The organism is Paenarthrobacter sp. NPDC089714 (assembly GCF_044748905.1).
Taxonomy (GTDB): domain Bacteria; phylum Actinomycetota; class Actinomycetes; order Actinomycetales; family Micrococcaceae; genus Arthrobacter.
The window spans coordinates 1-57671 of record NZ_JBIVGX010000019.1 but is presented as its reverse complement, the minus strand read 5'-3'; the positions used below and the strand labels follow the sequence as shown (position 1 = coordinate 57671).

At 61.1% G+C, this 57671-nt stretch carries 50 protein-coding genes (1 of these 50 running past the window's edge); 23 read left to right on the top strand and 27 right to left on the bottom strand.

Features of this window, described 5'->3' with window-relative positions; all coding sequences use genetic code 11:
• Together ACIPY3_RS21505 and ACIPY3_RS21500 are read right to left on the bottom strand one after the other, a co-directional pair.
• On the bottom strand, positions 1-276 hold the start of the coding sequence (locus tag ACIPY3_RS21505; protein ID WP_400337274.1) for a sugar phosphate isomerase/epimerase family protein. It extends 744 nt beyond the left edge of the window; 276 of the gene's 1020 nt are visible here — the first part of the coding sequence; the start codon lies at positions 274-276; the stop codon falls past the left edge of the window.
• On the bottom strand, positions 273-1460 hold the full coding sequence (locus ACIPY3_RS21500; protein WP_400337272.1) for a Gfo/Idh/MocA family protein: 1188 nt from the start codon (positions 1458-1460) through the stop codon (positions 273-275). Before ACIPY3_RS21500 ends, ACIPY3_RS21505 begins: the two co-directional genes overlap by 4 nt.
• A gap of 323 nt (positions 1461-1783) precedes the next feature.
• On the opposite strand from ACIPY3_RS21500, the gene ACIPY3_RS21495 reads away from it, so the two are divergent.
• The 11 genes from ACIPY3_RS21495 (at position 1784) to ACIPY3_RS21445 (ending at position 16265) form a co-directional block, all read left to right on the top strand.
• The gene (locus ACIPY3_RS21495; protein ID WP_400337270.1) at positions 1784-2740 is read left to right on the top strand and encodes an aldo/keto reductase; all 957 of its coding nucleotides are present in this window, start codon (positions 1784-1786) and stop codon (positions 2738-2740) included.
• Positions 2737-3744, top strand: coding sequence for an alcohol dehydrogenase catalytic domain-containing protein (locus tag ACIPY3_RS21490; RefSeq protein WP_400337268.1), 1008 nt, complete (start codon positions 2737-2739; stop codon positions 3742-3744). Before ACIPY3_RS21495 ends, ACIPY3_RS21490 begins: the two co-directional genes overlap by 4 nt.
• Positions 3745-3816: 72 nt before the next feature.
• Positions 3817-4857 (top strand): sugar ABC transporter substrate-binding protein, encoded by a 1041-nt coding sequence (locus ACIPY3_RS21485; RefSeq protein ID WP_400337267.1) that lies wholly within the window; start codon positions 3817-3819, stop codon positions 4855-4857.
• Positions 4854-6365 carry a sugar ABC transporter ATP-binding protein gene (locus ACIPY3_RS21480; RefSeq protein WP_400337265.1) on the top strand — a complete coding sequence of 504 codons (1512 nt, stop codon included), beginning with the start codon at positions 4854-4856 and terminating at the stop codon, positions 6363-6365. Before ACIPY3_RS21485 ends, ACIPY3_RS21480 begins: the two co-directional genes overlap by 4 nt.
• 71 nt (positions 6366-6436) lie before the next feature.
• Positions 6437-7480, top strand: a complete 1044-nt coding sequence (locus ACIPY3_RS21475; RefSeq protein ID WP_400337264.1) for an ABC transporter permease — start codon at positions 6437-6439, stop codon at positions 7478-7480.
• A gap of 257 nt (positions 7481-7737) precedes the next feature.
• Complete coding sequence (locus ACIPY3_RS21470) at positions 7738-8763, top strand: LacI family DNA-binding transcriptional regulator (RefSeq protein WP_400337262.1); 1026 nt, start codon at positions 7738-7740, stop codon at positions 8761-8763.
• A 755-nt stretch (positions 8764-9518) separates the two neighbouring features.
• A complete protein-coding gene (locus ACIPY3_RS21465; protein WP_400337260.1) occupies positions 9519-10994 on the top strand; it encodes an APC family permease in 1476 nt (491 codons plus the stop codon).
• Positions 10995-11043: 49 nt separating this feature from the next.
• Positions 11044-12366, top strand: coding sequence for a histidinol dehydrogenase (gene hisD, locus ACIPY3_RS21460; protein WP_400337258.1), 1323 nt, complete (start codon positions 11044-11046; stop codon positions 12364-12366).
• Positions 12367-12421: 55 nt separating this feature from the next.
• Positions 12422-13081 (top strand): TetR/AcrR family transcriptional regulator, encoded by a 660-nt coding sequence (locus ACIPY3_RS21455; RefSeq protein ID WP_400337256.1) that lies wholly within the window; start codon positions 12422-12424, stop codon positions 13079-13081.
• Positions 13082-13323: 242 nt separating this feature from the next.
• Complete coding sequence (locus tag ACIPY3_RS21450; RefSeq protein ID WP_400337255.1) at positions 13324-16011, top strand: aminotransferase class I/II-fold pyridoxal phosphate-dependent enzyme; 2688 nt, start codon at positions 13324-13326, stop codon at positions 16009-16011.
• Positions 16011-16265, top strand: coding sequence for a hypothetical protein (locus ACIPY3_RS21445; RefSeq protein WP_400337253.1), 255 nt, complete (start codon positions 16011-16013; stop codon positions 16263-16265). Before ACIPY3_RS21450 ends, ACIPY3_RS21445 begins: the two co-directional genes overlap by 1 nt.
• Before the next feature lie 546 nt (positions 16266-16811).
• On the opposite strand, the gene ACIPY3_RS21440 is transcribed toward ACIPY3_RS21445, so the two are convergent.
• From ACIPY3_RS21440 to ACIPY3_RS21380, 13 genes are all read right to left on the bottom strand, one after another.
• Entirely contained in the window at positions 16812-17756 is a 945-nt protein-coding gene (locus tag ACIPY3_RS21440) for an ABC transporter substrate-binding protein (protein ID WP_400337252.1), read from the bottom strand.
• A gap of 140 nt (positions 17757-17896) precedes the next feature.
• The gene (locus ACIPY3_RS21435; protein WP_400337250.1) at positions 17897-18721 is read right to left on the bottom strand and encodes an ABC transporter permease; all 825 of its coding nucleotides are present in this window, start codon (positions 18719-18721) and stop codon (positions 17897-17899) included.
• Entirely contained in the window at positions 18718-19560 is an 843-nt protein-coding gene (locus ACIPY3_RS21430; RefSeq protein WP_400337248.1) for an ABC transporter ATP-binding protein, read from the bottom strand. Before ACIPY3_RS21430 ends, ACIPY3_RS21435 begins: the two co-directional genes overlap by 4 nt.
• Position 19561: 1 nt before the next feature.
• Complete coding sequence (locus ACIPY3_RS21425; protein WP_400337246.1) at positions 19562-20575, bottom strand: ABC transporter substrate-binding protein; 1014 nt, start codon at positions 20573-20575, stop codon at positions 19562-19564.
• A 38-nt stretch (positions 20576-20613) separates the two neighbouring features.
• On the bottom strand, positions 20614-20826 hold the full coding sequence (locus ACIPY3_RS21420) for a tautomerase family protein (RefSeq protein WP_400337244.1): 213 nt from the start codon (positions 20824-20826) through the stop codon (positions 20614-20616).
• Between the two features lie 34 nt (positions 20827-20860).
• Positions 20861-22270: an MmgE/PrpD family protein gene (locus tag ACIPY3_RS21415; RefSeq protein ID WP_400337242.1), complete on the bottom strand. Its 1410-nt coding sequence runs from the start codon at positions 22268-22270 to the stop codon at positions 20861-20863.
• Entirely contained in the window at positions 22267-23043 is a 777-nt protein-coding gene (locus ACIPY3_RS21410) for an HpcH/HpaI aldolase/citrate lyase family protein (protein ID WP_400337240.1), read from the bottom strand. The genes ACIPY3_RS21415 and ACIPY3_RS21410 overlap by 4 nt, the downstream gene beginning before the upstream one ends.
• Positions 23040-23894, bottom strand: coding sequence for an SMP-30/gluconolactonase/LRE family protein (locus ACIPY3_RS21405; RefSeq protein WP_400337238.1), 855 nt, complete (start codon positions 23892-23894; stop codon positions 23040-23042). Before ACIPY3_RS21405 ends, ACIPY3_RS21410 begins: the two co-directional genes overlap by 4 nt.
• 142 nt (positions 23895-24036) lie before the next feature.
• A complete protein-coding gene (locus tag ACIPY3_RS21400) occupies positions 24037-24933 on the bottom strand; it encodes a LysR family transcriptional regulator (protein ID WP_400337236.1) in 897 nt (298 codons plus the stop codon).
• Between the two features lie 373 nt (positions 24934-25306).
• Positions 25307-25603, bottom strand: coding sequence for a hypothetical protein (locus ACIPY3_RS21395; protein ID WP_400337235.1), 297 nt, complete (start codon positions 25601-25603; stop codon positions 25307-25309).
• Positions 25600-26382 (bottom strand): MBL fold metallo-hydrolase, encoded by a 783-nt coding sequence (locus tag ACIPY3_RS21390; protein WP_400337233.1) that lies wholly within the window; start codon positions 26380-26382, stop codon positions 25600-25602. The genes ACIPY3_RS21395 and ACIPY3_RS21390 overlap by 4 nt, the downstream gene beginning before the upstream one ends.
• A complete protein-coding gene (locus tag ACIPY3_RS21385) occupies positions 26379-27623 on the bottom strand; it encodes an amidohydrolase (protein WP_400337232.1) in 1245 nt (414 codons plus the stop codon). The genes ACIPY3_RS21390 and ACIPY3_RS21385 overlap by 4 nt, the downstream gene beginning before the upstream one ends.
• Positions 27620-29041: an MFS transporter gene (locus tag ACIPY3_RS21380; RefSeq protein WP_400337230.1), complete on the bottom strand. Its 1422-nt coding sequence runs from the start codon at positions 29039-29041 to the stop codon at positions 27620-27622. Before ACIPY3_RS21380 ends, ACIPY3_RS21385 begins: the two co-directional genes overlap by 4 nt.
• Positions 29042-29132: 91 nt before the next feature.
• On the opposite strand from ACIPY3_RS21380, the gene ACIPY3_RS21375 reads away from it, so the two are divergent.
• Positions 29133-30155 carry an AsnC family transcriptional regulator gene (locus tag ACIPY3_RS21375; protein ID WP_400337229.1) on the top strand — a complete coding sequence of 341 codons (1023 nt, stop codon included), beginning with the start codon at positions 29133-29135 and terminating at the stop codon, positions 30153-30155.
• A 25-nt stretch (positions 30156-30180) separates the two neighbouring features.
• Positions 30181-31065, top strand: a complete 885-nt coding sequence (locus ACIPY3_RS21370; protein ID WP_400337227.1) for a DeoR/GlpR family DNA-binding transcription regulator — start codon at positions 30181-30183, stop codon at positions 31063-31065.
• A 104-nt stretch (positions 31066-31169) separates the two neighbouring features.
• Here ACIPY3_RS21370 and ACIPY3_RS21365 read toward each other — a convergent pair whose 3' ends face one another.
• Positions 31170-32498 (bottom strand): MFS transporter, encoded by a 1329-nt coding sequence (locus tag ACIPY3_RS21365; protein WP_400337226.1) that lies wholly within the window; start codon positions 32496-32498, stop codon positions 31170-31172.
• A 205-nt stretch (positions 32499-32703) separates the two neighbouring features.
• On the opposite strand from ACIPY3_RS21365, the gene ACIPY3_RS21360 reads away from it, so the two are divergent.
• Genes ACIPY3_RS21360 through ACIPY3_RS21335 form a run of 6 tightly spaced genes read left to right on the top strand, consistent with a single transcriptional unit; the run spans position 32704 to position 38874 of the window.
• On the top strand, positions 32704-33600 hold the full coding sequence (locus ACIPY3_RS21360; RefSeq protein ID WP_400337224.1) for a carbohydrate kinase family protein: 897 nt from the start codon (positions 32704-32706) through the stop codon (positions 33598-33600).
• Positions 33597-34451, top strand: a complete 855-nt coding sequence (locus tag ACIPY3_RS21355; RefSeq protein ID WP_400337222.1) for a hypothetical protein — start codon at positions 33597-33599, stop codon at positions 34449-34451. The genes ACIPY3_RS21360 and ACIPY3_RS21355 overlap by 4 nt, the downstream gene beginning before the upstream one ends.
• On the top strand, positions 34451-35320 hold the full coding sequence (locus ACIPY3_RS21350) for a DeoR/GlpR family DNA-binding transcription regulator (RefSeq protein WP_400337220.1): 870 nt from the start codon (positions 34451-34453) through the stop codon (positions 35318-35320). Before ACIPY3_RS21355 ends, ACIPY3_RS21350 begins: the two co-directional genes overlap by 1 nt.
• Positions 35317-36372 carry an alcohol dehydrogenase catalytic domain-containing protein gene (locus ACIPY3_RS21345; RefSeq protein ID WP_400337219.1) on the top strand — a complete coding sequence of 352 codons (1056 nt, stop codon included), beginning with the start codon at positions 35317-35319 and terminating at the stop codon, positions 36370-36372. The genes ACIPY3_RS21350 and ACIPY3_RS21345 overlap by 4 nt, the downstream gene beginning before the upstream one ends.
• A complete protein-coding gene (locus ACIPY3_RS21340) occupies positions 36369-37463 on the top strand; it encodes a tartrate dehydrogenase (protein ID WP_400337217.1) in 1095 nt (364 codons plus the stop codon). Before ACIPY3_RS21345 ends, ACIPY3_RS21340 begins: the two co-directional genes overlap by 4 nt.
• The gene (locus tag ACIPY3_RS21335; protein ID WP_400337215.1) at positions 37456-38874 is read left to right on the top strand and encodes an aldehyde dehydrogenase family protein; all 1419 of its coding nucleotides are present in this window, start codon (positions 37456-37458) and stop codon (positions 38872-38874) included. The genes ACIPY3_RS21340 and ACIPY3_RS21335 overlap by 8 nt, the downstream gene beginning before the upstream one ends.
• Before the next feature lie 632 nt (positions 38875-39506).
• On the opposite strand, the gene leuD is transcribed toward ACIPY3_RS21335, so the two are convergent.
• The 3 genes from leuD to ACIPY3_RS21320 form a co-directional block, all read right to left on the bottom strand.
• The gene (gene leuD, locus ACIPY3_RS21330; RefSeq protein ID WP_400337213.1) at positions 39507-40106 is read right to left on the bottom strand and encodes a 3-isopropylmalate dehydratase small subunit; all 600 of its coding nucleotides are present in this window, start codon (positions 40104-40106) and stop codon (positions 39507-39509) included.
• Between the two features lie 398 nt (positions 40107-40504).
• Positions 40505-41935: a sugar porter family MFS transporter gene (locus ACIPY3_RS21325; protein ID WP_400337211.1), complete on the bottom strand. Its 1431-nt coding sequence runs from the start codon at positions 41933-41935 to the stop codon at positions 40505-40507.
• Positions 41936-42559: 624 nt separating this feature from the next.
• Positions 42560-43699, bottom strand: coding sequence for a Gfo/Idh/MocA family protein (locus tag ACIPY3_RS21320; RefSeq protein WP_400337209.1), 1140 nt, complete (start codon positions 43697-43699; stop codon positions 42560-42562).
• A 151-nt stretch (positions 43700-43850) separates the two neighbouring features.
• Here ACIPY3_RS21320 and ACIPY3_RS21315 point away from each other — a divergent pair, with 151 nt between their 5' ends.
• Positions 43851-44039, top strand: a complete 189-nt coding sequence (locus ACIPY3_RS21315) for a hypothetical protein (protein WP_400337208.1) — start codon at positions 43851-43853, stop codon at positions 44037-44039.
• A 92-nt stretch (positions 44040-44131) separates the two neighbouring features.
• Here the strand turns inward: ACIPY3_RS21315 and ACIPY3_RS21310 are convergent, their stop codons facing one another.
• Entirely contained in the window at positions 44132-45010 is an 879-nt protein-coding gene (locus ACIPY3_RS21310; RefSeq protein WP_400337207.1) for a LysR family transcriptional regulator, read from the bottom strand.
• Between the two features lie 243 nt (positions 45011-45253).
• Here ACIPY3_RS21310 and ACIPY3_RS21305 point away from each other — a divergent pair, with 243 nt between their 5' ends.
• From ACIPY3_RS21305 to ACIPY3_RS21295, 3 genes are all read left to right on the top strand, one after another.
• Positions 45254-45907: an N-carbamoylsarcosine amidohydrolase gene (locus ACIPY3_RS21305; protein ID WP_400337205.1), complete on the top strand. Its 654-nt coding sequence runs from the start codon at positions 45254-45256 to the stop codon at positions 45905-45907.
• A 38-nt stretch (positions 45908-45945) separates the two neighbouring features.
• On the top strand, positions 45946-46797 hold the full coding sequence (locus tag ACIPY3_RS21300; protein WP_400337203.1) for a hypothetical protein: 852 nt from the start codon (positions 45946-45948) through the stop codon (positions 46795-46797).
• Between the two features lie 711 nt (positions 46798-47508).
• Positions 47509-47913, top strand: a complete 405-nt coding sequence (locus ACIPY3_RS21295; RefSeq protein WP_400337202.1) for a hypothetical protein — start codon at positions 47509-47511, stop codon at positions 47911-47913.
• 188 nt (positions 47914-48101) lie between these two features.
• Here the strand turns inward: ACIPY3_RS21295 and ACIPY3_RS21290 are convergent, their stop codons facing one another.
• The 7 genes from ACIPY3_RS21290 to ACIPY3_RS21260 all read right to left on the bottom strand — a co-directional run bounded on the left by ACIPY3_RS21290 (position 48102) and on the right by ACIPY3_RS21260 (position 57513).
• Positions 48102-50288 (bottom strand): glycogen debranching N-terminal domain-containing protein, encoded by a 2187-nt coding sequence (locus ACIPY3_RS21290; RefSeq protein ID WP_400337276.1) that lies wholly within the window; start codon positions 50286-50288, stop codon positions 48102-48104.
• Positions 50289-50760: 472 nt separating this feature from the next.
• Positions 50761-51894: a tyramine oxidase subunit B gene (locus ACIPY3_RS21285; RefSeq protein WP_400337200.1), complete on the bottom strand. Its 1134-nt coding sequence runs from the start codon at positions 51892-51894 to the stop codon at positions 50761-50763.
• 148 nt (positions 51895-52042) lie between these two features.
• Positions 52043-52624: a TetR/AcrR family transcriptional regulator gene (locus ACIPY3_RS21280; RefSeq protein ID WP_400337199.1), complete on the bottom strand. Its 582-nt coding sequence runs from the start codon at positions 52622-52624 to the stop codon at positions 52043-52045.
• Between the two features lie 367 nt (positions 52625-52991).
• Complete coding sequence (locus tag ACIPY3_RS21275) at positions 52992-53267, bottom strand: hypothetical protein (protein WP_400337198.1); 276 nt, start codon at positions 53265-53267, stop codon at positions 52992-52994.
• Between the two features lie 17 nt (positions 53268-53284).
• Positions 53285-54145 (bottom strand): HpcH/HpaI aldolase/citrate lyase family protein, encoded by an 861-nt coding sequence (locus ACIPY3_RS21270; RefSeq protein ID WP_400337196.1) that lies wholly within the window; start codon positions 54143-54145, stop codon positions 53285-53287.
• A gap of 127 nt (positions 54146-54272) precedes the next feature.
• Positions 54273-55580 (bottom strand): MFS transporter, encoded by a 1308-nt coding sequence (locus tag ACIPY3_RS21265; protein ID WP_400337194.1) that lies wholly within the window; start codon positions 55578-55580, stop codon positions 54273-54275.
• Positions 55581-55821: 241 nt separating this feature from the next.
• Positions 55822-57513 carry an MBL fold metallo-hydrolase gene (locus tag ACIPY3_RS21260; RefSeq protein WP_400337192.1) on the bottom strand — a complete coding sequence of 564 codons (1692 nt, stop codon included), beginning with the start codon at positions 57511-57513 and terminating at the stop codon, positions 55822-55824.
• Positions 57514-57671: the final 158 nt, after the last annotated feature.

The following is a 57671-nucleotide window of genomic DNA, read 5'->3' as shown; positions in this document are numbered from 1 at the left end:
CTCGGCGTGCTTCTCGCCGATTTCCCGGCGCGGGTGCAGGGGGTTGCCGTTGCAGTTCAGGCCGGCGATGGACACCCCGGTGCCTTCGAAGATCCCGAGGTAGTCATCGCGGGCAGCATCACTTTCGAGAATCTGGTCGAACGTGGGCACATGAACGGCAGGAAGGAACCCGCCGGTGTTGATCTCGATGCCGGTCAGGCCAAGATCGGCGATGACCTTCAGGGCTTCGGGAAGCGGGCGGTCGTGCAGGATCGCGTTGTAGACGCCGAGTTTCATAGCGTGATCTTCTTTCCGTTGTTCAGGGCGGATTCGGTGACGGCACCGAGGAGTTCCATGTTGCGGACGCCCTCGTCGAACGTGGCGCAGCGGGGCAGCGATTCTGCTTCGGACAGGCCGGCGATCTCTTCGAGGAAGGCGCGGGCCTGGTATCCGAAGGCGTCGTTCTGGCCGAAGCCCACCTCGGGGGCGTCCATGGCGAGGCCGCCGGCGATGTAGGGGTGGCCCGGTCCGAGGATGACTTGGCGGTACCCGTTCTGGATACCGGAGTCGTCGTTGAGGAAGAGCTGGATTTCGTTGGGGCGGCGCTGGTCGAACTTGGCTCCGCCGTTTTCGCAGAACACCTCGAACTGCAGGCTGTTGGCGTGCCCGGCAGCAACCCGGGACACTTCGAAGCTCCCGGCACCGTTGGCGAACTCGGCGTTGAAGGCCGCGTAGTCGTCGTTTTCCACGGCCTCGAAGGTGTCGCTGACGGCAACGTGGTCGTGGCCCATCACGGCGGCCAGCGGCAGGGGGCGCTTGTCGATCGCGGTAGCCAGGCGGCCACCGCTGACAGACTGGATGTCGCCGCACAGGAATTCGGAGACGTAGGTGAGGTGGCTTCCGACGTCGGCCAGCGCACCGGAGCCGGGTCCGCCCTTGTAGCGCCAGCTCATGGGAGCGGAGGGGCTGAAGCCGTAGTCGGTCCAGTACCGGCCGCTGAAGTGCAGCACGTTGCCCAGTACGCCGTTCTGGATCAGTTCACGGATGTAGGCGATGCCGGGGGTGCGGCGGAACGTGAACCCGATGCGGGCCAGGTTGCCACGGGCCTCGGCGGCTCGTGCGGCGTCGGCCATGGCGCGGGCGTCCTCCAGGGTGTCGCTCAGCGGCTTCTCACACAGCACGTGCTTGCCGGCCGCCAACAATCCCTCCACCACTTCGCGGTGCAGCGAGTTGGCGATCACCACGCTGACCACGTCGATGTCGTCGGCCTCGGCGATCGCCTGCCACGAGGTGTCGTTGCGCTCGTACCCGAAACGGCGGGCTGCCAGGGAGCCGAACTCAGCGTTGACATCGCCGATCGAGACGAGGCGTACCTGGGGCAGCACGGGGCTGTAGAGGGCGGATGCCGTGCGGTAAGCGGCGGCGTGGGCCTTACCCGCCATGCCTGCACCGATAACGGCGACGCCAATGTCCTGTGTCATGTTTTTCTCCCTTGAAATCCACCGCGGTCCGAAACGAAGTTGTCTCAGCCGTCCATTCTGCCCTACTTGGAGCGCTCCAGATCAGAGTAGAACCCGAGATTTGTCCTGTCAATGGGTGCATTGATGATGAAAGGATCTTCCCGATTCCTCCGAGGATTCTAGGAGATGTACTCACAACACTCGGGGTTTTTGGCAGGGAATTTGTCAGCACCTATGGACAATCTGAGGCATTTGGTGCAAGGATTCTGGTCAATGGTTTGGAGCGCTCCTAAGAATCTGATTCGGGAAGCGCGTTCGCCGCTCGTTGACAAGGAAGTTGAACGATGAAACATAGCCAACTTGGCAATACTGATCTGATGGTTTCGCCGCTGGCCTTCGGGACGGGGCCGCTGGGCGAGCTCTTTGGCCCGCTGACTGAAACAGACGCCCTCAAAGTAGTCCACGATGCCATTGACCTCGGCATCAACTTCATTGACACCTCGCCGTACTATGACAGTGCTGAAGAGCGTCTGGGCAAGGCGCTGGTCGGTCGGCGATCCGAAGTTGTCCTGGGTACCAAAGCCGGACGATACGGGGTTGATGACTTCGATTTCTCGCCGGCCCGGCTGCGTCGAAGCGTGGAGAACAGCCTCCAGCTTCTGCGGACGGACTACGTCGATATCCTGCAGTTGCACGACATTGAATTCGTGCCGTTGGGTCCCCTCTTTGAAGATTCGTATGCCGAGCTGGTCAAGCTTCGCGACGAAGGCAAGTGCCGGTACATCGGCATGACGGGCTACCCGGCGGCAACGATGGCCCGCGCCATGCAGGAAACCCAGCTCGATGTTCTCCTTACGTACTCCCATGCGACGTTGCTGGATGACACCCTTGAGCGTGAACTGGCTCCGATCGCAGCCGAGCAGGGAGTTGGTCTCATCAATGCTGCCGCCGTGGCCTTGGGACTGTTGACCCCCCACGGATCCAGCATCGGCAGCGGACATCCCGCCACCGGGCCTGTCAGGGACGCTGCGGCCAAGATGGTCGCCCACGCGGCAAGCCGCGGCGCCGACATCGCGTTCATCGCCAACCAGTACGCGATCCAGCGCTCCGGCTGCGCCACGACACTCATCGGCACCGGCAAGATCTCCCACCTCCGTTCAGCAGTTAATGCCATTGAGACCGAAATCGATGAGCAACTCCTTCAGGAGCTCCTGGAACTCCGTCCTTCTGTTGAGGAGCGCACCTGGACCAGCGGCCTGGATGAAAACAACACCCACGCTGTGACGAAGGAGAACGCATGAAAGCGATCGTCTTCGAAGCCGACGGCGAACAGTTCATCGATGTTGCCGAACCCGAACTACAGCCCGGGCAGTTGATGCTTGACGTTGCCTTCTGCGGGATCTGTGGAAGTGACCTCCACGCAGGAGAACCTGACTTTCACCCCGGGACGGTCATGGGCCACGAGTTCTCCGGCGTCGTTTCCGGGATTGGACCGGGAGTCAAGGGTTGGTCCGTGGGGGACCGGGTCTGCGTGAACCCGAACGGTGGCTGGTGCGGTACCTGCACGTTCTGTACCGCGGGGGAGGTGACCATGTGCGCTTCCATCTGGGACAACGTGGTTGGTTTGGCCCAAAACGGCGGGTTGGCGAGCCGGGTTGCCGTTCCGGCGCGGATGGTCCATCGCCTGCCTGACTCGGTGTCCTTGGAAATGGGGGCCTGGGTGGAGCCGCTTGCAGTGGCGTTGCGCACCGTTCGCCGCTCGGAAGCAAGCCTGGGTGACACCGCAGTTGTTTTCGGTGCCGGTCCGATTGGGCTGTTGGTCACGATGCTTCTTCGAGCCGCCGGACTTTCCCAGGTGACGGTAGTGGAGACCTCCCCCGAACGGCGTGCCAAGGCTCTGGAAGTTGGTGCCACGGAGGTGTTGGACCCGATCCAGACCAATCCCGTGGACTACTTCGCGGACCCGGTGACGGCTCCCGCCTTTGCATTCGAGTGCACAGGGGTCGCCCAAGTGACTGCCACGGCTGTTGGCGTCCTGCGCCCGCATGGTCGGCTGACCGTGACGGGCTTTGCACGGAACCCACCGACATACCAAGCCGCTGACCTTCTGTTCAAGGAAATCGATATCCGCGGCAGTTTCATCTACGTAGAAGAATTCGCCATGGCCATTGATCTGCTGGCCAGGGGGGTTGTCGACGTAGCACCGCTCATCAGCGGGATCGTTGACCTCAGCGGCGCTGCCGAGGCCTTCACCAACATGCGTTCCTCCCCGTCCGCTGTGAAGTACCTCATCCGCCCAAGCTGAGCCCTCAGCACCGTCCTTATCCTCACACCCGTAGTGCGGGCACCGTCGCCCGCCATAGCAAAGGAAAAGAAAGTGACCTCTCCAAACACCATCACCCGTATGGGTATCGCAACGGCCTTGGGTCTCGCCGCAACCCTGAGCTTCACCGCATGCGCATCCACCACGCCCTCCAACGGCAGCAGCGCCGGTGGAGCCACCATCGGATACGCCGGTTCCAAGCTGACTGATCCGTTCCAGATCGCCCTGACCAAGGCAACACAGAACGAAGCAACGAAGCAGGGTGTCAACCTGCTTCCCCCCACCAATGCCAACGCTGACCCTGCCAAGCAGGTCACCGACATTCAAACGACCTTGGCCAAGAGCCCGAAGTCACTCATCATTAACCCTGTGGACGCCAAGGCCATCGTTCCGGCCATCCAAAAGGCCAACAACCAAAAGGTCCCCGTCATTACGGTGGACCAGGCACCCGAGAGCGGCAACGTCGCAATGATCGTCCGCGCTGACAACCTGGCTATGGGCAAGCAAGCCTGCGAGCAGATCGGCAAGGCCCTTTCCGGCAAGGGAACCGTTCTTGACCTGCAAGGCGATCTGAGCTCTACTAACGGTCGTGAGCGCAGCCAGGGTTTCGCCGACTGCCTCAAGTCCGAATTCCCCAACATGACCGTGGTCCAGAAGCCCACGAACTGGGAGATGGATAAAGCCACAAACGCTGCCCAGACCCTGCTCAGTTCCTCCAGCATTGACGGGATCTTCATGGCCAGTGACTTCTTCGTCCCCGGCATCCAGAAGGTTCTCCAGGACTTGAACAAGTGGCAGCCGGTCGGCACCCCAGGGCACGTGGCCTTGGTCGGAATCGACGGAACGTCGGATGCACTCAAACTCATTCGTGACGGCTACCAGGACGCCACTATCGCGCAGCCGTTGAACGACTACGCCAAGTACAGCATCCAGTACGCCAACGAGGCAGCTACGGGTAAGACCTTCTCCGAAGGTCCGACCGATCACGGCAGCACGATCACGAAGAACTCCGCAGGACAGCTGGCAGACTCGTTGCCTTCGCCCGTGGTCACCAAAGCCAACGCCGACGACAAGACGCTCTGGGCCAACCAATGAGCATCAACACCCAGCCCGCCCTTGAAATCCAGGGCATTACCAAACGTTTCGGGACCACGCTGGCCCTGGACGACGTCTCGCTCACCATCAACCGCGGCGAAGCCCGGGCGCTCCTTGGTCGAAACGGCGCAGGAAAATCCACACTGATCTCGATGATCACTGGCCTGCTCACCCCCGATGACGGAGACATCACCTTCCCCGGAAGTCCGGAAACGGCAGGTGTACAGGACAACGTAGCGTGCGTCTACCAGCACAGCACTCTCGTTCCGGAGCTAACAGCCGCCGAGAACATCTCCCTCGGGGCCTACCCCAAAGGAAAACTAGGACTCGTCAACTGGCGCGCCATGCGTGAGAAGGCCGTCAGGCTCCTTGAGGAATGGGGTATCTCCGAGGTCAGTGACATGCCCGTCATCGAACTGGACCCGCTTCACCGCAAGATCGTCGAGATCTGTCGCGCGGTCAGCAGCGGGGCCAGGATCCTCCTCCTGGATGAGCCGACGGCCGGCCTTGACGGTGACGCCACCCGGACGCTGTTCGAACGCATCGGGGACATGCGCGATCGCGGCATCACCGTGGTCTACGTATCCCACTACCTCGAGGAAATCTTCGAAGTATGCGATTCGGTTACCGTCCTGCGTGATGGTCGGGTGGTCCATACCAAGAGCCTGGAAGGCCTAAGCGTCCGCGACATCGTAGAGGCCATGGTCGGCGGGGCCGTTGACGCGGCCGCCGAGACCAGCGGAACCCCGGCGGACCCCTCCGCCTTCGGCGCTCAGCCAATCTTCACGGTCACCAACCTGGACGTGGGGGACATCGTCAAAGACTTCAACGTCACCATACGGCCAGGAGAATGCGTCGGCCTCGTCGGGCTCGACGGATCCGGAATTTTCCAAGCCGCAGACGCCCTTGCAGGCCTCCTGCCGGCGACCTCGGGCACTGTCGACGTTGATGGTCGCACAGTACCGACGGGCGATGTAGGGAGAGCCATCAATTCAGGAATCGGGTACCTTCCCGGGGACCGGCACGACGCCGGATTCATCCCTGAGATGGCCAACGAAGAAAACGCGACCCTGACCATCCTCGGCCGGCTCCGCAACTCCGTCCGGCTCATTGACGGGGCACGCCGACGGGAAGTGTACGGAGATCTCGCGAGGAAATGGGAGATCAAGGCACGCTCCGGATCCCAGGCAACGATCGAACTCAGCGGTGGCAACCAACAAAAAGTTGCGTTGGCACGCACCTTCGCCTCAGACCCGAAAGTGCTCATCCTCGTCAATCCCACCGCAGGTGTGGACGTCGCAGCCAAAGGATCGATCGTTGCATCCGTCACCAACGCCGTGCGGGGTAACGACCGCGCAGGACTGATTGTTTCCTCTGACGAGAGCGAATTCTCCGGCTGCTCACGCCTTCTGGTCATGTTCCGTGGCCGCCTTGTCGGCGAACTCACCGCTCCCTGGACCGAGAGCGACCTCGCCGCCGCAGTCCAAGGCGACATCGCCCTGGCATGAATTCCCTCCCACATCCGAAAGTCGAGAACACCGTGAGTACTACAACACCTCCAATTTCTGGATCGGCCACCGTGCCGACCCGTTCCTCGGGCAACAATCAGCGGCGTTGGTCCGCCTTCGGCGGAAGCCTGCGCGAATTGGCGCTCATCCCCGTCATCGTCGTCGTAGCCGTCGTCGGGACCGTCTTCGTTCCGTATTTCGCCTCGGTCGACAACATCGTCAACAACATTTTGTCCACCTCTGCAGTTCTCGGCGTCATGGTGATCGCCCAAAGCATCATCCTGATCAGCGGCTACTTCGACCTGTCCATGCAATCTGTCGTAGGTCTTGCCCCCATGCTGGCCGTATGGCTTATCGCCCCCGCGACAGCAGGCGGCTCCGGCGCTGACCTGCCCTCCTGGATGGCACCGTTGATCGTTCTCGGCCTCGGCGCAGTGGTCGGACTGATCAACGGTTTCCTGGTGGGCAAACTGCGACTGAACGCGTTCATCGTGACCCTCGCAATGCTCATCCTCCTGCAGGGCTTCACCTTGGGCATCTCCAAAGGCCAGACCTTCTCAAACCTCCCCGAGAGCATGGCCTTCATCGGCACAACCTCACCGCTTGGCGTTCCTCTCGACGTCTGGATCCTCGTAGTGGTCGTCGCAGTCGCCGCAGTGTTCATGCGCTACATCCCCACGGGCCGGCGGATCTACGCCATGGGCGGTAACGAAAAAGCAGCCAAGGCCGCCGGTGTCCGTACCTTGCGCATGACTGTTGGGCTGTTCGTCTTCGGCGGCGTCATGGCCGGCTTCGCCGGCGTCCTTCTGTCCACCCGCATCGCGTCGGTCACCGCCAACCAAGGCGAAAACCTGATCTTCACCGTGTTCGCGGCAGCAGTTATCGGTGGCATCAGCCTCGACGGAGGCAAGGGCTCCATCATCGGCGCAGCAACCGGTGTCCTGCTCCTGGGAATGATAAACAACATCCTCGTCCTCTCCAACGTCCCGTCCTTCTGGATTGACGCCACCTACGGCGCGATCATCCTTGGTGCACTTCTGATCGGAAGCGCCGAGGTGCGAGAAACAGTCTTGTCACCATTTCGCCGGAAAAAGACCGAAGCAGCTCCGAGGTAACCTAACCCGTTACTGAGGTTTGCTCTCAACACCCACGTTGGTAAAGGCAGCAATCCAACAGCCCGGGCCACCATCCGCTTGAAACGAGCGGCCGGCGGCCCGGGCCGGGCCGTTAAAGCTGATGCGATAATCAGTTTGGTTGCCTGGCGCTCTACCGCAGGTACCGCGCAATTCCAGCTTCAAGGCATACGGTAAGGGCACCAGCGGTAATCAGGTATCTGGTTGACCAACGCCGCTCGAAACGAAAGGCCTCCTTCATGACCGCGCACGCCGCCAAGACCCGCCGTCCAACCATCTATGACGTCGCGGAGCGCGCAGGAGTGTCCAAATCGTTGGTCTCTTTGGTGCTGACCAACTCGCCGTCCGTGCGCCCCGCCAAACGCACTGCCGTACTGGCAGCAATCAAGGAACTGGGCTACCGCCCCAGCCGTGCTGCAACAACCCTGGCGAGCCGGGAAACAAAGAACATAGGCCTTGTCATCGATGACTACAGAAACCTCTGGTTCGTTGACCTGCTGCGGGGCATGCAGCAAGAACTCAAACCACTCGGCTACCAGGTCACCGTTGCCGACTCCTCATCTGCAGATGACCCGGGACAAGGAACGGTAGAAAGACTTCTGTCCATGCATCTTGCCGGACTCGTAGTTGCCATGGACGAACCGCGCGAAACACTCGCCACCGGGCCTTGGACACCCACCGTCGTCGCAGGCTGGCGCGAGAACCTGCCTGAGGGAGCCGACCTCATAGCCAACGATGACGACGCCGGTGGTCGCCTGGCAGCCAACTACTTGCTGGAGCTCGGCCATACCAAAATCGGACACGTGACCGGCTCAGGGGCCGCGGCCGCACACCGCTGGGCGGGCTTCCACTCCCGCACGGCCGAATCTGGTGTCCCCCTGAGGATCTGGGGACAAGGCCACGGAACAACAGAGGAGGACGGCTACCAAGCCGCTTCAGCGTTGCTGGCGCACTTTCCAGACACAACCGCCATCTTCGCCGCAAACGACACCATGGCGGTCGGGACCCTGGCCGCCATCAAAGCCCGGGGACTCTCCGTCCCGATGGACATTTCCGTGCTGGGCTACGACAACTCGCCCGCAGCCCAATCCCGCTACCTTGACATCTCGTCAATTGACGACAAAAGCGAAGAAGTCGGTACGCTAACAGCCAAAGCTCTCATGTCCCGCATAGCCGACCCCGACAGGACACCACTGCGGACCTTCGTCCAACCTGAACTCATTCCACGCGGCACAACGTCCCGGCTGGAACCCGCAAGAAACTGATTCCTTGGAATTCCAGCGGACCAACTCGAGCTTCTCAACTGTCAATCAGTCGTCACCACCTAGGAGACCTCGACCAAAAAGCTGCCCTGACTAGCGTCAGGTTAGAGCGTAACTCGCATTCACTGACATCGGTTCATCGGGCCCTTGATCCCACCTGATAGTTGGAGAGAACAAAATCAGACCGGGGAACCCAGGGGAAAAGTTGAAGAATCCGAAGATCCTGAAGTTCATGGTTCCTCAGCGACCGCGGGCGGGCTAAGTCCTTTGCCGCCTCCAACTCCCGGCCTGAAGCCAAGTGAAGACGCCTCATTTCAGGGTCGCATTCCTCTTGTCAAGCGGTTTCAGCGTCAGGTTCGGGTGCTGCTTATTTGCCTCACTGCCGCGACGGCTCGTGGACGTGTATTCGGGAGATGGGCGGTCCGGTCGTTTATTCGGGCGAGCAAGTACCGCCTTGTCCTTGGGCAGGAGCCACTCGCCACCACGATTCTGATACTTACTTGTACCTTCAGGATACGTCTGCCGGACATTCCAACCCTTATACAAGACACAAAACCATCGCCCAAGTCGCTGCGACCATCGATGTTCCTCTTGACAGTAATCCTGATCACTTGTTTAGATTGAGCCACAACTTCTGAACTTTTGTTTAGAAACTGAATGGGGTTGGAACACTGCCGTTCCTCTTCCCTTCACTTTCCGGGAGGCTGGTCTCCTGAGCCCCAGATCTGCTGACCCCCACAGCATCGAGAGGACGCAAAGTGTCTCAATTAGCATCACCACAGAACAAGGAAGCCGTTCCCACTGTTCATAACCTCAAGCGCAGCTTGGGTCGGTTGGACATGATTTTCCTGACCGTAGCTGCCACGATCGGCATCGACACCATCGCCCAGATCGCAGGTCTTGGCGGAGCGCAGGCTTTCACCTGGGCTGTCGTGTTGGTCGTGACGTTCATGTTCCCCTACGCGCTTGTCATGGCCGAGCTCGGCAGTACCTTCTCCCAGGAAGGCGGGCCCTACGTTTGGGTACGGCTCGCGCATGGGAAGGCGGCCGCAGCTGTTTCGACCATGTTCTACTGGATCACCAACCCTGTCTGGCTGGGCGGGTCCCTGGCATTTATCTCGGCAGCCACCTGGACCACGTTCATCCAGCCCATGGAGGCAGGAAGTTTTGGGGACTACCTGTTCAAATTCATCTTCATTTGGGTGGCGATCTTCGTCTCCGTCATCAGCCTCCGGTTCGGCAAGATCCTTTTGAACATCGGCGCCATCGTCAAAGTCGGGCTGTTGATCTTCTTCGTCATTTCCGTGGCCATCTATGCCGGGGCCAACGGGGTCCGGGGATACGGTGCCGGCGATTTTTCCCCGACGCTGCAGGGCTTCCTGGAGGTGACCCCGGTCCTGCTCTTCGCCTTCGTCGGCTTTGAAGCTCAGAACGGCGCGGCTGAGGAGATGCGCAACCCCAAGAAGGACGTCCCGAAATCGATCGCTGTCTCGGCGGTCGTGTCTGCTCTGTGCTATCTCGTCCCTATCTTCGCGATCCTGGCGGTGCTTCCCGAGTCGGAGATCACCGGTGCCGGTGGCCTGCTGGAAGCCATGGCTACAGTCTTCAGCGTCTACGGTGACGCGACACCGGCGATGATCGCGATCGCGGCGCTCCTGTTCATTTTCGTTGTGCTGACACAAGGTGCTGCGTGGATGATCGCCTCGGACCGGGTCCAAGCCTCCGCGGCCGCCGACGGTGCGTTCCCACGCTACTTCGGTGTCTTCAATGCCCGCTTCGGAACCCCCGTCCGGGTCAATATCCTCTCCGGTGTCATCGCTACCGAATTCATGGTTTGCGCCTCACTCTTCCTGCAGAGCGACGGCGCATCCGCTTTCGCTGTTGTGCTCGGCATCGCAGTGACCACACTGCTGATCAGTTACTTGTGGATCTTCCCCACCATCATCCGGCTCCGGAAAGTCCAGGCCGACGTCCCCCGTCCCTACAGCGTGCCGGGAGGCAAAGCCGGGTTGTGGCTGTGCACCATCGTCATAACCGCCTGGGTTGTCCTTGGCACCTGGTCAGCCATCTTCCCCGGAACCATCCAGCACGCACTGGGCCTGCCGTATGACTTCGAAGAAACCTGGAGCATGTCCCAGTTCGAATTCGAAGCCTTCACCCTCGGCACCCTTGCCGTTATCTCACTGATCGCACTCGGCGGATACGCGCTGGCCCGCAAACGCGACACCAACTGACCAACACCAGCACCACCTGCAATCCAATTCTTTTTTGAAAGGCTCCACCATGATTTCCCTTACCGACCTCCGCGGTCTCGAATTCACCAATGACCTCCTGCCACGGGCGGAGGTTGACATCGAAAGCACGGCCGATGCGGTCCGGCCCTTGCTTGAGGAGGTCCGGACCGGGGGAATGGAGGCCCTTCTCAGTCTCTCGGAGCGCCTGGACGGCGTCCGCCCGGACTCCTTGCGGGTTCCACGGCACGTCATTGAAGCTGCCGCGGACGGACTGGACGAGGATGTCCGCGCAGCCCTGCTGGAATCCATCAAGCGCGCCCGTCGCGTCCACGAGGACCAGGTCCGCCGCGACACCTCCACCGTGGTCGCTGACAACGCAGTCATCACCGAGCGGTGGCTTCCCGTGGACCGCGTCGGCCTGTACGTGCCAGGCGGCCGCGCCGTCTACCCCAGCTCAGTGGTGATGAACGTCGTCCCCGCCCAAGCCGCCGGTGTCCCATCCATCGCCATCGCTTCCCCGCCGCAGAAGGAATTCGGCGGATACCCGCACCCCTCGATCCTTGCCGCAGCAGCACTGCTGGGCGTGGACGAGGTCTACGCCGTCGGCGGCGCCCAAGCCATCGCGTTGTTCGCCTACGGGGCGCCGGCCACCGCCGACGAGGAAACAGTCCGGCCCGTGGATTTGGTTACCGGCCCTGGCAACATCTGGGTCGCCACGGCCAAGCGGCTCCTGAAAGGCCGGATTGGTATCGACGCCGAAGCGGGCCCAACCGAGGTCATGATCATCGCCGACGAACAGGCAAACCCAGCCTGGCTCGCAGCTGACCTGATCAGCCAGGCAGAACACGACGTCCTCGCGGCAGCGGTTCTGGTCACCGACAGTGAAACTTTAGCCCACGAAGTCATTGCTGAACTGGGCGTGCAGGTGCCAGAGGCCAAACATGCTGCCCGGATCGAGGAAGCGCTGCGGGGCCGGCAGTCAGGCATCCTTCTCGTGGAAAACCTGGACAAGGCTGTGGAAGTAGCCAACGGCTACGCCGCGGAGCACCTTGAGATTCAAACAGCCGACCCTCAGGCAACGGCAGCGCGGATCCGTAACGCCGGTGCGGTGTTCGTCGGAGGGTACGCACCTGTGTCTCTGGGTGACTACTGCGCCGGTTCCAACCACGTCCTGCCCACAGGAGGGACCGGACGGCACTCCAGTGGCCTGTCCGTGCAGAGCTTCCTGCGGGGAATTCACTTCATCGAGTACAGCCGCGAGGCCCTGCACAAGGTCGCAGGCCATGTGAAGCTTCTGTCCGAAACGGAAAACCTACCGGCACACGGCCGTGCGGTCACCATCCGCGAAGACCGTCCCGTCCGGGCCGATTAGGTCATCAAGCGGTAACCTCCGCGTAAAAGCAAGGCTATTTGAGAAGATGGCAGACGTGACCAGCTCATCCCGTGGAACCAAAGCCCGTACCTCCTTGATTGGCGCTGCCGGACGCATCGTCAGCGAAAAAGGTATCGGCGGAGTGCGGATCCGCGAAATCGCCGCCGAGGCCGGGGTGTCCCCGGCGGCGGTGCTCTACCACTACCCGGAAACCGATGACCTGATGCTCGACGTGCACAGGGCAGCCGTTGACGAGTACGTCGAAGCACGCCGCGCCGAGCAGCAACAAAGCTTCGATCCACGGCACCGGCTTGTCTCAGCAGTCATCGCCGGTGTCCCGCCGTACGCGAACCCCGCCACCATCCGGCAACTCTACGAAATGCACGGACTGGCCCGGCGCAGCCCCGCACACGCGGACCTGATGGCATCGCTCTGGAAACGCGAACACTCCCAATACGTCACAGTCATCGAGGACGGCATACGTCTGGGGTATTTCAGCCCCAACCGCAAACCTGCCGAGGTCGCCCGGATGCTGTTGTCCATGGAAGACGGCCTCGTGCTTCACCTGGTCAGCGACAACAAATACCTCACCGCCGATAAAGTAATCGAAACCTTCCTCCACTTCGCCGAAGACGCCCTTCAATGCCCAGGGCTCATCAGGCTCTCCCGGCGCCTGACCAAAGCATTGAACGAAGCTATGGAGAACGAAGACTAAGACACAGCGCGGGCTTGGGACCCACCCACGTCCCAAGCCCGCCCCACACCACGTTTCCCTCCGCAGGGCGTCCCCGTGCTTGAGCTCCTGGCCTGATCGGAATGTCCGGCATGGCAGACGCTTTGAGGACCGGTGTCATGGTTCCGGCCCTGCCGTGCCTGAAAGCATGATGGGACCTCCCGACAACTCTCTGGGTTACTCACCCATGCCCCTGATACGACGACGTATGTAAGAGAAGGCAGATGATTCTCCACCCAGCCCAACTTGAACCAGGCGCTGCCAGCGCCGGAACCCCGGAAAGCGCGTGGAGAACACGGCGCGACGCCTGGGAGTTCCTCAGCTACATACTCAACGAACTGGTACAAAGCCGATCCCGCAATGACCATGCGGGTTCAACCCACGACATCGACCAGGTCCTCGAGCTGCTGGCCTCGCTGGAGCCGTACTGGGCAGTCCCCGGCCAGGAGTCGGTTAAAGCCATCGGTGACCTCATCGCCGAGGGCCGGCCACGGGACGCCCTTGACCACGTCGAAGCGGTCAACGACCTCCTCGGAAAGCCGGACATCCCGGCACCCGTTGATCCCATCGACCCGGACATTTCGGCCGTGAAAAGGATGAAGGCCCGGCCGGCCATTGAAATCCTCGTCGTTGACGACGGTCCCGCCGACGAAGCCGAACTCTTCACCCGGGCCATCAAGGAAAAGCGCCGCGACACCGACGGATTCAGCTACGAAATCAACGTCCTTCCCAGCGTCGAAGACGCCATCGTTGCCCTGACCATCAACCCGAACATCCAAGCCATTATCATCTGCCCGCGCTTCGCCCTCCACACCACACAGCACCTCAGCGAAACCCTGCGCTCCTTCGTCAACAGCAGGATGGCAGGAAAGTTCACGGTCCGCAGGCCCATACGACGCATCCTCGACTTCGCCGACGTCATCACGGCCATCCGACCCGAACTGGACCTCTACCTGGTCGCCGGAGTAGCGCTCGAAGCGATGGCCGGTTCTCTGACCGGGCGCTTCCGCAGGATCTTCGCCCGAACCGACGCCCTGGACCTGCACCTGTCCATCCTCGGTGGCATCACCGACCGCTACGAAACACCATTCTTCACCGCCCTGCAGCAACACAGCCGCCGCCCCGGGTCCGTCTTCCATGCCCTGCCCATCTCCCGCGGCGGGTCCGTGCAAAACTCGCCCTGGATCAGCGACCTTGCAGACTTTTACGGCACCAACCTGCTCATGGCCGAAACCTCCGCTACATCCGGCGGGCTGGACTCGCTCCTGGACCCCCACGGGTCCATCAAAGAAGCCCAACAGCTCGCCGCACGAGCCTTCCGAAGCCACCGAACCTACTTCGTCACCAACGGAACCTCAACAGCCAACAAAATCGTCCACCAATCCATCGTCGCCCCCGGCGACATCGTCCTGGTCGACCGCAACTGCCACAAATCCCACCACTACGCCCTCGTCCTAGCCGGCGCATCAGTGACCTACCTGGACGCCTACCCCCTCGATGAGCACTCCTTATATGGGGCGGTGCCGCTGCGGGAGATCAAAGCGAAACTGCTGGCGCTCAAGGATCAAGGACAACTGCACAAGGTCACAATGCTCACGCTGACCAACTGCACCTTTGACGGGATCGTCTACGATCCCCGCAAGGTCATGGAAGAATGCCTCGCCATCAAACCAGACCTCGTCTTCCTCTGGGACGAAGCCTGGTTTGCGTTCGCCGGCTCCCACCCCATCTACCGGAAACGCACCGCCATGCAAGCAGCAGCAGACCTGGAAGAAGCCTTCACAGACCCGTCCTACGCCCGGAGGCACGAAGAACAAGCACAAACCCTCAACGCGCCAGCCGACACGGAAACGTGGGCCGAGACCGCGCTGCTTCCAGACCCCCGAAAAGCACGCCTCAGGGTCTACGCCACCCAATCCACTCACAAAACCCTGACCTCTCTGAGACAAGGCTCCATGATCCACGTCTTCGATCAGGACTTCGCCACACGCAACGGCGACGCCTTCCGCGAAGCATTCATGACACACACATCCACGTCGCCGAACTACCAAATCCTGGCCTCGCTGGACATCGGACGCCGACAAGTTGAACTCGAAGGCTACGCACTGGTCCAGAAACAAGCAGACCTCGCCACCACACTCACCACTGCCATCAACAAACACCACCTGCTGGGCAAGTACTTCAAAGTTCTAGGCACCCACGACCTCATACCGCACCCGTACCGCGACAGCCACGACCACTTCCCAGCCACCGCGGGCCTAGGAAACTGGGACAAGGCCTGGACTACTGACGAATTCGTAGTCGACCCCAGCCGTATCACCCTCGATATCCGGGCCTCCGGCATCGACGGGGACACGTTCAAACACGAATACCTCATGGACAAACACAGCATCCAGGTCAACAAGACCAGCCGGACCAACGTGCTGTTCATGACTAACGTCGGAACCTCGAGAAGTTCCGTGGCGTACCTCATAGAAGTGCTCGTCAAGATCGCCGAGCAACTCGAACGTGAGAAAACCGGAACGCTCTTCACCCGGCAACTAAGAATCGTCCCCGCGACCCCCACAACGCCATCACTCCCGCACTTCAGCGCCTTCGCGGCACCCTTCCAGACGGCCGGCACCCTGGCCGGTGATATGCGCTCGGCCTACTACCTCGCCTACAAACCCGGTGCTACCGAACATCTCACCTCCACACAGATCCGACGGCGCATGACAGAACGCGAGGTCATTTCCGCCAGATTCGTCACCCCCTACCCACCCGGGTTCCCAGTCCTTGTACCCGGGCAAATCTTCAGCGACGAAATCCTCAACTACATGGACTCACTCGACACCAGAGAAGTCCATGGATACCAACCCCAACTCGGGTACTCAGTCTTCACCTCTGTTGCCTTCGAAGAACAGGAAACCTGATGAAGCAATCGCAGGCCATTCCCGCGGACACGGCTTCCCCACCACAACCCCTACCGGACGTCATCGAAGTCAGCGTAGACACACGGAAAGACCTCGAAACCAAACTGGACACAGCAACCAATATCGCCATCGAACGAGGCTGTGCCGACGGGAAACGAGGAATTCTGTTGACCAGATACGGACCCGGCTCCTTCACAGTCGAACTCACGGATACCGTTCCATATGGGACAGTGATGGAACGGATTCACGCGTAACGTAAGTTCTCCAGCTACTTCCATTCCCATAATCGGGTCGAGAAGGAATTCCGATGAAGTGGCCAGATCTTCATCTCCACACCCCTGGTTGGTGTCCGGATAAAGCCAGAATCCCTTTTACTGACACTGGCTAACGGAACTTCTAAGTACCTACCCTGACAGCCGAAGAAAAAGGAAACCCGGGGACAACACGCTCGAATCAGCCCGAATACGGAAATGATGACGTCGGTTGGGGCGTATAGGGGACTACCTCACTAGGCCACAACATCCGAGGACTCACCGGAGATCGGCCCCCAGTCATGTCCTCCCACGTCAGCGGGATCCAACGTCAAGTTGGGGTGTACCCTGCTCTGATTTTTCTCTGAAGTCCCGATATTCTCGGCTCGGACGGCCCCGAAGTGTCAAGGAGCGGCAAAAGATCCGGGACCGGACAGATTGGACCGTGGAGACGGAACCTACGCTGGGGTGTCCGTCCTGGACTGTCCCGAGTTCACGTTTCCTGGACGAGCTCACGGGGACTCGATATGGGATTCTTCTGACCCGCGATTACTTCGAGGCTGTTGCGGGGGCGGGCAGGTAGTCGGGAGAGTAGAGTTCGCTGGCCGAAGGAATGTTTGAGAGGCTGGAGAATTTCTTGGAGAGCTCCAGCCACCTGTTCAGTCCATCCTCGTTGATGGACCCGTCGGGGGAGTAGGCTGCTTTGGCTCGTTCGTATGATGCGCGCGCGTCGTCCAGGCTGACTTTGGAGTCTTCGGACAGGATTTTTGTTGCGTCTTCGGGGTGGTCGAGGATCCATTGTGTTGATTCGGTAGAAGCGGCGAGGAATTTCTTGATGCTGTCCGTTTTCGTACTGAGTTTTCGCTCGTTGGAGGCATAAACCTGGGCGGGCATGTCCGGGAAATCATCGCCGAGGACGCTTAGTGGGTTCAATCCCGCGGCTTCGGCTTTGATGTCGAACGGGGGAACGAGCATGGTGCCGTCCACCTGTTCGGTGGTCACGGCTGCGTATTTTGCCGCCATTGTGCCTGTGGCCACGAAGGTAACCTGGGACGGGGCCACTCCGTGGCTGTCCAGGTAGGCGCGGACGAGAATCTCCTCGCCGCTTCCCGGGCCTACGAGGCCGATTTTCTTGCCGATGAGGTCTTTGGCGGATGTGATGGCCGGTGACGTTTCGAGCCGGTACTGGACCTGGTTGAGGAGGTTTCCGACCATGGTCATTTTGCTTCCTGCGGAGGTGACCGCCACGACGCCTTCGGGGAGCATTGCTGCGAGGTCGGCTTGGCCGCTGGCGACCGCGGCGGCTGCTTCGGCGCTGGACTTTACTTTGATGACTTCGAGGTCAAGTCCGTGCTTCTGGAAGATCTTTTGTTCAAGTCCTGCAGTGACTCCCAGGAAGGAGCTGCCGGTGATGGACGAAACCAGTGTGATCTTATGGTCGGGTCCTGCGTTGTCTTGGTTTCCGCCGTTGCTCCCGCAGCCGGCTGAGGCCATCAGAACGGAGCTCAGAATAGCCGCTATGAGACCGGTTCTTACAGTTTTCAGGGAAGTGGGGCGGGGCATTCGTGGACCTTCACTGTTGGGATATAGCTGAACGTGGAAGATGGGCGGGCTGTTGCCGCCCATCTTCTGTTTTAGTCTCCGAGGACGGGTGTCCGCCATGGGGCGAGCTTTCGCTCGAGTACTTTGATGAGTGCCATGATGATCACTGATACGACGACCATGATGAGTACGCCGGCGAGGTAGCGGGGTGTGTTGAACACTTCCGCGTCAGCCCTGATCCGGTAGCCAATGCCTTCTGTTGCGGCGATGTATTCACCGACGACGACGGCGATCATGCCTTTGCCGATCGCTAGGCGGAGCCCGGTGACGAAGAAGGGTACGACCGAGGGGAAGATGACGTCCCGTTGGATGGCCCAGCCGTTGGCGCCGAAGGACTTGGCGGCCCTCATCAGCGAGCGGTCGGTGTTCCGTACACCTTCCATCATGTTGATCAGGACGGGGAAGACCGCCAGGATCGCGACGTTGGCAATTTTTGATCCGATGCCAAGACCGAACCAGATAACCATCAAGGGGGTCAGGACGAGGATGGGGGTGGAGTACAGGGCGGTGACTACAGGGTCGAAGGCCCAGTACAGGCGCTTGGAGGTTCCCAGCATGATGCCAACAGGGACGCCGATGCCCAGGGCAATCATCATGCCCAAAAGGAATTCGATGCCGGTGACGCGCAGGTCTGAAAGCAGGGGCCCGGTGGTCAGGGAGAGGAAGCCCTCCCAAATGACCGATGGGTGGCTGAAGAACAGGGGATCCCAGAGGTTCATGTTTCCGGCGATCTCCCAGATGGCGAAGATGCCGACGACGGTGGCGACAGGCAGCCAGCGTTTTTCGTTTTTCTTCAGCCAGCTGGGCTTTGGTCGCTTGAGTGGGCTGCTGGGCGCCGGTTTGGTTGTGGTGCTCATGGCTTTTGTCCTTCTTCGCGTGCCTGGACTGTGAGGACTTCGGACTTGAGATGGTCCCAGAGCAAGTCCCGTTGAGCGTCGTAGCGTTCCCTGTACTCCGGGGATGATTTCGGTCCGAAGTCTGGTCGGACTTCGTCACGGATTGTTCCGGGGCGGGCTGTCATGAGCAGGACACGGTCTGACATCTGCAGTGCTTCATCGAGGTTGTGGGTGACGAACACGACGGTGCGGCGCTCTTCGGAGACCAGTTTAAGCAGGTCTTCGCGCAATAGTTCGGCGTTTTGGGCATCGAGAGCGCCGAAGGGCTCGTCCATCAGCAGCAGCCGTGGTTGGACGGCGAAGGCACGTGCGATGCCGACTCGTTGTTGCATGCCGCCGGAGATTTGGTGCGGGTACAGGTCGAAGGCGTGGGAGAGCCCGACCCGGTTGATGTACTCCCGGGCAAGGTCCAGCCGTTCCTTCTTTGAAAGGTCGGTCCGGCGGTAGTTCAGGCCCAGCATGACGTTGTCACGGACGGTTTTCCAGGGCATGAGCGCGAAGTTCTGAAAGACCATGGCGCGTTGCTTCAGGGTCTCCTGCACGGTTGATCCGAAAATCTCCACGTTGCCCAAGTCGGGTTTGACTACGCCGTCGAACATGGAGAGCAGGGTGCTCTTCCCGCAGCCACTGGGGCCGATCAGGGAAACGAACTCGCCTTCGGCGACATCGATGCTGATGTCCTGCAGGATGATTTCTTTGCCGTACCCGAAGGTGACGTTCTGGACGGAGATGGCAGCGGTTTCGGTGCCCGGCATCCGTGCTGGCTCCAGTCCTCGGTGGGAAGCGGTGGTCATGATCATCTCACTTTCCTGGGAGGTACTGGGCGTCGTAGACGTCGGCGATGTTGGGGATCTTGGCCAGCTGTGCGTACTTCTGGGACAGTTCAAGCCACTTGGTCAACCCTTGGTTGCTGATGGCGCCGTCCAGGGAGTAGGCGTCTTTGGCCCTGTCGTAGGAGGCTTTGGCGTCTTCGGGGCTGATTTGAGCGTCTGAGGCCAGGATCTTGGTTGCTTCGTCGGGGTGATCCACAACCCATTGTGCTGATTCGGTGGCGGCAGCCATGAACTTCTTGACGGTTTCGCCGTTGGTTTTCAGTGAGCGGTCGCTGGAGGCGAACACCTGTGCCGGGATGTCTTGGAAGTCTTCGCGCAGGATGCTGAGGGGGTGCATTCCGGCGGTTTCGGCTTTGAGGTCGTAGGGCGGAACGAGCATCGCGCCTTGGATTTGCCCGGACGTCAAGGCTGCCAGTTGGGCAGGTTGGGGACCGGTGGCCACGAACGTGACCTGCGACAGATCGACGCCGTTCTCTGCCAGGTAGGCTTTGGCGAGAATTTCACTGCCGTTGCCCGGTCCAACGACGCCGACCTTCTTCCCGGCCAGGTCCTTGGCGGTCTTGATGGACTCTGGAACTTCAAGTCGGTGTTGGACTTGGTGGAGGAGGTTTCCGACCATTTTCATTTGGCTGCCTGCAGCGACAACGGCTACGACGCCTTCGGGGACCATGGCTGCGATGTCGGCCTGGCCGCTGGCCACGGCTGCGGCGGCTTCGGCGCTGGACTTGACCTTGATCAGGTCAATCTCGACGCCGTGCTTCTGGAAGATACCCTGCTCGATACCGGCGGTAACTGCCAGGAAGGAGCTGCCAGTGATCGAGGAGACCAGGGTGATCTTGGTCGTTCCATCCGAACTGCCCTGGGCAGTAGGGCTGGTGTTTCCGCCGCAACCCGTGGTGGCGGCAAGGGCCAGTGCGGCCATGGCGCCGACGAGCACGGCTGACCGGCGAGACATGACGGCCTTCTTAAGCTGATTTTTCATTACCAACGCTCCTTTGCGTTTGGTGTTGGACGGGGTGGTCAGGGTGCGGTTTTTACGGGGGCAGGGTCCATGTCGCTGAACAAGACCCCGCCGCGGGCCAGGTCGGTGCGTTCGATCTCGAAGAAGGTAATGCGGACACCGTCAGGTTTGATTCCGAGCGCGGATACTGCGGCCTCGGTGATTCCGTTGACGAGCTCTCGACGCTGGTCCAGGGTGCGGCCTTTGAAGATTTCGATGGTGATGTTAGGCATTTTGGTTTCCTTTGATGAGTTCGTGCGGGTGTCGTCAGACGCTTGCTGTCGCGCGGCCGGCCAGGTGTGTTTGCTCGGCGAAGAGGCTGCGGATTCTGGGTAGTTGGTCCATTGACCACAACTGGGCGCCAAGGGTGGCCGCATCCCACGGTGTTGCCGAAGAGGTCAGGCAGTCGTTGAATTTGTTCTGGATTTCCTGGTCCGTGAGGGGGTCAAGGGTGAACCCGTGAGGCATGTCGGCGCGGGTTATCTTTCGGTCGCCGTCGTTGAAGTGGACCTCTACCGTGGCGTACCAGCGTGTGAATTCCTCCGGCCCGGTCGGCGGTACAGGGTTCTCGTGTGTTCGGACCCTTCTGAGCAGTTGCTGCAGATCGGTTCGCTGGACTGTCGCATCCGTGAAGGTCTTCAGTGTCGGCGGGCCGTCAGCCAGAGCAGCGGCAACGGTGTATTCGAGGCTGAACTTTGCTTGCAACCCCGTTTCCGGGCGGTGGTGGATGGGCCCCACCAAGCCCGTTGGTTGAACAGTGACGTCCACTGACTCGATCGCCTCGATGTCGAGGACCTGCCCCCGCAGTTCTGACGCGGCTCTGGCGGCCGGGTGTACGGCGTAGCAGGCGGGAAACGTTTTGACGTTCAGTCCACGCGTTGTGACAGTCCAGCGTTCCTCCAGGACAGGTTCGACTTTCCTCAGGTCCGGGTTGACCCCGAAGACCTTGAAGAACCCGAGCGGCGCCTCCAGCTGGTCCGGATCTGCGTCGTAACCACGTTCGGCAAGATCAACGGCGAGCACCGCGTTGGAGGCCGCCAAGCCAGCATGCAGAGGCTTAGTCACAAAACCGCAGTTCTGCCGGCTCCCGCCGGCCATGGACGCCGCGAGGCCGAGCGCATAGCGTGTTTGCAAAATGGTCAGCTGCCGCAAACGGGCAACAGCGGCCGTCGCGCCGATAATGCCGACCGTGCTGGTCGCATGCCAGCCCTCCTGCCAGTGGGCCCGTACTGGCAGCCCGGCCGAAACTGCGCACATCACTTGGTGGCCGATGACGTAGGCATCAAGGATGTCCCGCCCGGAGACATCGGCCGCCTCTCCGGCTGCCAGGAGCGCTGGGATCAGCACGACGCTGGGATGCCCGTTGGTGTCCACGAGGTGGTCATCGTAGTCGTCTGCGTGGCCGGCTGTGGCGTTCAGCAGGGCCGCTACATGGGCCGGCGCCTTGCCGCCGGTGGCAAGGACCGTGGCTCCGTGCTCCGCCGGCGGCGGCGTCAGAACCGTTTCCATCAACGCCCTGGAGGCAATATCGTGCGTACCCAGCACCGCTACTGCAAGGGTATCGACCAAGGCGCGGGTTGCTATGCGGCGGGCGGCATCCGGAATGTCGGCCGATTCGGTACAGATCGCGAACTCGGCGATAGATCGGGTGATCCGGGGTGTGGCATCGATGGTCAATGGACGGCTCCTGCCAGGTTTGGGGCTGTGCGAAGTTGGCTGACTGCCGTGGACATGAGGCGGGACTGTGCTGATAGAAGGAAAGTGGCCCCCTTTTGCATCGCCGCCACCGTCTGTTCGGGAGTGCTCGCCGACATGCCCACGGCCTTCCCGGCCGCCAGCGACCGGGTCACGATGTCATCAATGACGTCCTGAACGCGCTCGTCCTGGACTTGGCCCGGGATGCCCAAGCTGGCGGAGAGGTCGAAGGCCCCCACGAACACGGCGTCCACGGCATCGGAGGCCAGAAGTTCATCGAGAACAGCAACAGCTTCGATGCTTTCGACGTGGATGATGAGGGTGATGTTCTCCTGCGAGTCCTCAATCAGCTGCCCGTAGCCGCCGGGGTAGTGCCCGAACCTGCTGTTGCGGCAGCGGCCCAGGCCACGTAACCCTTCGGGGGCGAAACGGCAGGCCTGCACTACCGCTTCAATGTCTTGCCGGGTCCTGACGTGGGCTATCTGCAGGGCGGAGACTCCGGCATCCAGATACGTTCCGATGGATTCCGCGTCCGCGGTGGTTTTGACGATCAGGGAACCTCCGCCGGCCTTGCACGCGCGGGCCAGTTCAGCGATCTGCTGTCCTGAAGCTGAGACGTGTTCTGTGTCCACGGCGACAGCGTCGACGCCGAGCTCGGCAAGGAATTCTGCCGCCGCAGGTTCCGGGAAGTCGAGGGTGGTGACAAACACCGGCGACGACGAACGGAGGAGAGACCGGAAGCTACCGGCGCTCATGGCTGGGTTGATTCACGGAACGGGTGAAGCGGAAGGCCCGCGGCCGGCCAGTCCGCTTCCAGAACCTGGCCGTTATCGGAGTCCGTAACGGCCAACTTGCCGGCGGAGGAGATCGCGACGTTGGTGTACTTTTGGCCGTCACCGATCTTGATGACGTCCAGGAGGGTGCCTTCAGGGTTGTAGACCTGCAGATCGCCGGGGGCCGTTCCGGTGATCGCGCCGATCACGAGGTTGCCGTCTACATCCCAGGCGAATCCGTCCGGGCGTCCATGGTCGAGCTGGACGTGCAGTTCGGGCTTGCCAAGTCGTTCACCGGCGGCGAAGGGGAAACGAAGGATCCGGCCCTCTCCACCCTGGGCGACGAAGATGCTGTCATTGTCGGTGCTGAAACCGATGCCATTCGGGAACCATCCCACTGACAGCAGCAACTCAGCTTCGCCGGTTGCGACGTCGACGCGCCACAGACGTCCGTCGTCACGGCGGGGTCCACGGCTGGGATCGGTGACGTAAAGATACCCGTCGGGGCCAAAGCATAGGTCGTTGGGATAGATCGGGTCAGTGGTGAGGGTAACGACCGTCCCGTCCGGGTGGATGGCCTGGACGCCGCCGCTGACACCCTCAGTCCGCTTTGCGGGCCACTGACCGCCATTCTGAGCGACATAGATGATGCCATCGCGGCCCTCAGCTGCGCCGTTCGGTCCGGCACCCGTGCGGGCCAGGACCTTAGTCTCGCCGTTTGCTGTTTCGTAGACGACGCCCTGATCAATCGATACATACGCAAGGCTTCCACGCTGGGTATAAACGGGGCCTTCGGTGAATCCAACGCCGGTAGCAAGGGTCTGAAATTCCATGAGTATTCCTCGGGAGTTAAGTTTGCGGGGCTTGTCAGAGGAGAGATTTCCCTGTGATGAAGCTGACAAAACAACCGTAGATCCCGGGCATACTTCGAAACAACCGATCTAAGGCGATCAATCGATCGAATATATCGAATGATTAGAGGGGTATTAGTCCGCTCTTGAACTTCCGAGCGACGCCGATGGCCGCCTTCACTGCGGGAGAGTCACCTTCCGGCGACCACGCCATGTGCAGGGCAATCTTGGGCAGTGGTCCCCGCAGAGGCACGAACACCAGATCCCGCCTAGGCGCGAAGCGGAAGGAATCGGGCTGGACGGACACGCCCAAGCCGGAGGCGATCAGGGCCAGCTGGGTCGCCATGTCGTGGCTTTCAATGATCCGCCGGGGACTGCATCCATGCCGGTAACAGGTAGCGATCAGGACGTCGTACAGCTCAGGGTTGGAAATACGGGGCCAGTACACAAAATCTTCACCGTCAAGGTCCTGGATCTCGAGAAAGTCCGCTCCGGCATGCTTGTGCGTGGTCGGCAGCAAAGCCGTCAACGGCTCATCAAGGACTTTCTCAAGCCGGACACCACGGACGGGCTGAACACTTCGAACGAAGCCCAGATCGATCTGCCCCTGCGACAACTGACGCAGCTGCGCCGCGGTACTCAACGAAGCGATCGTTATCTCAAGATCCGGGCTTTCGCGCCGCAGTTCCTTCAGCAGATGCGGAACCAGATAATTCATCGCCGGACCAACAGCACCGATGCGCAACGTACCCTGATGGCCCGCCGCTACCGCAGCGACCTGCTTCTCAACACGATCCAACTCATCCAGCAGACGCCTCGAACCCTCCAGCAATGCCTGGCCGGCCGCCGTCAAATGGACTGACCTGCTCGTGCGCGAGAGCAGCTCAGTACCGAAATGGGCTTCCAAAGCCCGCACCTGGTCGCTGACCGTTGACTGCGAAAGCCCCAGATGCCGGGCCGCCTTGCCAAAATGCAGATCCTCCGCGACAGCTGAGAAAACCCGCAACTGCTTGAACTCCATGGCACCGAGCCTAACCGTTAGGTCAACTATCGAAGACCCGCTACGTGGGGCAGCCCTCTTTCACGAAGATGCATTGCCCTTTTTAGCCTCGCGGGAAGACCCACTTCCCGAAGCCATGGAAGCGAAACCAGTCATAGCGCGTCAATCACATCGAGCTACCAAAGGCGGCTCCAACCAAAGGCAGCAGCCGGTCGAGCGTTGGCCTCTGAATAGAGCGCTGTTCCGTTTGCCTGACAGCGGCACTGCAGTGCGTCTTTAGAATTTTCTACGGTAGGGCCGCACCTCAACGGTGCGGTCCCGCCGTCGAACGCAACGTGCACCTTCCCTTACACGGAAGGTGCACGTTCTGCGTCGGGACACCAAGTTCGTCCGATCAAGCGGTGTCAATCTCTCTACGCCGGGACACTATTTGCGCTTCTTCGTTGTCGAGTAGTCTTCGCCCCAGCCCTCCGTCGAGCCAGATCCAGCTCATGGTTCCATCGGTGGTGACATCATCAATGACTCCGGTGGCGAGTATCCCGTCGATGAGAAGCCTCACGGCGGTTCCTCGTCGGAGAGCGCTGTGGTTTGCCAGGCCAAGCTGGGTGTCTGTGGAAGTTTCGACCCATTCGATGCTGCCTGTTTCTTGGACGTCGATCCACCGGAGGTGCAGGTACTGCTCTGTGGTCATGCGCCGTGGAGTGAGAGGTAGGACGTGGCTATGTCTTCGACTTGCCGGCGGGTTAGCGGTGTTCCGTGCCCGGGCATGGCGAGTTCGAAGTCCAGTTGAAGGAGTTGCTCCATGGTTTGGAGGTAGTCGGACCTGCTGGCGCCTGCTATTTGATCCAGAAGGTTTCCTTCGTAGATGACGTCACCGGTATAGAGACGCTTGTTGACACGGTCCAACAGGCAGATGCTGCCGGGGGAGTGTCCTGGGGTCGCGAGGACCTGCAGTTCGTGCGTGGCCGTTGTGATGGTGTCGCCATGCTTGAGGAGACGGGTGGGTTTGCTGCCCAGGAGGCGGTAGCTCCCGAGTTGGTAGTGGGTGGAAGGAAGCTTGCTCAACATGACGTGTTTGCTCGTTTCCTCGGTGTAGGGAAGGCCTAGGGCGGGGTACAGCTCGGAGGTCTCCAGCGAAGCTTGGAGGGGGCGCTCCAAGGATGGGGCTTCGTTTTTGTGGATGGCTATGTCGTCGAATTCATGCGCGCCGCCGCTGTGGTCCAGGTGCGCATGGGTTAGAACGAGTAGAGGATTGCGGCTGAACAGTTCGGGTACTGAGGCTTTGAGGGGTACCACACCGAGCCCGGCGTCGATCACGATGTCCTGTTCGCCTTGGAGCCACCAGATGTTGGCTTGAAGGGTGGGGTGGACGTGCGGTTCGGTGATGTTGATGAGGTCGTGGGCTGTTCTGGTCAGGGAGTACCAGGGCTGTGCCGGCCCGGTGCTGGCTTCGGGGTTGTGGGTCTTCATGTGCTGGTCTCCTGAGCCATGCGGGACTGGCTGTGGTTCGGTTGCGTCCTTTGCAGCAGTCGCTTCCGTTCGCGGTCGGTGATGGCGGCTGTGGTTGCTGCGGCGGCAAGGCCGTATGCGGCGTCGAGGACTGCTTCGTCGGCGGAGGGCGTGGTGCCGTACCGCGCAAACTCCGCTGTGTGGTGGACGGCCCCGTGAACGTTGTAGCCAATCATGGGGTGTATGGCCGGAACGACCTGGGATACGTTGCCCATGTCAGTTGAGGCAGTAGCCTCAGTCGTTACCGCTACGGTCCGCCCCAACTCAGCCATGGCGGCGCGGTATGCCTCGCACAGGTAGGGGTCCTGGGTGAGTTCTTCGTAGGCATTGCCGCTGGGCGTGATGGTCAGTTTGCTGCCGGTCGCGACAGCGCCCGCCTCCAGGCACCGCGCGATGGTGTTTTGGATTGTTTGTAGTTGGGCTGCGGTGGGAGCGCGCATTTCCAGTGTTGCGCGTGCCCGGCTTGGGATGACATTGGGGGCCGTGCCGCCTTCGGTGACGATCAGTGATACGACGGACCCTCCGGGAAGTTGTTGGCGGGCCAGGCCAATCGCGGTTTGGGCGATGACGACGGCGTCCAGGGCGTTGATCCCTTCGTGCGCTGCGAGGGCAGCGTGGGCCGGAAGCCCCTCAAACACTGCCTCCCACTCTGTCATCGCCAGCGAAGTGTTTCCCACGGTGTCTTCTGCGGCTGCGTGGGCCATTAAGGCCAAATGTGCGTCGTCAAAGAAGCCCTGCTTGAGCAGCTCGGCTTTGCCGCCGATGGACTCCTCTGCAGGAGTTCCCAGGACTTTGATGGTGAGGCCGGCTTGATGGGCCACTGACGTCAGCGCCAGGGCGGCACCGAGGGCTGCTGCGGCGTTGACGTTGTGTCCGCAGCCGTGGCCAATTCCCGGCAGGGCGTCGTATTCGACGCACAACACCACCACAAGTTCGCCTGATCCAAAGCGTGCACAGAAGGAAGCCGGAACTCGGGGCTGTTCGGATTCGAAGGTGAACCCGGCGTTTGCCAGGACGTCCGCGGCGCGTCGTGCTGCGCGGAATTCCTGACCACTCAGTTCCGGATCGGCGTGGATGGCGTGGCTGAGATTGATGATGTCCGTGCTGCGACGGGTTAGTTCGTTCTTGATTTTGTAGCGGAGGTTGGCCATGGCTGCATCAGCGGCGGATGTGGGTGGTTCTACCCTGGTGGCGGTTTTCATGCCTGCCCCGCCCGTGCTTTGTTGTAGCGGGCTGACGCTAGCGCTGCCAAGGCCGCTGCTGCGGCAAGGGCCGCCCAGATGGCGATGATCCCACCGCCGGTGATGGAACCGGCTACGACGTTGGACGACGCGATCAGTTTCACGACGGCGGCTCCGACTGCGGCGCCGACGGAGAGGGCGAGTTCGTTGAGTCCGGCTGCGGTTGAGGTCTCTTCAACGGGGACGCCTTCGACTGAGAGCGCCCTCGTGCCGGCTTGATACATGCCCAGGCTGAGATTGAACAGGGCAAAGCCGATGCAGTATCCGGTGAACGAGGCGTGAGCGAAGATCATGACGATGAAACCGCCGGCTAGGAGCGCTCCAGCGATTACCAGGGTGGCCTTTTCTCCTAGCATGGTCATGACGCGGGCGGTGAGCAGGGAGGACAGGAAGGCCAGAACGCAGCCGGCAAACATCACGATGGCGATAGTCAGGGCACCGGAGCTGAATCCGTACCCGGTTCTAAGCGGGTCTGCATGAAGGAAGATCCCGTTGACGCCGAAGTAGCTGATGGATGCGAAGCCGAAAAAGTAGGTCGCGATCGACACCACGCGTACACGCGGGTTTGAGAGGAGCCGGAGGTCCATGAACCGCTGCTTCGAAAGTATGTTCTTCCGGCTGTCCTGGGTAAACCACCACACCAGCAGTGAGAGGCCAGCGAGGCCGGAAAGGAGGGTGCGGACGTCGACCCAGCCCCACTCGGGACCCATGGACAGGGCGACGACGAAACCTATCAACCCCAGGGAGCAGGCAATCAAAGGGACGACCGCGATCCGTTCGCGTGTCGGGACCCCGGCATCAGGCAGGAGGAATGAACTGATGAGAGCGGCCACTGCGAACGGGACCGCGACCCACAGACCAAGAAGGGGATCAGTCGCGCCGACGATGCCGGCGAGCAGCCCTCCGCCACCTACGGTGAGCATCAGGACGCCGATCATGACTGCGACGCCCCGGCGTGTCTCGGCCGGGCTGGTTGTCCGGAGGATGCCCATCATCAGGGGGATGAAGCCCACGACGAAAGTGAGCATCACGACACCGACGGTGACTGTCAGCAGCGAGGGCCAGATCGCCATGATGAGCACGCCGGCTGCGACGATGGCCGTGGACCAACGGAGGACCAATCGGTATCCGTAGCTGTCGCCCAAACGCGAAATGATCGGAGTGACTACCGCGAAACTGACTCCGGAGATCAGAAAGATGCCGTTGATGGTCGGGTCGTCGATGGAGAACACGGGTCCCAGTGCTGGGAGGATGGGGTTCAGGTACCCCTGGGTGATGCCACTAAGGGCTTCGATGATGGCCATTGCCAGGAGCATGCCGTAAAGTGCCCGGCGGCTCGTGCCGCTTGTCCGGGCCGATGCTGCTGCCTCGTTCAACATATGTTTCCTTGTTGACTAGTGCGAAACGGTGATACAAATCACGGTAGAATCGGTTCTCCAACTTCTCAGAAATTTGCGTGAAATCTCCAAAATGCCCACATCACCGCCGGAATCTGCCACAATCACTGAACTGGATCTTGAGATAGCCGGTGCTCTGGAAGTGAATCCCCGTGCGGACTGGACCCTCCTGGGGCGAGCCCTCGGCGTCTCTGCTTCCACCGTGGGCCGGCGGTGGGCGTATCTGCAAGAACACGGGCTGGCATGGGTGACGGTGGCCCCCGGTGAGCGGTTCCTAAGCAATGCAAGTGCAGCTTTCATTAACCTGTCCGTGAAGCCAAGCCGCTATCAGGCAACCATTGAACACCTCTGCAGCGTCCCGGAATTCGCCACGGTCTCGATGGTTTCCGGTGCCTACGATGTGCAGCTGGACTGCTTTGCCCACAGCAACGAGCAGCTGATGGCCACCATTAACACGGCGTTTGAGAACCTGAAAGGTATATCCAGCAGGAACGTCATCTTCTTGACGGTGCTTTACCGGCACGGTTCGCAATGGAGCAGCGGCAGCCTCGCACCGGATCAGGCCCAGCTCATTCGTCAGCGGGGTATGGAAGCTTCGGGCCCCGGTCTTGGAAGCTCCCTGCAGGACCGTCTCTTATCGGAGCTAGCCCGCAACGGAAGGGCGAGCTGGTCAGATTTGGCTGCGGCATGTGCAGTCTCCGCCCAGACTGCTCGGCGTCGCGTGGAACGTTACCTGGCGACGGGCTATTTCTCCCTCCGGTGTGACACCTCACCTGCACTCCAGGCAGGGCGCAGGGAAATCAGCCTTGGCCTCAACGTTCCGGCCCCCCATGTTGAGGTTGCAGGTCATTATTTCTCCAGTCTGTCCAGCTGCCGGGTCAGTGCACAGGTGCTCGGGAGCGAGAACCTCACGGTGACGCTCAGGGTTCGCGACTATGCGGAGGTTCAGTACCACGAGAAGGAACTCCATGCGTTGGCGCCGGGGAGCACCGTGGTGTCCAGGCAGGCAGTGATCAGAACGTATAAACGCATGGGGCACCTTTTGGACGCAAATGGTCATCGCCAGGGTTTTGTGCCTTTGCCGTTGTGGGCATGAGAACCGCCGGCCGCGGCGTGGGACGATGGATGCAACAGAAGAACAACAGCGGATTATCACGTTAGGGGGCCTCGTGGGATCGGGTGCCGAATCTGGGGAGGAGCTCCGTTACACGACGGCAAATGCCAGGCGGGAACGGCTGGTGGCTGTTACTGAGGAGCAGGGGTATTGCACCACGGCGGAGTTGTCCCGGATTTTTGGTGTTTCGGAGATGACTGTCCGCAGGGATGTCGCGAAGCTGGTCGCCGAAGGTCGACTGCGCGGGGTTCATGGCGGTGTGAGTTCGCTCGGCTCCCAGGACTTGCAGGGCAGCCAGTTCAACGTTCGGTTGGTCAGCCATGGGGATGCCAAGAATGCCCTTGCTGCCAGAGCGCTGGAGCTGTCGGCCGATGACACGGTGATCGCGCTGGATGCAGGCACAACCGTGGCTTTGTTCGCCGAGCAAATCCCTGCCACTGGGCGGCTGCGGGTGGTGACTGCGTCTCTTCCGGTGATTACGGCGTTGTCGGCGAACCGTGCGGTTGAAGTGGTTTCGCTTGGCGGTGTGCTCCATCCGGAGACATTGTCGTTTGCCGGCCCCTCCACTGTCAGGGATATCGAGGATCTTCAGGTTGAAACCCTGTTTTTGGCAGCGTCCAGCCTGAGCGAACGTGGCGCGTTTTGCGCCAACGATTTCGACGCCCTGACCAAACGTGCGTTGATCGCGGTATCGCACCACGTCGTGTTGCTGGCGGACTCCAGCAAATTCGCTGCCCGGGCAATGGTAAAGGTTTGCGGCTGGGATGCCATTGATACCTTGATCACCGACGACGGCCTGGACCGTGAAACTGAAAGCTATCTCGTCGATAGTGGCGTCAAAATCATCAAGGTCCCGCTCCAGGCAACGGTTGCGGATCAGGCTACGGCCTGATCCGGGACACTCGGTGGTCGAACCCCTAGAGCATCCGTAGCCCGGAAGGCCGGGACGCTGTGAGCGTCCCCGGCCTTCCGTTTTGCCGCGGCGGTTGGCGTCAGTTACTGGCCTGAGCCGGCTGGGCTGTTGTGCATGGCCGTTTCTGTCGCGGCCGGTTGTGCCTCCCGGCTTTGGGTGATGATGAGGCGGCGGACAGGGATGAGCATCAGTAGACCGTAGATGGCGAAGATGACCAGGAAGAACAGCCCGGATTGCGGACTGCCGGTGGCATCGGTAACTGCGCCGACACCGTAGGGGCCGACGAAACCGCCGATGCTTCCGACCGAGTTGACGAAAGCGAGCCCGGCCGCGGCGCCGCCGCCGGTGAGGACCCGGGAGGGCAAGGACCAGAAGATGGGCTGGCCGGCGAAAATCGCGAAGGCTGCAACGCACAGGGCAACGAGCTGCATCCACGGTTGCTGCAGGACGGCGCTGGCCGCCAGTGCCACCGCTGCCAGGGCGAGGGTCCAGGCGATGTGCGCGAACGGGCTGTTGCGGCGTTCGGCGCGGCGGGGGATGAGCAGCAACGCGATGGTCGCTGCGATCCATGGGAGGGTGGAGAGCCATCCGGTGACGACGTTGCTGACTCCGAAATTCTTAATGATGGTCGGCAACCAGAGGGATAGCCCATACCCGGTCAGGGGATAGGTGAGGAAGAAGGCCGCGAGGGTCAGGACCTTCGGGTTCTTCAGTGCGTGCAGCGGATGGGCGACAGTCTTGGCACCGACGGAGAGGTCTTCGCGGTGCAGATCTTCGGCGATCATGTCCTTTTCCTGCTGTGTGAGCCATTTGGCTTCGCCGGGGTTGTTGGGCAACCACTTCAGGACGGCGAATGCCAACAACACAGGTGGGGCGCCGACGACGATGAACAACCACTGCCAGCCCGCCAGGCCTGACACCCCGTCGAGGGCGAGCAGGCCACCGGACAGGGGCCCGCCAATGGCCAGTGCAATCGGGTTGGCCAGCAGGAACAAACCCACGATGCGTGCTCGCTTGGTCGCCGGGAACCATTGCGTGATGAGGAACAGGATGCCTGGGTAGAAGCCGGCCTCCGCCGCCCCCAAGAGGAAGCGAAGGACATAGAAGGTGACCGGTCCGTTGGTCATGGCCATGAGCATGGTGATGATGCCCCAGGTGATCATGATCCTGGCGAACCAGATCCTGGGACCGGCCTTGAGCAAGATGAGGTTACTCGGAACTTCAAACAGTGTGTAGGCGACGAAGAAGAGACCGGCGCCCAGGCCGTACACGGCCGCGCTGATTCCGACGTCGGCTTCCATCTGAAGCTTGGCGAATCCGACGACCGACCGGTCGATGTATGCGAAAAGGTAGATCACCACCAGAAGTGGCAACAGGCGAAGGGTCGCCTTTTTATACACGCTGCTGAGCATGAAGTCCTCCTTGACCTCGCACCGTTAATCATCCTCGGTGCTGTCCGTGCTGGGGAGTGTCCTAAGTAACACTCGGATGTAACAACGATAGCGATAAATGTTAGAGAGTCAACAAACTTCACAAATAAGTGGTTGTTTAAAAACAAACTTCAGTGCTACTGTCGAACCGGATGTAGAAAAAACAACATTTGGATGAGGAGGTCTGATGGTTGTGAGAACGAGTACCGCCGTCGTCTGTGTGGGCACCGCTGCCCTGGACACGATCGCCGTGGTCACGCGTTTACCGGAACCTGATGGTCGGATTGAAGCCAGCCGGATATTGACCGCGGGTGGAGGCCCTGCTGCCACGGCAGCAGTTGCCATGGCCAGGTTGGGAGTTCGCGTTGAGTTGAGTGCTGTCGTCGGCCGGGACGCTGCCGGTGACCTGGTGATCGAGCAGCTCCGCGTCGAAGGTGTTGGCACCCGGTTCATTGAGCGCAGGGAAGGACTGGAGACAGCGCAGAGCTTGATCCTGGTCTGCGAGAATGATGCCACGCGGGTGATCGTGACGAAACCGGCTGTCGTGATCCCGTCGGTGCCGGACGGCTTCGAGTGGGTCCACGTCGACCAAGCCGGCTACCAGTCGCTCGGAACCGGTCCCCGCAACTACAAACTCAGCGTCGATGACGGCAACCCCGTTCCAGGCTTTTCCGCCGAAGGCATTGACCTGTACGCGCCCACGGTCGCGGTCCTGTCCCAGCGGTTCCCAGGCTCCCTGGAGGCAGCTGGACACGCAGCCACAGCGGCCGGTGCCGGGCAGATTGTCGCCACCGACGGCGCCAACGGATCATACATCTTCACCAACGGAAGCCCCCGTCACATCCCTGCCTATCCCGTGCATGCGGCGAGCACGCTGGGCGCAGGCGATGTCTTCCACGGAGCGCTGCTGGCAGGGGTAGTGCAGGGGCGTCCCCTGCACGATGCCGTGCGCATGGCCAGCACTTGCGCCGCCATCTCCTGCCGGGGCCTGGACGGCCGCAGCGCCATCCCCACCCTTACCGAATTGGACGAGGCACTGGCCTCCACAGAGTTCACCACCCACAGCGAAGGAGCTATCGCATGAGCACTACCCCCACTACCGCAAGCCTGAATGCACTCAAGGACGAAACCGGATCCTTCTCGATGCTTGCCATTGACCAGCGCGAGTCCCTGCGCACCATGATGGCTGCAGCAAGCGGCAAGGCCGTCACTGACCAGGACCTCGTCAACTTCAAGACCGCCGCCTCGGTGGCGTTGACTCCGCTGGCTTCGGCCGTGCTGCTGGACCGTCAGTACGGGCTGCCCGCGGCCGCCGCATCAGCAGCCCCGCTGATCCTTTCCGCAGACATCCTGCACCAGGAACCGGGCGGTCCCGTCACGGACGCGTCCCTCGATGCTGCCCTGACCGTTGACATGATCCACGAAGTCAACGCCGCGGCGCTGAAGATGCTGGTGCCCTGGCTTCCCGAAAACCGTCAGAAGGCAGTGGACTTGGCCGCGTCCTTCATGGAGCTTTGCCGCGCCGCCGGAGTGCCGGGCATCGTCGAGGGGGTGGTCCGTCCCGAAGACATCGCCGAATGGTCCGACCAGCGACGCGACGAGGCAATCGTCCAAGCCGCGGCCGACCTGTCCGTGGTCAATCCTGACCTGTACAAGGCCGAAGTGCCCTCCTACGGACGCGGCGATCTCGGTAACATCACCGCCTTCAGCAGCAAGATCACCGAAGCGCTGGACTGCCCCTGGGTGGTTCTCTCCTCCGGCGTGCACGCAGACGATTTCCCCGCCGCCGTGCGTGCCTGCAAGGACGGCGGCGCCAGCGGATTCCTCGCGGGCCGCGCAGTGTGGGCCGATTCCTTCGCGGCCCCCGACACCGCCTCGTTCCTGAAAACCGAAGGTGCTGCACGGTTGACGCGTATCAAGGAAACCGCGGCCTGATGACCGGGCTTCGCTACGGTTCAGCCCCGGATCGCCGAGAGCGGATACTGGCCTTGGTGGAAGAGCAAGGGTTTTGCTCAACCACCGAGCTGGTCAAAGCTCTCGGTGTTTCGGATATGACCGTGCGACGCGATACCCAGCGCATGGCCGACAAAGGCCTGGTGCGCATCGTCCATGGCGGAGTCAGCGTGCTTCCTCCCAGCGCCCTGGAAGGAAGCGGTGACTATGAAGTCCGCGGACCACTGATGGCTGAGGCAAAACAAGCACTGGGCCGATGGGCCGCCCGGCACATCGGCCCAGGCGAGACCTTCGGTTTGGATGCAGGAACCACCCTCCTGGAAGTGGCCCGTGCACTCCCGGCAACCCAGCCCTACACCATGGTCACCCACTCAGCCCCGGCCATCGCCGAGGTCATGCACAACAGGGCCGCACAGGTCCTCTGCCTGGGAGGCGATCTGCACCACGATACGCTCTCCTTCGCTGGGACACAGACCTTGGAAGCCATCTCACAGCTGATGATCCCAACGCTCTATCTGGCTGCCAGTGGCATCGGTGAACGGGGAATCTTCTGCGCCAATGACTTCGACGCGATCACCAAACGGGCCCTCATTGAGGTCTCCGACCGTGTCATCCTTGTCGCGGATTCGAGCAAGTTCGCCTCCACGGCCATGGTCAGGGTCTGCGGTCTGGACCAGATTGACCAGATCATCGTTGACGAGAAGATCACGGAGGAGGACGCTCAAAAGCTCCAGGACCATCACGTCACCATCTCTATAGTCCCTCTCAATGCCACGGCCCGATACCTGAACCCTGCCCAGGCCTCGGCATTCACCACAATCCCTGACAACGCTGTCTGGAGGACATCTTGAAAGCAATACGTTTCCACGGCATCGACGATCTACGCGTCGATCACCTGCCCGACCCCGAACCCGGACCGGGGGAAGTGCTGGTGGCCATCGAGGCCGCCGGCATGTGCGCTACCGACACGCACATCCTCGACGGCCACTACTTCGCCGCAGCCCCCGTAGTGCTCGGCCATGAATTCTCCGGAAGGATCACTGCCGTCGGTGACGGCGTCCCGGCCTCCAGGATCGGGGAACTGATCACTTGCGAACCGCACGAATACTGCCGTTCCTGCCTCTACTGCCAAATCGGCCAGGAACACATGTGCGTCGACAAGAAGGCCTACGGCGTGCACCTGAACGGCGGCATGGCCGACCTGGTCGTCATCCCCGCGCGACTGGCCTACACCATCCCCGACGGCATCAGCCCGATTTACGGGGCAATGACCGAGCCCATCGCCTGCAGCGTGCACGCCTTCGACAGGCTCAACCCGGACTCGGGGCTGCCGATCGCGATCCACGGCTGCGGCCCCGCCGGCACCATCCTCATCGGCCTGGCAAAACTTCGCGGGCTTTCCCCCATCATCGGGATCGACCCCCGCGCCGAACGCCGCGAACTCGCCCTGCGCGCCGGAGCGGACGTGGTCCTTGACCCAAACGACCTCTCATTCACCGACAGGCTAATGGAACTCACCGGCGGGTACGGCGTGACCTACCAGATCGATGCTGCCGGCTCACCACGGGTCATCGAGACCGCCATCAGGGTCGCCGCCCGCAAAGGAACGGTCCTGTTCTTCGGCGTCGCAGCACCCGAAGCCACCGCGACGATCCACCCGCAGGAAGTCTATGCCAAGGAACTGACCCTCTTGGGAACAGCCATCAACCCGTTCACCCACCGCCGGGCCGTTGCCCTCTTGGACAGGCTCCCTCTTCCGCAGCTGCATACTGCGACGTTCGGTCTGGACCAAGCTGCGGAAGCCTTTCAGGCACAACGCGACGGCGCCGCGGACAAGATTTTCATCATCCCAGAAGGCAGCAGCCTGCACAGCACACACAATGCCGCGGAGGCAACAAAATGATCCCAAACCGCTACACCATCGACGTCATCGCAGGTGACGGCATCGGCCAAGAGGTCATGCCTGCAGCAATCCGGTGTGTGGATGCCGTAGCGGCCCAGCACGGCTTCACCATTACGTGGCGGGAACGTCCCTGGGGCTCGGACTACTACCGCGAACACAACCGCATGATGCCCGTGGACGGCATCGAACGGCTCTCAAGCGGAGACGGCATTTTCCTCGGCGCCGTCGGGGCTCCCGACATCGCCGACGAAGTTACTCTCTGGGGACTGCTGATCCCCATCCGCCGCGAGTTCTTCCAGTACATCAACCTGCGCCCGATCAGGATCCTCCCCGGGGTCACGTCCCCGCTACGGGATCTGAATGAACTAGATCTGGTCGTCGTCCGGGAAAACATCGAAGGCGAGTACTCCGAAGCCGGCGGACGGCTCTACCGCGGCAGAGCCGAAGAAATGGCAGTCCAGGAATCAGTCTTTACCCGGACAGGGGTAACCCGTGTGGCCCACTACGCAGCAAACCTGGCCCAACAACGCACCGGCGCCTTGGTATCAGCGACCAAGTCCAACGGCATCATCCACACCATGCCTTTCTGGGACGAAATCGTCGAAACAACCGCAGCCGAATACCCTGGCGTGAAAGTCGAGAAAGTCCTTATCGACGCCCTAGCAGCACGCATGGTCCTCAAACCCCAAAGCGTCGACGTCGTCGTCGCCTCCAACCTGTTCGGCGACATCCTCTCCGACCTCGCTGCAGGCGCGGCCGGGTCCATCGGCATCGCCCCCAGCGCCAACCTGAACCCTGAAAAGATTCACCCCTCCATGTTCGAGCCCGTCCACGGGTCAGCACCGGACATTGCCGGGAAGGGCATCGCCAACCCAGTCGGCCAAATGTGGGCCGCCGTCATGATGCTCGACCACCTCGGCCAACCCGCAGCCGCACGGCACCTGGAAAAGGCCTTCGAAACTACCCTCGCGGCCGGCATCCGCACCGGCGACCTCGGAGGAACAGCCACCACCGAGGAATTCACCCAAGCGGTCCTCGACCGCTGCAACGCCCCCCTTAACGCCCGCAGTTTGGAGCCAAACAATGCATAGCCAGCTTCTCTACATCAACGGACAGTGGGTCAACGGGCTCGGTGAAGGAACCACCGAAGTGCGTGACCCCTACGACGACACCCTCGTCGGCACCACAGCCCGCGCCTCCGAAACCCAAGCCCACGACGCCGTCGACGCCGCCAGCTCCGCCCTGCAACAACCCCTCCAAGCGCAGGAACGGGCCACGATTCTCTTGCGGACCAGCGAACTGATCACCGAGCGGATCGAAGAATTTGCCGAGATCATCCGCGCCGAAGCCGGGAAGCCCATCACCACCGCCCGCGGTGAAGTTCTCCGCGCGGCCACAACCTTCCGGCTCGCGGCGGAGGAAGCCACACGACTTCCCTCCGAGACCGTCAACTTCGACGCCGTCAACGGGCGCAACCCACTCGCGTTCACGGTCGCCGAACCGGTGGGGGTCGTCGCGGCCATTACACCCTTCAACTTCCCCCTGAACCTCGTCGCCCACAAAGTCGGCCCAGCCCTCGCCGCAGGCTGCGCAGTGGTCCTCAAACCATCAGAACGCACCCCACTGACCGCCGGCTTCCTCGCACATGTCCTCGAAGACGCAGGCCTGACCGCTGGCTGGTTCAACCTCGTCACCGGTGACCCACGGATCATCTCAAAAGCATGGACTGAAAACCCCAGCGTCGCTGTCATTACCTTCACCGGCTCAGCCGGCGTGGGGTGGAAGCTCAAAGCATCCTCACCATCCAAGCGCCATGTCCTTGAACTCGGCTCCAACACCGGCCTGATCGTGGCCGAGGATGCAGACCTCGACCGGGCCGTCGACGCCGTCGTCACCGGCGGATTCGCCTTCTCCGGACAGGCCTGCGTCTCAGTGCAGCGGGTGTACGTCCACGAAGACATCGCCGAAGACTTCACCGCGAAGCTGAAAACCGCTGTAGACGCACTCGTCGCCGGTGACACCCGCGACCCCCAAACCACCGTAGGCCCTCTGGTCAGCAAAGACGCGCGAGAGCGGGTCATGTCCTGGATCGACGAAGCCACCGAGCGCGGCGCCACCATCGTCTCCGGCGGCACCCTCGACGGCACCGTCATCCGCCCCACCGTGCTGGCCAACGTCCCCACCGACGCGAAAGTGGTCTATGAAGAAGTGTTCGGCCCCGTGGTCATCATCCAAACAATCAAAAACCTCGAGGAGGGCCTCGCCCAACTCAACTCCTCACGCTACGGACTGAACACCGGCATCTTCACCCGCAACGTCGACGCCGCACTTAAGTTCGCCCGACAAGCAGAAGCCGGAACAGTCATGGTCAACATCACCCCCTCCTTCCGGTCCGACTCCATGCCCTACGGCGGAGTCAAAGACAGTGGCCAGGGACGCGAAGGCGTCAAGTACGCCATCGCCGAACTGCTCGAACAAAAACTTATAGTCCTCAGCAACTAACGCAGCTAGCGACCTGGCAAGAGCCCCGATTGACTCGAATCCAATCGGGGCGCATGCGCTTGAACGCCAACTGCAGCCGTCGCACCCGAAGAATCACCAGTGACACAGCTTGGTGAGACTCTTTTCGGGCCCTAATACACCTTGGCCTTCCCCCAACCAATATCACCAGTGGGTGTGGCCGAGATCGCCGATCTGATAGAAGCGTCGGCCACAAAGCGTTCCGTTCTCCGTCGTCAGGAGTCCGCAATTCAGACTCGCCTGACAGCGACTCCTGCGGCTATCAAATCCCATCTTGACAATCTGAAAGATGGTGATCGCGCGGTGAGGCCCAGGAACCATTCGAGATATCCAAGAAATCTGGACTCGACGCAGCCTCCCGGTCGCCTGACCAGACGTCGCCATCTGGCGACGTCTGGTCAGGCGCTGGGACGAACAACGAAGTGCCGCTCACAGTCCTGCTCCTACCATGTCAGAAGATACCGACGTCCGGTTTAGATAACCCCCGAGCCTGGCGTTCAAGTAGGTGGGTTTATTTTCTTGTAGCTGAGTTAATCTGGGCGAGATTAGATTTGGCCGGGAGGCGGCGCTGCACTCCGTGTTTCGTGTTGAGTCCAGCCGCCGCAGGACACCATCTACGTCAGAGTTGTGCGTGGTAGCCATCTGGGTCTTTGTTGTTCGAAAGCGGTGATCAGGTCCTGGTGTTGCAGCGTGAGGTCGATGTCGTCGAGGCCGTTGAGTAGTCTTCTTCTGGTGTCGGCATCAATTTTGAAGGTTTGAACCAGATCGCCTGCAGTGACTGTTTGGGTTTCAAGATCAACGGATAGCGGGTTTGTTGGACCGGATTCGACCGTCTGCCACAATTGCTCGACCTCCGGTTCAGTGAGTTGGATCGCCAAGAGGCCCGATTTAGCTGCGTTTCCGCGGAAGATGTCCGCGAAGCGGGGTGAGATGACGGCCCGGAATCCGTAGTCCATCAAAGCCCAGACTGCGTGCTCGCGTGAGGAGCCGGTCCCGAAGTCCGGGCCTGCGATCAGGATGTTCGCGCCTTCGTGTTCCGGGCGGTTGAGTACGAACTCTGGGTCGCGGCGCCAGCTGGCGAAGAGCCCGTCTTCGAATCCTGTGCGGGTAATGCGTTTCATGTAGGCGGCGGGGATGATCTGGTCGGTGTCGACGTTAGTGCGTCGTAGCGGCACCGCCGTGCCTTTAACAGTGGTCACGGGTTGGAAGGCCATGCGCTTGTCTCCTTTGTGCCGTGGGCTTGGTTCGGAGTGAGTTCATGTAGACAGGGATCGATAAGGATTTTGTACCTGTCGGCGCGGTAAGACGGTCGGCGCAATTCTTGCCAGCGTCAAGGACGGAGCTCGACCCCGAAAGCGGAGTGCGCCAGGACCCCGGTCCTGGCGCACTCCGGGGTCCTGGTCGTGTTACGGGCAAGTAACTACTTAGCGGCTAGCCAGCGGGTTGTGCCGCCTACATGACGGCATCTACTACCTCTTGGTCTAATTGACGGCACGTAGCGGTATTAGGTCCACCCGTCACCGAAGCCATCCGTGTCCTGGTGCAGCTTCTCGACCCGCGTTAGGACGTCGGGTGGTTTCGATCTACGGTGGCTGCCGTGCAACTCATTCAGTCATGAGGGGTGGTTTGAAGACACGCTGGGCAGGATCGAGGGCTCGCCGCCGTGGCGTTCGGCGTACTCCTCCTCAAACTGCTCGAGGGTGCGCCCCTTGGTCTCGGGTAGGAATCTGATGATCAACACCGTTGTGATGAGGTTGATGACCGCAAGAATGCCGAAGACTCCGGTTCCGCCTAGGGTAGCGTTCAACATTGGGAAGGAGAACGAAAGGATTGTGTTTGTTGTCCACAAGCAGAAGACGGACACACCCATAGCGAAACCGCGGATGGCCATCGGGAACAGTTCCGACAGCAACAGCCATGTCCCGATCCCGACGAAGCATTGCATAAAGAACATGAAGAGGATCATCCCGCCCAGAACGGCGAAGGTACGGAATAGTGAGTCCGGGAGCAGGAATACCAGCGCGATTGTCGCAAGTGAGATGGCGATCCCGTAGTACCCGGTCAGCAGGAGCGGTCGGTTGTTGTAGCGCCCGAGCAGCCATATCCCAAACAAAGTACTTACGATGGAGACAGCACCCACAGCGATGGACAACGCAAGCGCTGCGCTGGAGCCCACCCCTGTCGACGCTAGGATCGTCGGCGCGAAGTAGAAGATTGTGTTGACACCAGTCAGCTGGGAGGCAATGGCAATTCCCATCCCGATCCACAGTAGCCGTCGCATCCAGGGGAACTTGCGCAGCTCGTGCAGTGCCGCGCCGCGCTCAACCTTCTTTTCTGCGTGCTCGACAACGATGTTGTACTCCGACTCTGCCTCGGCTTGAGTCCGGCTCATCTCGAGCACTCGTCGGGCGTCACTGAGTCTGCCCTTGAGTGCATACCATCGGGGTGAATCCGGGAGCACGGACATACCGGCCAGCATGGCAACTGCTGGGACTACGGCGACGCCGAGCATCCAGCGCCAGGCGTGCGTGTCCTGGATCAGCTGGTCAATCAATGAGTTCATGACAAAGGCCATGAACTGTCCTGTGACGATCATGAGCTCGTTGATCGTAACGATCCTGCCGCGACGCTCCGCCGGTGCCAGCTCGGCGAGCAGAACGGGCACCGTTACGGATGCCCCGCCGACTCCGAGACCGAGGAGGACGCGCGCTACTACTAGGAGTTCATAGCTCGGGGCAAATGCGCTACCGAGCGCGCCGATTGAGAGCGTTGCGGCGCAGAGAATCAGTGCCCACCGTCGACCGATTGCGTCGGCGACCTTGCCGCCCCCGAGTGCTCCGAACATGGCCCCGAACAAGAGACAACTGACGACAACCCCCTCTTGGAGAGCTGTCATCTGCAGGTCCTCTTGGAGATAGAGAAGCGCACCTGAGATGACGCCGGCGTCGTAGCCGAACAGGAAGCCACCCAATGTCGCAACCGCCGTGAGCTTGACCAGGAACCTCTTGGCGGATCGCGGTGAGGTCGTGGCCGTGCCCGTCACTGGAAGCCTCCTGGGTAAACGTGCGATTCATGAAACATGGCTTTGTGTCCTTTCTGTCGAGGCTGGCCCGGCGGGTGGCCGGGGCCTGGTTCGGTCGCGGACCGATACATGGGTTTTCCTCGACCGGCAGCGATGTGAGCAGGTTTGTTGGTCGCCATTGACGAACTCTCACGTGCCAGCAGGCGCCGTCGATCTTGTGGTGGTTTCGTATGGATTCGTACAGTTCCGGGTATCTCCGGCTCCGATGAGGGTCATCGGCAGGCGTACCCGTCCGGAGAACTGACCGGCGTCTTGGACTCGTCAGGGACGGCCCCGTATCATCCGACTGTTCGCTCCGGTTAACCGGGCGAGGAATGGGCGGTCATTGGGCTGAGACTGGTTTCCCTGTGCCTCTGCCGCCGGGTTTCCCAGGAGCATCGTGGGAACAAACAACAGTCAGCGCAGCTTGTCGGATTTTCGCTACTGCTTGCTGAGTTAGCCCTGCTTCTCCGTCATGAGTTGCTCTTAGCGGGGTTGGATGCTGGTTCCGCCGCCGTTGTCTCCAGTGCTTCAGCGCGAGCTTGCCAGGAGCGTCGTTCCGCGATTTGGCGATGAGCGCGTTCGTGCGGGCGGAGCCGCAGGACATCAGTCGAAACGGATCGGGTCGTCGGCGCCGGCAGGCGGCAATGCCGCGGGACGACGACAGGTGCTTTCGATTTCAACGTACGAGCCAGACGCCGAAGATTTCTCAAGGGCCAGCAGGATCTCAAGGGAGTGGTAAGCAAAGTCCATATCGAGACGGCTGTCTTCGCTGTGGCGGATGGAATGCGCGAGCTCTGCCAGGCCGATGGCACGGCCGACGTCATTCCGGTGCGTGAGCGGCATGGTTCGCCAGTCACCGCCGTGTGGCGGGTACCAGTCGTTGGTCAGATCGCGTGGATCGCCCCGTCGGAGCGTTGGCTCTCCGGCGTAGAAGGCGGTGTGTGGAGTGCTGAGTACACCTTGGGTTCCGTAGATTTCCATGAAGGGAAGGCTGGCGTTCCAGATGTCCCAACTCGTGATGAGAGTTGCCACGGCGCCCGATTTGAACTCGATATTGCCACTGATATGGGTCGGTACTTGCACTTGGATCTCACCGACTCGTTTGCCGTCCTTGTACCGGGGCCGGGTTTCCGAGGATCGACTCACCACCCCTGAGACACGCTTCGCTGGACCGAAGATGTTCAGCAGGTTTGAGACCAGGTACGGGCCGAGGTCGAGCAGTGGCCCGCCTCCAGGCGAGTAGAACGGGTCGATGTTCGGATGCCAGGTCTCAAAACCACGACACGTGAAGGTCGCCACGGCGGAGAGCGGACGGCCGATGAAGCCGTCGTCGACGAGTTTGCGGCTCGTCTGCATCCCACCTCCCAGGAGGGTGGCGGGTGCAGAAGAGATCTTCAGCCCTTTTTCGCGGGCCAGATCTATCAATTCCTCGGCCTCAGTGAGGCTGGTCGCGAACGGCTTCTCGGTGAAGACGTGCTTCCCAGCTTGCAGAATCTGGGCAGTCACACTCGCGTGGAAGGCGGGCGGAGTGAAGTTCGCAACCATTTCGATTTCTGGCATTGAGAGCAGCTCTTCGACGCTGCCATACTTCGGAATGTCGTACTGTGCGGCCTGCTTTCCCGCCGCTTCCACGTTCAGGTCGGCGAGAAAGTCGACACTGATTTCGTCGTGCATGCTGGCTCTGGCCAGATACTGGTCCAGCACATTGCCGACCCCGATGATCCCGACTCGAACGGGTTCCATAGATTTCTACCTTTCTTTCCGGTTCACACGACAGCGTTGTCGTCGTCCCCCCGACCACAGCCACCACACCGGGCGGATCACATTTCGTGGAAATTTGTGATCCGCGCTACAGCGCGATCTGTCGTCATTCCAGTATCAGAGGAGCCCGCTCATGAATCCAATGCATAAAAATCATTTTTTGGATGAGAAGAAACGATGGATGGGTTGTGACCATCCCCTAATCCTGAACGGTGACTTCTTAGCGCAAGCCGACCGTTGGGGCATGGGCGAAGAAGGCGTGCTTACAGGGCCGTCATTTGTGAAGCATAACCAGGTGTCTGCGGCAGGAGTTGGGGCCTAGCCTGTTCCACAGATCCCCGAATCACCTTCGGCGGACTCACTCTCGTAGCCACGGACCGCGATCCTAGTTGGCGACCGTGTCACGCCAGGCGATCAGCTGCGGGTTATCCGCACCGCTTCGGTGACGAAGGCGAACGTAGCGGGTTTGGGGTTGAACGTGCCCCAGGCGATGTACTGGTTACGGCTCGGGGCATCCACCAAGGGCACGGCTTTCAAGTTTTTCAACCGAGTGGCCACAGACTTCGCGATCAACGCAATGGCCAGCTCCTGTTCGATTAGCTGTTCGAGCAGGGCAATGTCAGAGATTTCGAACGCAACGCTCCGCGGTGTGGAGACCTTGGCGAATGCCGCATCCGCTTGCGCTCTACCGGTTGTATGCGGAGGAAAGTCCACGAAGATCTCCTCTTTGAGATCTTCCACGCGGAGGCTGGCCCGATCAGCCAGCGGATGGCCATCCCACAATGTCACCACCAGTGGCTCGCTCACCAGCATTTGGTGTTCGAGGCCGACAGGCGCTTGGGGGGTGGCCAACGCAAGGAATGTAACGTCCAGCTCACCATTCTGTGTACGTTCCATTAGCTCGCCACTGTTGCCCGCAACCAGGCGAACGCTTACTCCGGGGTGCCGCGACCGGAAGGAACGAAGCAGGACCGGCACGTCAACGGCGGTGAGCGTAGCGTTGACCCCGAGTGCGAGTGTTCCTGTAATGTGCCCGCGCTGGGCCGCGATCGACTCCATGGCCCGGTCGGCAGCGGCCACGGCCTCTCTAGCTGCCGGCAGGAAGACCTCGCCGGCCTGAGTTAGTTCTACGCGACGGCTGGTTCTCGCGAAGAGGGCTTCGCCGAGTTCCTGTTCCACTGTCTTGATCTGATGGCTTAGGGCGGATTGAACAACGAAACACGCGGCAGCTGCTTTCGTGAAGCTGCGGTGATCAGCGACGGCGATGATATACCGCAGTTGGCGGAGTTCCATCTATTTCCTTTCATCATGCAAGCGCGGTCAATCATCACGATCGTCGCACAAGTCTTGAACCGAGAGAACCGACGGCAGCCGCACCGCGAGGGTAAACATGGACTCGCACAACAATCTCGTTTCCTCATTGAAACTATGCAAATAATGTATTGGATTCATGCGTTTGACGCTTCGATAATCGATACAAGAGATTGCCCAAGCAAACACGCAGCACTTGGGCATCGTTGCTCAAGGAGGAAAAGTATGAGTCAGTCAAGAGACAGCAACTACCAGGGTGTGTGGGACGGACACCTTGGATTCGGACAGAACCCGGCACTCGTCGTGATCGACTTTGTAAAGGGTTACACGACCGAAGAATCCCCGCTTTATGCGCCAGGCGTCGTAGAGGCTGTCCGCCGCGCCCCCGAACTTCTTTCTGCCGCCCGTCGAGCAGGGGCTCCGGTCACCCACACCAATATTCTGTTCCGCGATCCAGACTTCGCCGACGCAGGAATGTGGGCGAAGAAGGCACCCATCGTGAAACTGCTTGTACCCGGCAACCCGCTTTCCGAGTTCTGTGATGAGGCCGTCCCTGCCGAAGGCGAACTGGTATTCACCAAACATTATCCAAGTGCGTTCTTCGGTACGTCGCTGGCTTCTACGCTCCACAGCATGGGAGTGGACACCGTCCTTTTGGCTGGTTGCACCACGAGCGGCTGTATCCGTGCATCAGCGGTCGATGCGATGCAGCACGGCTTCCGCCCGATCGTGGTCCGTGACTGCGTGGGCGACCGCCACAACGATCCTCATGAGGCCAACCTGTTCGATATCGCTGCCAAGTACGGCGACGTCGTATCGCTTGCGGAGGCAGTCGCTGCGCTTGAGGAGTTCGCAGACCGCCGAGCAGCGGTGAAGTGACTTAGTACCATAGCCCAACAGCAAGAAAGAGAACTCTAATGGAAGCATTTGTATGTGTGGCGTGCGGTGCACAATACCCGCCCAGCGAACAGCCCCCGGCGGCATGCCTGGGCTGCCAGGAGGAGCGCCAGTTCGTTCCCGGCAGCGGCCAGCAATGGACCACACTTGAGAAGGCTCATCACACCCGATTCACTGTTTTGCGCCAGCACGAACCCCGCGTAATCGGCGTCGGAACAGAGCCAAAGTTCGGCATCGGGCAGCGGGCCATCTTGCTGCAAACGCCGCACGGCAACATCCTGTGGGACCTGACCCCATACATTGATGAAACCACCGTCATGATGATCAAGGCCTTGGGTGGCGTCCAGATGATGGCGATCTCCCATCCACACTTCTACACAACGATGGTCGAATGGAGCAAGGCATTTGGAGATGTCCCGATCTACCTGCACGCGGCCGACCGTGAGTACGTGCGGCGCGAATCACCGGCAATCAACTACTGGGAAGGTGATACGCACGAGCTCGTCCCCGGTGTGACGCTTATCCGCGCCGGAGGACACTTCTCAGGTGGAACAATGCTGCATTGGGCCGAGGGCGCAGAGGGAAAGGGCATCGTGTGCAGCGCCGACATGATGTACATCACCCCGGATAACCAGTACCTCACCTTCATGCGTTCGTACCCGACGTTCATTCCGCTGTCCCCAGCAGGAGCCAAGGCCGTAGTTGGGACGCTGGACGGCTTCCATTACGAAACGATTTACGGGCACTTCTTCGACATGAAGATCGAATCCAATGCGGAAGAAGCTGTACGCAAATCTTTGGACAGGTACGTGGCAGCAGTTGACGGCCGTTACGACAGCGAATCAGGGAACAGCGCGCACCCGGCGCTCTGATATCAGGCACCGGTATGGCAGCCTGACCAGCATGAGGCTCCGGTTACAAAGTCAGCGCTCCAGGCCGCGATCGAACGCCCGCCCTGCCGCGAGGGAGCCGTCAAGTTACCGCAGCCCCGGCAGAGCTGACATGCTCTTTCGGTGAGTATGTGGAACACCATCGCGGCTCGGGGTAGTGGTCGTGCGGCTGGGCAATTCCTGGACTGCGGCTTAGAGCGCAGCTAGCCAAGGCGCTGGGCGGTTCTACGGCATCGCCACCGCATACGCTGGCGACAGTTCCTCGGTGGCGGGCAATCCTGTACAGCGGGCGTCCACGGGCGCGAGCCCAGGCTGCGCTGAACCTGGACGGTCGCGGCCGCTGCAGCCAAATTCGCTCGGTTTTCCAAGCTTCTCGCAATCCGGCACTCCGTGGGGATATCTCCCAACTGCCTGCCAAGCCTGACGACGCGGTCCAGGACCGGTCAGCGTGGCGCCCCTGTCTAGTTCCATGGCGGCACACCCCTAACAGGGGCGCCCACTGATCTGATTCTTTGTCTGTTTTCCTTGGCATTGCGTATCAGCGGACCATGAATACCGGCCTGGTCCGTTCCTGGCCTTCGACATCGATGCCGGTATGACTTATCCGACGCCCTAAAGTTCCCATTCGACGAAGAAAGACCGAACTCACCGTCTATGAGCACCCAACTCTGCACCCCTCATTCCCCTAGCGAGATGCCGGTGGCCTACATCCGCATCTACACCGGCTCCGACGGCCATTCCTATTTCGAGGATGTCAGAGTCGACGGCGAAGTGCGCGGAACTCCCGAATCAAATCTTCGAGCGATCTACGGTGACCTCATGGCCGTGGACACCGCCGTGTTCCGGCACGTCGTCGAGGAGGCCGACGACCGAACCCGCCACAACGCGCCAAGGCCACAGTTCGTCATCATCCTCGCCGGCGAGTGCGAGGTCGAAACCTCTCTGGGCGATACCCGGCGCATGGTCCCCGGCGACATACTCCTTGCCGAAGACGTCAGTGGCTACGGCCATACCACTCGCCGGATCGGTCACGAGGACCGTCTGACGATGATCATTACTTTCCAATCCACCAACAACGAAGCACCCGCTGATGTGTAACGGCCGAATTTCATACGACGCGGTTTGCCGAACTGTGACTAATTCCGTTGGTCGTTCCTGCGGCAGATGGCAGTTCATTGCCCCAGATGTCGGGACCGGTCCGGGTCCCGGAGAACACCCTGAGCGAGAATTCGTCAGCGTCATCGACGCCTCTGAACGCCATTCACGTGCATGACCTGCTGCACTGTCTAGAATGGCCTGTTCGGGGGAGGCCCTTTGGTGCGTCGAGTTCCGAGCGACTGTTCTACCAGCTCGGCCATCCAGGGCCTGGTTCCGTGGTGCAGCGTCAACTCCTGAGGGAGGCCTTCTATGGTTGCGTTGGCACCTGAGATCTCGATCGTGATGCGACTCCCAGCCATGGGGGCATTCTCAATGCGGAGGCTGCCATAGGACGCGGGGAGTACCGGGTCGATCCACAACCCACCCATGGAAACGTGCGGGTTGTAGCGCATGAGGTTTGTTACGAGATAGATGGGTGTCGTGGCCGCCCACGCCTGGGGTGAGCAAGCGGTCGGGTACGGGACCGGGGCCGCAAATTCCCCGCGGGGAAATCCACAGAATAGCTCCGGCAATCTGCCACCCGAAAAATCCGCCGCGTCTAGAAGTGCCGTTGAGATTCGTTGTGCCGGCTCGACAAAACCATATCGGAGCAGGCCGGCCTGGACGATGGCGTTGTCGTGGGGCCACACCGAACCATTGTGATAGCTGGCAGGATTGTAGGCGCCCATATCTGTGGCCAGAGTGCGAACCCCCCACCCACTGAACATCTCCGGTGACATGAGGCGGGCGGCCACGAGCCCGGCCTTCTCTTGCTCCACGATGCCATTCCAGAGGCAATGACCGATGTTCGACGTGCATGCGTCAACTGGCCGCTTGTCACGGTCAAGGGCGACCGCATAGTAGCCGCGCTCGGGAAGCCAAAAGCGTTCATTAAACCGTTTTTTCAATTTCAGCGCTCGGTCCTGCAAATCGGCCGCGTAATCCGTGTCGCCGTTAGCCTGCGCCATCCAGGCCCGGGCCATATACGCGCCATAAACGTAGCCCTGAACTTCGCATAACGCGATGGGCGCCTCTGCAAGTCTTCCGTCCGCGAAACTGATTCCGTCCCATGAGTCTTTCCAGCCTTGGTTGATCAGGCCCCGATCATTGAGACGCTCGTACTCGACAAAACCATCCCCGTCCTTGTCGCCGAAGTCACGGATCCAATCCAGAGCCCTGTCTGCGTGCGGCAGCAAGGCGTTGATCGTCTCGGAAGCGAAACCCCACCGGCTGACCTCACCGAGCACAATCACAAACAGTGGGGTTGCGTCGATGGACCCGTAGTACGCGGATTTTCCGCCCAACGCAAGCGAAGTTGAGACATCGAAGCGGACTTCGTGCAAGATTTTTCCTGGCTCCTCCTCCGTTGCAGGGTCCACTGTCTTGCCCTGGCGATCCGCCAACGTCTGGACCGTGCCGAGAGCCAAGGACGGATCTACAGCCATGGCCATAATGGAGGCCATGAGGGAGTCGCGCCCGAATAGGGCCATGAACCAAGGAGCCCCGGCGGCGACCACGACCCGTTCGGGGTGATCTGGATCCTCGACACGAAGTGACCCGAGATCGTCGTAGCTTCGGCGGAGTGTGCGCTCAATGGCGCGATTGCCGACCTGAACGACCGGGATCTTGTCTACCCATTCTTTCCAACGTTTGTTCCGAGGAGCCGTCTCCTTCGGATCGGGATGTTCGTATGACGAAGCACTTGGGCTGCCCGCACTGATTACTGGTGAGACGGTCAGTGTTGCGCTCCAGTGCCCTCGAGCCGGCACGATCGAACGGTAGATCAGAGCTTCTGGTGTAATTTCAGCGCCGGGGGCCCTGACGGCGATTCCTTTCTGGAGACCGCCCCATAGCGCCCGGATGGTGAGCGTGTCACTGCTCATATGACGTGTCTGCTGCCATGGGCGCTGGACCCGGGCTTCCTTTACCTCGAAGAGGTCTGCAAAGTCAGCGGCCACCGTGACGGATACAACGCATTCGACAGGACGTGAAGAATAGTTTTTGACGACAATTTGCTCAAGCAGACCGCGCCCAACTTCGCGCAGGCGTTCAACGATCAGTGAACTGTCGGCAACACCGTCCGCCCGGGGCACCCGCCCCGCGAAATGGGCTCGATAGGGTTCCTCAAGCTCTGCAGCGAGTGCCTCCAGCTGCTGCCCATTGACCGCTAAAGTCCACAACGAGACAATCCGCGTATCTTCCTGAAATAGGCCGTGGGGAAAGTCTGGGTGTATGTCACCACTAATCTGCGAAATGCAGAAAGACGAGCCCTCCACGAGCGTGACCGCCCCCGTTCCCACCGAACCGGCAGCCGTGTCAGCATTCCACCCGACCATCATTGCCTCCAGCCACCCCAAACGGCACGGTTAGATTCCGTGTATTTGAAGCTTCTTAGGTGTGTGCTCGAGACTACGCTCTCACCGCCGCCCGGGCATAGAGTCCTCTGTGGCTCGAATACCACCCGACCCAGGGCCCGCATTCAACTGGCAGGTTCCGTCGGAACGGGTATGAAGCTATTGTCGAAAGAGCTCACGGCCCTCCCGGGGCGGCGGTCCGATCCCACAGGAAACATTTGCTGCCGAAACGGGCGACCTTGATCTGCGCGTCTGAACGGATATCCCGTTTCGCGGAATACCCGTTCACAGAGACATCTCCTACTGGTTAGAAGGGGTACCTGCGGCATTCGGTGCCGAACATCCCAAAAATTGAGTTCCCTGGGTCGCAATCGGTGCTGTCTGATCTTGAGCCTGTATCAGTGGAGTGCGTTGGGGGCGGGTGACTGCCGCCCCCAACGCAGGTCTTGAGGGGTTATGCGAGGGCGGGGGTTTCCCAGAGGTTCAGGACGGTGCCGATGTTCTTCTCATCTGCTGTGCGGTAGAGCTCGGTGGCCCAGGCGACGTCTTCGATGGGCATGCCGCCGACGGAGTAGAGGATGATTTCTTCGTCGTCGCGGCGGGCGGGGAGCTTGCCGGTGGCGATGTCGGCGATTTCTTCGATCTTGGAGGCGGGGATTTTGCCTTCTTCGAGGAGTCCGAACCAGTGGGATCCGGGGATGCCGAGGATTTGGTAGGCGGTGGGGCCGTATTCTTCGAGCCAGGCCTGGTAGAGGCCTTCGGCGTCGATGACCAGGCGGGCGTCGCCTTGGAGGAAGTCGGCATCGAAGCGTGCTGCGGCAGGCAGGAGCAGCAGGGCGCCGGGCTTGATGGCGTGCTTGGGGAAGTAGGGGAAGGCCTCGCTGCCGGCGGCGTCGGTGGAGGTGGTGGCCATGACGACGTCGGCGTCGGAGATCGCGTCCTCGATGCTTGCAGCCGGGGCAACCTTGGTCAGTTGCGGGAAGGTGGCCTGGGCCCAGTCAACGAAGGCCTGGGTGCTGCCTTCGCTGCGGCCTTTGACGTAGAGGGTGTCGATGGAGGGGCGAAGGGCCAGGGTGGTGGCGAGGACGGAGCGGGCGATCACGCCGGGTCCGACGACGGCGGCGACCTTCGCGTCGGCCTTGGCAAGGTGCTTGACCCCGACGCCGGGAACGGCACCGGTGCGGTAGGCGCTGAGGAGGTTGGCGCTCATGATGGCCAGCGGGGCCCCGGTGTCGCTGTCGTTCAGGACGAACACGTGGATGGAGCGGGGGAGGCCCTTCTGCCGGTTTTCCGTGTTGGAGCCGTACCACTTCACCCCGGAGGTACCGAAGCGGCCGCCAAGGTAGGCGGGCATGGCCATGAAGCGGCGGTCCGGGCCGTCCTTGGGCATCCCCGCGAACTCGGGGGCTGCGGGGAACGTGATCATGGCCCCGTGGGAGTTGCCGTTCTCGCCGGCCATCCGGTAATCGCCCTGGCGCAGCAGGACAAGGGCTTCCTCCATGACGTCGGTGCAGCGGACCAGATCGCCGACGCCGGCTTCGATCATGTCGGGTTCGCTCAGGTAGCGGAAGTTGATTTCGGTGGACATGAATACTCCTTTGTAATGTCGTGAAACAACAGTAACTAACAGTTAACTCGCGGTGCATTGCCGGGGCGTCAATTACATGTTTCCGGCATGTAACGACGTACCGACCTGAGACCTTATCCGGGGCAGATTCGAGCTCATCCACGGTTGGTTATGAGGTCATGGCTGAGGCCAGAAGTTCGGCGGTTTTGACGACGGCGGCTCGTCTGTTTGAGGGACGGGCGGGGTTGCTTTCGGTTGTCAGCGCCTGAAGGCCCGGAAGCACTGTTGCCGTTCGGCACAGCGTAATGATGGTGATCAGAAGGTCGATGGCGTTTTCCCGGGTGATGTTGGGAAGAGCTTCGACGATGATGTCGATTTTCTCCGAGAAGTGCACCGCTCGTTGAGGGAAGCCGACGAGGTCGGAGCCGCGCTCGAGTCCCTCCCAGAAGGACAGCCGGGAAAGCGTGTTGTCGCGTTGGTGATGGTCGTAGAGCCGTCCGGCATAGTCGGCGACGGCTTTCGGCCCCGTTCCCTGGATGGGAGTTGTGTCTATGGCTCTGCGCACTGCTTCGAGGAGGACGGCGTCGAAAAGTGCGGTTTTGTTTCCGAAGTACTGATAGGTGCGTTCCTTGTTGATGCCGGCCGTTGCGGCGATTCGATCGACGCGGGCGCCTGCTGGTCCGTGCGCTGAAAATTCGGATACTGCTGCTGCGAGGAGGAGGGACTTGGTTCGTTCCGTGTCCCATGCCATGAAGTCTCCCTGTGATGCTCGAATGCGTGTGGACAAAAGCGGGGGTGGATCTTTGAGACAGTTCCGCGTTGAGATAGCGCTGGGTCTGTACTCGTTCTGCGTCAAAATCTGAGGTGGCTTTCATCTCTGCATTCGCAGGTTCCCTCTCGGGACTGGTGTTCGCAGGAGAACACACTGGGCAGAATCCCCGTCGTCGCGGCCAGCCATACCCAGTGGGCCGAGGATGCCTCGGGTTTGCTGTGCCCACAGGCGGGACAACAGGTCGGTTCGCTGGGCGCGTGGATTAGCGTCGCCAGCCGGGCGATCGGCCGCCTGAGACGGGTCAGGAAGCGTGGGTAAGCGAAAGTGGTCCCACGGGCGGTTGGTGTCATCGTCGAGCCTTTCGTCCAAGGGACGCTGCCGATGTGCCAGTATCTGATCCTTTGAAAGGACGTACTTTGACTCCGTCCCGACTCTCGAAGAGGTGCCGGGAGCCGACATCCAGGCGACGAACCCAGATCACCGCTGAGTCCGTGGTTTTGTTGTCGACGATTGCCGGGAAAACATGGCCATCGGGCTTGACGACGGAAACCACGTCGTTGATTTTGAGTATCTCCCAATTCTCGGGATCGATAGATCCTTGCGCCTGGCTGGTATTGGCCATCGGGTTTCCTTCCGTTGTCATGACGTAATGCCCAAGGCGATGGCCAGCTTCATGATTTTCTCGGCACGGCCCACGCGCGGGAGGTCGGAGCCGTCGCGGATCACGCGGCCGTTGGCTTCGAAGTCGTTCATGAAGTCGGTGGCCCAGGCGACGTCGGACGGCGTGGGGCTGATGACTTCATTGATGACCGTGGCTTGATCGATGGCCAGGCACAGCTTGCCGGTCATGCCCATGGTCACGGTGATGCCGGTCTGCTCGCGCAGGATCGGGTGGTTGGTGCCCACGGTGGGGCCATCGATGGGGCCCGGCAGGTTACCCACGCGGCTGGCGACAACCAGCTTGGCACGCGGGTAGGCCATGGCTTCCGGGGTGGCGGCCATGCCGGTATCGCGGCGGAAGTCGCCGGAACCGAACGCCAAGCGGAACGCGCCCTGTGCGCGGGCGATGTGGTTGGCCTCTTCGATGCCGAGGGCGGACTCGACCAGCGCGATCACGGGGGTCTTGCCGTCCATGCGGTGGTAGGACTCGGTGACCTGGTCGGCGGATTCGGTCTTGGCCAGCATCACGCCGAGCAGGCCGGGGGTGCCGCGCAGGCCTGCGAGGTCGTCGGCCCAGAAAGGGCTGGTGGCGTCGTTGATGCGTACCCATGCCTGGCCGCCGTTGGCGAGCCAGTTCACCACGTTTTCGCGGGCTTGGTCCTTCTGGGAAGGGTCAACGGCGTCTTCGATGTCAAGGATGATGGCGTCTGCACGCGAGCCCGCGGATTCGTCAAAAAGCTCCGTCTTCATGGCGTTCACGAGAAGCCAGGAACGGGCGATACGGGGATCCAGGAGGGTGGCAGCCGTGGGAGCGGCGGAGTGCATGGCTGTTTGAAGCATGGTGGCTGACCTTCGGGTTGTTGATGTTGCAGAAACACGTTCGGAGAGAGTCCTCCGCCGTTGTTTCTGGCAATGACGCTGGCCCGACGGAACAGTGAGTTCCGCCGGGCCGGTCATTGGGATCGTGCTAGGACAGTGCCTTTCCTGCCGTTTCGGGCATCCGGATGACGACGACGAGCGTAAGGATTGCGCAGATCAGGGCAATGAAGCCCACGCTCCACGGGATGCCGGTCCAGCTGATGACCAGGGTGGCCATCAACGGGGCGACGCCGCCGAAGAGCATCGCGGAGATGTTCCAGCCGAGTGACATCGCAGAGAACCGGATTTTTGTCGGGAACATTTCTGCCACGACGGCCGGCGATGGACCAACGATCGCGGCCAAGAGGATACCGATGAGGATCTGGCAGAGGTAAACGGCTACGAGCGAGCCCGAGGCCAAGGCCATCATGACCGGTACGGAGACGATCGCGAATGCGGATACGGCGGTCAGGAGGACCGGGCGCCGTCCGACGCGGTCTGAGAGGGAACCGAAGAGGGGGATCAGCGCACCAAAGACAATGATGCCGATGACGTTGGAAAGTTGGGCCTGATCCTTGGGAATCTTGGCGACTTCCGTGAGGAAGGTCGGGATATAGGTCAGGAACAGGTGGTGGCCGAGCACCCAGACGGCAATGTAGCAGGTGGCCTTCAGGACTGCGCCCTTCGAGGAACGGGCAACGGTCTTGAGCGGGTTCTCCTGGACGTGGTTCTCTTCCTTCAGCTTCTCGAATTCGGGGCTCTCCGGCACTCCCATGCGGATCCACAGGGCGACGATGCCGGTGAAGATGCCTAGGAGGAACGGGATACGCCATGCCCACTCAGTGATTTGTGCCGATGAGAAGACCAGGGTCTGCACGAGGATCACGACGCTGGCGAGCAGGAATCCGGCAGCGGAGGAGACCTGTTGGAAGCTGCCGAGCAGGCCGCGGCGGTGGGCCGGGGCGTGCTCAACGATGAACGTGGCCGATCCGGAAACTTCGCCGGCGCTGGAAATGCCTTGGACGATGCGGAGCAGGATCAGGAGCAGGGGAGCTGCCAGGCCAATGACAGCATAGGTGGGCAGCAGGCCGATCAGCACGGTGCCGATGGCCATCATCATGACCGACCACACGAGGGTGCGGCGACGTCCGATGCGGTCACCGAGGTATCCGAACAGGATCGCGCCGATGGGGCGGACGCCGTAGCCCAGGGCGTAGACGGCGAAGGTCAGCAGGAGGGCTCCGGTTGCATCGCCTGGGAAGAACAGGGAGGCGATTGTCTTGGCCGAGTAGGCGTAGATCAGGATGTCATAGACTTCGAGCAGGTTGCCGATGGCGCCTGCGAGAGTTGCACGTTTGGCGGACTTACCGGTTCTTTCCCGCGGTGGTGCGACTGTGTTGAGTTCGCTCTGTGTCACGATGGTTTCCTCGTCTTTGAGTGAGATGGTGTGGTCTCGTACCTCGGGACCAAAATGGGGGAGTAGGCGTGTGCGGGGCTGCCCCGCACACGCTCTCTTGTACGGCCGGCCCCCGTCGTCGTGTTTGAGGGGGACGCGCCGGCGCGCACAGGTGGTTTCCCGCTTGTGGGGTGAAACCACCTTTAGGTGGTCTACCGTTCCTCTGGTGGTTCCGGGGCGGTGGACCTCGGGTGGATCTTTCCTAGAGGCTGGCTCCGAGGCGAAGTCCGTCGATCACTTCCGGCACGGTCTGTGAGAGGTTGGTGATCGGTAGTCCGTGTGTGGGAGCGACATGCGTGACCTCAAGATCACTGAGCATCTGGTCGAGGGCTTTGATGTAGGGCTCCAGGTCGGTGTAACGGGTCCACGCCAGGGCGAGCTCGGCGAAGAGTGCGGTCATGTCGGGGATTTCGAGGGAGCCGGCTTCTTCTGCCACCAGGCCGCAGTGGCCGTCCTGGTGGTAGTGGCTGTAGGAGAACCCGTCGCCGGGGAAAAGCGTGTTGGAACCGGAATCGAAACCCCAGTAGGTCATTTCGACGTCCCGGAGGATCGGCGGCAGGGCGTAGAAGCGCCGGTCGCCGAGGTCGACGTCGATGGTCTCCGTGCCGGGGACGTGGATGCGGTCTGCGTATTCGGGGAAGACCTGGTGTAGGTCATGCACGCCCCCGATGGCTACAGCGTCAGGGAATTTCTTGAGGAAGCGTCCGACACCGCTGGCGTGCGGTGTTTCGGAGTGCGTGGCAAAGATGTACTCAACCGGGGGGATTCCGGAGGCCAGCAGCTCATCGAGTTGTTTTTCGATGGTTGCCAGATCCCCTGGGAATCCGCCCTCGACGATCAGGGACCGTTCCGCACCCGAGACAACGTAGACCGAGTTGTAAGCGTGGTAGTACTTGCCCTGGTAACGCTGCTCGAGGCAGTCACCGAGCCAGGTCACTCCGGACTGAAGCTGGCGTGGGAGTTTGCCTTCGGACGGGGCCGGGATTCCAGGTGTCGGGTTAATCTGACGTGGCAGGTCGGCCAGGGGCCGGTCGGTCGCTGGGGGAGATGCCGGGTCTTCCTGGGCGAACTCCTCAAGCAGGGCGAGGATGAGATCGACGTGTTCGCGGACCACGTCGCGGCCTTCGAGGATGGCTCCGTGGGCGGGGACGATCCGCTGAACGTCGCGGTTTGCGAACACTGCCCTCACAGCGTCGGCAATGCCTTCGGTCCGGGCTCCGGGGAGCCACCAGAACCGGTTTCCGACCATTTGCTGGCGGATTGCTTCCTTTTCTTCGGCGGAGATTCCGGTTTCGGTGCGTACGGCCAGGTCCTTGACGTGTCCGAACGCGTCCGAGGTTGCCAGGGTGCCCGTGGTCGGGTCAAAAATCCAGTGGGTTTGGAGGAGGGCAAGGTCCGGCTGGAAGATTTCCAGGTCATGCGTGCCATCGGAGCCGAGCGGTATTTCCCCTGCGAAAGGAGCCTTCTCATACTGTGCCTTCACGGACCAGTCATCGCCGTATCCTTCGACGCGGAAGTCGAACCAGTAAAAGCCTTGATACTGCGATGCGAACAGCCGTGCTGCCTTGTATCGGTCCACGAGGGGGACGACGTTCGACACGGAATCAAACTCTGTGAGCCTGAGCGGGAACACTGACAGGGGCAGTTCGGCGGGAAGGGCATTGTCGAGCCAGTTGGTGATCTCTGGCAACTGGGAGGTCATGCCGGTGTCGGCGAGCAAGGCGTGGGTGGCTCCCTTGAACAGCACCACGTTCATGTAGGTCGTTCCCCTTGCGGTCAAGGGCTGGATGGCTGTTCGTCCGTCCAAGTCGATTGGCAGGCCGAGGACTTCAACGGCGCCGTCGCCGTAGGAGTTTCGCACGGGTGCATGAGTTGTGTTGGTCGTGGTTGTCATGTGTCTTCCTCTTCGCTGGGGCAAGCTGTCGTGGGCCGCCCTGCGGTGCTGGTTGAAGGAGTTGTTTAGGTGGTGGCGGGGGCGCGGTCGTGGGTGGTGTGGTTGATGGCGCCGGCGAGGGTGCTGAGGGTGGTGGTGAGGTTCAGGAGGGTCTCGTC

Excerpts from the sequence above, each read along its gene's own strand:
- ACIPY3_RS21430 (WP_400337248.1), bottom strand. The coding sequence starts at position 19,560 with ATGATCATGACCACCGCTTCCCACCGAGGACTGGAGCCAGCACGGATG.
- ACIPY3_RS21350 (WP_400337220.1), top strand. The coding sequence starts at position 34,451 with ATGACCGGGCTTCGCTACGGTTCAGCCCCGGATCGCCGAGAGCGGATA.
- ACIPY3_RS21400 (WP_400337236.1), bottom strand. The coding sequence starts at position 24,933 with ATGGAGTTCAAGCAGTTGCGGGTTTTCTCAGCTGTCGCGGAGGATCTG.
- ACIPY3_RS21420 (WP_400337244.1), bottom strand. The coding sequence starts at position 20,826 with ATGCCTAACATCACCATCGAAATCTTCAAAGGCCGCACCCTGGACCAG.
- ACIPY3_RS21500 (WP_400337272.1), bottom strand. The coding sequence starts at position 1,460 with ATGACACAGGACATTGGCGTCGCCGTTATCGGTGCAGGCATGGCGGGT.
- ACIPY3_RS21360 (WP_400337224.1), top strand. The coding sequence starts at position 32,704 with ATGGTTGTGAGAACGAGTACCGCCGTCGTCTGTGTGGGCACCGCTGCC.
- ACIPY3_RS21365 (WP_400337226.1), bottom strand. The coding sequence starts at position 32,498 with ATGCTCAGCAGCGTGTATAAAAAGGCGACCCTTCGCCTGTTGCCACTT.
- ACIPY3_RS21425 (WP_400337246.1), bottom strand. The coding sequence starts at position 20,575 with ATGAAAAATCAGCTTAAGAAGGCCGTCATGTCTCGCCGGTCAGCCGTG.
- ACIPY3_RS21375 (WP_400337229.1), top strand. The coding sequence starts at position 29,133 with ATGCCCACATCACCGCCGGAATCTGCCACAATCACTGAACTGGATCTT.
- leuD (WP_400337213.1), bottom strand. The coding sequence starts at position 40,106 with ATGGCCTTCCAACCCGTGACCACTGTTAAAGGCACGGCGGTGCCGCTA.
- ACIPY3_RS21470 (WP_400337262.1), top strand. The coding sequence starts at position 7,738 with ATGACCGCGCACGCCGCCAAGACCCGCCGTCCAACCATCTATGACGTC.
- ACIPY3_RS21340 (WP_400337217.1), top strand. The coding sequence starts at position 36,369 with ATGATCCCAAACCGCTACACCATCGACGTCATCGCAGGTGACGGCATC.
- ACIPY3_RS21300 (WP_400337203.1), top strand. The coding sequence starts at position 45,946 with ATGGAAGCATTTGTATGTGTGGCGTGCGGTGCACAATACCCGCCCAGC.
- ACIPY3_RS21275 (WP_400337198.1), bottom strand. The coding sequence starts at position 53,267 with ATGGCCAATACCAGCCAGGCGCAAGGATCTATCGATCCCGAGAATTGG.
- ACIPY3_RS21445 (WP_400337253.1), top strand. The coding sequence starts at position 16,011 with ATGAAGCAATCGCAGGCCATTCCCGCGGACACGGCTTCCCCACCACAA.
- ACIPY3_RS21305 (WP_400337205.1), top strand. The coding sequence starts at position 45,254 with ATGAGTCAGTCAAGAGACAGCAACTACCAGGGTGTGTGGGACGGACAC.
- ACIPY3_RS21355 (WP_400337222.1), top strand. The coding sequence starts at position 33,597 with ATGAGCACTACCCCCACTACCGCAAGCCTGAATGCACTCAAGGACGAA.
- ACIPY3_RS21315 (WP_400337208.1), top strand. The coding sequence starts at position 43,851 with ATGAATCCAATGCATAAAAATCATTTTTTGGATGAGAAGAAACGATGG.
- ACIPY3_RS21390 (WP_400337233.1), bottom strand. The coding sequence starts at position 26,382 with ATGAAGACCCACAACCCCGAAGCCAGCACCGGGCCGGCACAGCCCTGG.
- ACIPY3_RS21310 (WP_400337207.1), bottom strand. The coding sequence starts at position 45,010 with ATGGAACTCCGCCAACTGCGGTATATCATCGCCGTCGCTGATCACCGC.
- ACIPY3_RS21380 (WP_400337230.1), bottom strand. The coding sequence starts at position 29,041 with ATGTTGAACGAGGCAGCAGCATCGGCCCGGACAAGCGGCACGAGCCGC.
- ACIPY3_RS21295 (WP_400337202.1), top strand. The coding sequence starts at position 47,509 with ATGCCGGTGGCCTACATCCGCATCTACACCGGCTCCGACGGCCATTCC.
- ACIPY3_RS21495 (WP_400337270.1), top strand. The coding sequence starts at position 1,784 with ATGAAACATAGCCAACTTGGCAATACTGATCTGATGGTTTCGCCGCTG.
- ACIPY3_RS21260 (WP_400337192.1), bottom strand. The coding sequence starts at position 57,513 with ATGACAACCACGACCAACACAACTCATGCACCCGTGCGAAACTCCTAC.
- hisD (WP_400337258.1), top strand. The coding sequence starts at position 11,044 with ATGATTTCCCTTACCGACCTCCGCGGTCTCGAATTCACCAATGACCTC.
- ACIPY3_RS21280 (WP_400337199.1), bottom strand. The coding sequence starts at position 52,624 with ATGGCATGGGACACGGAACGAACCAAGTCCCTCCTCCTCGCAGCAGCA.
- ACIPY3_RS21285 (WP_400337200.1), bottom strand. The coding sequence starts at position 51,894 with ATGTCCACCGAAATCAACTTCCGCTACCTGAGCGAACCCGACATGATC.
- ACIPY3_RS21440 (WP_400337252.1), bottom strand. The coding sequence starts at position 17,756 with ATGGCCTCAGCCGGCTGCGGGAGCAACGGCGGAAACCAAGACAACGCA.
- ACIPY3_RS21435 (WP_400337250.1), bottom strand. The coding sequence starts at position 18,721 with ATGAGCACCACAACCAAACCGGCGCCCAGCAGCCCACTCAAGCGACCA.
- ACIPY3_RS21490 (WP_400337268.1), top strand. The coding sequence starts at position 2,737 with ATGAAAGCGATCGTCTTCGAAGCCGACGGCGAACAGTTCATCGATGTT.
- ACIPY3_RS21320 (WP_400337209.1), bottom strand. The coding sequence starts at position 43,699 with ATGGAACCCGTTCGAGTCGGGATCATCGGGGTCGGCAATGTGCTGGAC.
- ACIPY3_RS21395 (WP_400337235.1), bottom strand. The coding sequence starts at position 25,603 with ATGACCACAGAGCAGTACCTGCACCTCCGGTGGATCGACGTCCAAGAA.
- ACIPY3_RS21270 (WP_400337196.1), bottom strand. The coding sequence starts at position 54,145 with ATGCTTCAAACAGCCATGCACTCCGCCGCTCCCACGGCTGCCACCCTC.
- ACIPY3_RS21450 (WP_400337255.1), top strand. The coding sequence starts at position 13,324 with ATGATTCTCCACCCAGCCCAACTTGAACCAGGCGCTGCCAGCGCCGGA.
- ACIPY3_RS21480 (WP_400337265.1), top strand. The coding sequence starts at position 4,854 with ATGAGCATCAACACCCAGCCCGCCCTTGAAATCCAGGGCATTACCAAA.
- ACIPY3_RS21385 (WP_400337232.1), bottom strand. The coding sequence starts at position 27,623 with ATGAAAACCGCCACCAGGGTAGAACCACCCACATCCGCCGCTGATGCA.
- ACIPY3_RS21290 (WP_400337276.1), bottom strand. The coding sequence starts at position 50,288 with ATGGTCGGGTGGAATGCTGACACGGCTGCCGGTTCGGTGGGAACGGGG.
- ACIPY3_RS21410 (WP_400337240.1), bottom strand. The coding sequence starts at position 23,043 with ATGAGCGCCGGTAGCTTCCGGTCTCTCCTCCGTTCGTCGTCGCCGGTG.
- ACIPY3_RS21370 (WP_400337227.1), top strand. The coding sequence starts at position 30,181 with ATGGATGCAACAGAAGAACAACAGCGGATTATCACGTTAGGGGGCCTC.
- ACIPY3_RS21335 (WP_400337215.1), top strand. The coding sequence starts at position 37,456 with ATGCATAGCCAGCTTCTCTACATCAACGGACAGTGGGTCAACGGGCTC.
- ACIPY3_RS21405 (WP_400337238.1), bottom strand. The coding sequence starts at position 23,894 with ATGGAATTTCAGACCCTTGCTACCGGCGTTGGATTCACCGAAGGCCCC.